The organism is Streptomyces sp. NPDC058812 (assembly GCF_042744565.1).
Lineage (GTDB): Bacteria > Actinomycetota > Actinomycetes > Streptomycetales > Streptomycetaceae > Streptomyces > Streptomyces thinghirensis.
In genome coordinates, this window is the sequence record NZ_JBHYOB010000009.1 from 121,383 (window position 1) to 179,053 (window position 57,671).

General features: G+C 71.6%; 44 protein-coding genes and 2 tRNA genes (1 of these 46 only partly in view). 29 read left to right on the top strand and 17 right to left on the bottom strand.

Annotated features, from left to right (window positions below):
• The first annotated feature begins 197 nt into the window (after positions 1-197).
• The 5 genes from ACFW48_RS20350 (at position 198) to moeZ (ending at position 6,687) form a co-directional block, all read left to right on the top strand.
• Positions 198-1,934 (top strand): DUF3492 domain-containing protein, encoded by a 1,737-nt coding sequence (locus tag ACFW48_RS20350; RefSeq protein ID WP_386316492.1) that lies wholly within the window; start codon positions 198-200, stop codon positions 1,932-1,934.
• Positions 1,935-2,503: 569 nt separating this feature from the next.
• On the top strand, positions 2,504-3,547 hold the full coding sequence (locus ACFW48_RS20355) for a hypothetical protein (RefSeq protein ID WP_386316494.1): 1,044 nt from the start codon (positions 2,504-2,506) through the stop codon (positions 3,545-3,547).
• A 102-nt stretch (positions 3,548-3,649) separates the two neighbouring features.
• Complete coding sequence (locus ACFW48_RS20360; protein ID WP_386316496.1) at positions 3,650-4,708, top strand: NAD-dependent epimerase/dehydratase family protein; 1,059 nt, start codon at positions 3,650-3,652, stop codon at positions 4,706-4,708.
• Complete coding sequence (locus ACFW48_RS20365; RefSeq protein ID WP_386316497.1) at positions 4,696-5,445, top strand: spherulation-specific family 4 protein; 750 nt, start codon at positions 4,696-4,698, stop codon at positions 5,443-5,445. Before ACFW48_RS20360 ends, ACFW48_RS20365 begins: the two co-directional genes overlap by 13 nt.
• Before the next feature lie 63 nt (positions 5,446-5,508).
• A complete protein-coding gene (gene moeZ, locus ACFW48_RS20370) occupies positions 5,509-6,687 on the top strand; it encodes an adenylyltransferase/sulfurtransferase MoeZ (RefSeq protein ID WP_386316499.1) in 1,179 nt (392 codons plus the stop codon).
• 71 nt (positions 6,688-6,758) lie between these two features.
• Here the strand turns inward: moeZ and ACFW48_RS20375 are convergent, their stop codons facing one another.
• From ACFW48_RS20375 to ACFW48_RS20385, 3 genes are all read right to left on the bottom strand, one after another.
• Positions 6,759-8,309, bottom strand: coding sequence for an alpha/beta hydrolase (locus tag ACFW48_RS20375; RefSeq protein ID WP_386316501.1), 1,551 nt, complete (start codon positions 8,307-8,309; stop codon positions 6,759-6,761).
• Positions 8,310-8,450: 141 nt separating this feature from the next.
• Positions 8,451-10,013 carry an alpha/beta hydrolase gene (locus tag ACFW48_RS20380; RefSeq protein ID WP_386316503.1) on the bottom strand — a complete coding sequence of 521 codons (1,563 nt, stop codon included), beginning with the start codon at positions 10,011-10,013 and terminating at the stop codon, positions 8,451-8,453.
• 144 nt (positions 10,014-10,157) lie between these two features.
• Positions 10,158-12,953, bottom strand: a complete 2,796-nt coding sequence (locus ACFW48_RS20385) for a lysylphosphatidylglycerol synthase domain-containing protein (RefSeq protein WP_386316504.1) — start codon at positions 12,951-12,953, stop codon at positions 10,158-10,160.
• A 185-nt stretch (positions 12,954-13,138) separates the two neighbouring features.
• Here ACFW48_RS20385 and ACFW48_RS20390 point away from each other — a divergent pair, with 185 nt between their 5' ends.
• From ACFW48_RS20390 to nudC, 5 genes are all read left to right on the top strand, one after another.
• Positions 13,139-13,525 carry an MGMT family protein gene (locus ACFW48_RS20390; protein ID WP_386316506.1) on the top strand — a complete coding sequence of 129 codons (387 nt, stop codon included), beginning with the start codon at positions 13,139-13,141 and terminating at the stop codon, positions 13,523-13,525.
• Between the two features lie 377 nt (positions 13,526-13,902).
• Entirely contained in the window at positions 13,903-17,574 is a 3,672-nt protein-coding gene (locus ACFW48_RS20395; RefSeq protein WP_386316508.1) for an ATP-dependent helicase, read from the top strand.
• A 122-nt stretch (positions 17,575-17,696) separates the two neighbouring features.
• Positions 17,697-21,236: a UvrD-helicase domain-containing protein gene (locus ACFW48_RS20400; protein WP_386316510.1), complete on the top strand. Its 3,540-nt coding sequence runs from the start codon at positions 17,697-17,699 to the stop codon at positions 21,234-21,236.
• A gap of 10 nt (positions 21,237-21,246) precedes the next feature.
• Positions 21,247-22,650: a dipeptidase gene (locus ACFW48_RS20405; RefSeq protein ID WP_386316512.1), complete on the top strand. Its 1,404-nt coding sequence runs from the start codon at positions 21,247-21,249 to the stop codon at positions 22,648-22,650.
• A 160-nt stretch (positions 22,651-22,810) separates the two neighbouring features.
• Positions 22,811-23,755 (top strand): NAD(+) diphosphatase, encoded by a 945-nt coding sequence (gene nudC / locus ACFW48_RS20410; RefSeq protein ID WP_386316514.1) that lies wholly within the window; start codon positions 22,811-22,813, stop codon positions 23,753-23,755.
• A 96-nt stretch (positions 23,756-23,851) separates the two neighbouring features.
• On the opposite strand, the gene ACFW48_RS20415 is transcribed toward nudC, so the two are convergent.
• Positions 23,852-24,094 carry a mycoredoxin gene (locus ACFW48_RS20415; RefSeq protein ID WP_055417962.1) on the bottom strand — a complete coding sequence of 81 codons (243 nt, stop codon included), beginning with the start codon at positions 24,092-24,094 and terminating at the stop codon, positions 23,852-23,854.
• Positions 24,095-24,303: 209 nt separating this feature from the next.
• Here ACFW48_RS20415 and ACFW48_RS20420 point away from each other — a divergent pair, with 209 nt between their 5' ends.
• From ACFW48_RS20420 to ACFW48_RS20435, 4 genes are all read left to right on the top strand, one after another.
• Positions 24,304-26,505, top strand: a complete 2,202-nt coding sequence (locus tag ACFW48_RS20420) for an ATP-dependent DNA helicase UvrD2 (RefSeq protein ID WP_386316516.1) — start codon at positions 24,304-24,306, stop codon at positions 26,503-26,505.
• A 164-nt stretch (positions 26,506-26,669) separates the two neighbouring features.
• Positions 26,670-27,002: a hypothetical protein gene (locus tag ACFW48_RS20425; protein WP_386316517.1), complete on the top strand. Its 333-nt coding sequence runs from the start codon at positions 26,670-26,672 to the stop codon at positions 27,000-27,002.
• A gap of 175 nt (positions 27,003-27,177) precedes the next feature.
• Positions 27,178-27,546, top strand: coding sequence for a WhiB family transcriptional regulator (locus ACFW48_RS20430; protein ID WP_386316518.1), 369 nt, complete (start codon positions 27,178-27,180; stop codon positions 27,544-27,546).
• Entirely contained in the window at positions 27,543-27,866 is a 324-nt protein-coding gene (locus ACFW48_RS20435; protein ID WP_386316519.1) for a hypothetical protein, read from the top strand. Before ACFW48_RS20430 ends, ACFW48_RS20435 begins: the two co-directional genes overlap by 4 nt.
• A gap of 109 nt (positions 27,867-27,975) precedes the next feature.
• On the opposite strand, the gene ACFW48_RS20440 is transcribed toward ACFW48_RS20435, so the two are convergent.
• Together ACFW48_RS20440 and ACFW48_RS20445 are read right to left on the bottom strand one after the other, a co-directional pair.
• On the bottom strand, positions 27,976-29,367 hold the full coding sequence (locus tag ACFW48_RS20440; RefSeq protein WP_386316521.1) for an ABC1 kinase family protein: 1,392 nt from the start codon (positions 29,365-29,367) through the stop codon (positions 27,976-27,978).
• The gene (locus tag ACFW48_RS20445) at positions 29,360-30,574 is read right to left on the bottom strand and encodes a TOMM precursor leader peptide-binding protein (protein ID WP_386316523.1); all 1,215 of its coding nucleotides are present in this window, start codon (positions 30,572-30,574) and stop codon (positions 29,360-29,362) included. Before ACFW48_RS20445 ends, ACFW48_RS20440 begins: the two co-directional genes overlap by 8 nt.
• 256 nt (positions 30,575-30,830) lie before the next feature.
• Between ACFW48_RS20445 and ACFW48_RS20450 the strand changes: the two genes are divergently transcribed.
• The 4 genes from ACFW48_RS20450 (at position 30,831) to ACFW48_RS20465 (ending at position 34,836) form a co-directional block, all read left to right on the top strand.
• Entirely contained in the window at positions 30,831-31,427 is a 597-nt protein-coding gene (locus tag ACFW48_RS20450) for a M48 family metallopeptidase (RefSeq protein ID WP_386316525.1), read from the top strand.
• Between the two features lie 148 nt (positions 31,428-31,575).
• Positions 31,576-33,369 carry a TerD family protein gene (locus ACFW48_RS20455; RefSeq protein WP_386316527.1) on the top strand — a complete coding sequence of 598 codons (1,794 nt, stop codon included), beginning with the start codon at positions 31,576-31,578 and terminating at the stop codon, positions 33,367-33,369.
• Between the two features lie 13 nt (positions 33,370-33,382).
• Positions 33,383-34,063, top strand: a complete 681-nt coding sequence (locus tag ACFW48_RS20460; RefSeq protein ID WP_345591873.1) for an AIM24 family protein — start codon at positions 33,383-33,385, stop codon at positions 34,061-34,063.
• Between the two features lie 17 nt (positions 34,064-34,080).
• Positions 34,081-34,836, top strand: a complete 756-nt coding sequence (locus ACFW48_RS20465) for an AIM24 family protein (RefSeq protein ID WP_386316529.1) — start codon at positions 34,081-34,083, stop codon at positions 34,834-34,836.
• A 65-nt stretch (positions 34,837-34,901) separates the two neighbouring features.
• On the opposite strand, the gene ACFW48_RS20470 is transcribed toward ACFW48_RS20465, so the two are convergent.
• Entirely contained in the window at positions 34,902-35,417 is a 516-nt protein-coding gene (locus ACFW48_RS20470) for an NUDIX hydrolase (RefSeq protein ID WP_386316531.1), read from the bottom strand.
• A complete protein-coding gene (locus ACFW48_RS20475) occupies positions 35,414-36,874 on the bottom strand; it encodes a zinc-dependent metalloprotease (RefSeq protein ID WP_386316533.1) in 1,461 nt (486 codons plus the stop codon). The genes ACFW48_RS20470 and ACFW48_RS20475 overlap by 4 nt, the downstream gene beginning before the upstream one ends.
• A gap of 192 nt (positions 36,875-37,066) precedes the next feature.
• Between ACFW48_RS20475 and ACFW48_RS20480 the strand changes: the two genes are divergently transcribed.
• The 4 genes from ACFW48_RS20480 (at position 37,067) to ACFW48_RS20495 (ending at position 40,241) form a co-directional block, all read left to right on the top strand.
• The gene (locus ACFW48_RS20480; RefSeq protein WP_386316535.1) at positions 37,067-38,188 is read left to right on the top strand and encodes an SDR family oxidoreductase; all 1,122 of its coding nucleotides are present in this window, start codon (positions 37,067-37,069) and stop codon (positions 38,186-38,188) included.
• A 140-nt stretch (positions 38,189-38,328) separates the two neighbouring features.
• Positions 38,329-38,790, top strand: a complete 462-nt coding sequence (locus ACFW48_RS20485) for a molybdenum cofactor biosynthesis protein MoaE (RefSeq protein WP_386308092.1) — start codon at positions 38,329-38,331, stop codon at positions 38,788-38,790.
• A gap of 136 nt (positions 38,791-38,926) precedes the next feature.
• Positions 38,927-39,091: a hypothetical protein gene (locus ACFW48_RS20490; RefSeq protein WP_386316537.1), complete on the top strand. Its 165-nt coding sequence runs from the start codon at positions 38,927-38,929 to the stop codon at positions 39,089-39,091.
• A gap of 55 nt (positions 39,092-39,146) precedes the next feature.
• Entirely contained in the window at positions 39,147-40,241 is a 1,095-nt protein-coding gene (locus tag ACFW48_RS20495; RefSeq protein WP_386316539.1) for a PDZ domain-containing protein, read from the top strand.
• Positions 40,242-40,273: 32 nt separating this feature from the next.
• Here the strand turns inward: ACFW48_RS20495 and ACFW48_RS20500 are convergent, their stop codons facing one another.
• Positions 40,274-40,816, bottom strand: coding sequence for a PPA1309 family protein (locus tag ACFW48_RS20500; RefSeq protein WP_386316540.1), 543 nt, complete (start codon positions 40,814-40,816; stop codon positions 40,274-40,276).
• A 164-nt stretch (positions 40,817-40,980) separates the two neighbouring features.
• Here ACFW48_RS20500 and ACFW48_RS20505 point away from each other — a divergent pair, with 164 nt between their 5' ends.
• The 4 genes from ACFW48_RS20505 (at position 40,981) to ACFW48_RS20520 (ending at position 46,456) form a co-directional block, all read left to right on the top strand.
• On the top strand, positions 40,981-43,965 hold the full coding sequence (locus tag ACFW48_RS20505; RefSeq protein WP_386316852.1) for a UPF0182 family protein: 2,985 nt from the start codon (positions 40,981-40,983) through the stop codon (positions 43,963-43,965).
• A gap of 88 nt (positions 43,966-44,053) precedes the next feature.
• A tRNA-Met gene (locus ACFW48_RS20510) sits at positions 44,054-44,127 on the top strand.
• Between the two features lie 239 nt (positions 44,128-44,366).
• Positions 44,367-46,184, top strand: a complete 1,818-nt coding sequence (locus ACFW48_RS20515) for a tetratricopeptide repeat protein (protein WP_386316542.1) — start codon at positions 44,367-44,369, stop codon at positions 46,182-46,184.
• Positions 46,185-46,382: 198 nt separating this feature from the next.
• Positions 46,383-46,456, top strand: a tRNA-Met gene (locus ACFW48_RS20520).
• Positions 46,457-46,568: 112 nt separating this feature from the next.
• Here ACFW48_RS20520 and ACFW48_RS20525 read toward each other — a convergent pair.
• Positions 46,569-46,985: a Fur family transcriptional regulator gene (locus tag ACFW48_RS20525; RefSeq protein WP_310871323.1), complete on the bottom strand. Its 417-nt coding sequence runs from the start codon at positions 46,983-46,985 to the stop codon at positions 46,569-46,571.
• A gap of 144 nt (positions 46,986-47,129) precedes the next feature.
• On the opposite strand from ACFW48_RS20525, the gene ACFW48_RS20530 reads away from it, so the two are divergent.
• Positions 47,130-48,581: a catalase gene (locus ACFW48_RS20530; protein WP_386316544.1), complete on the top strand. Its 1,452-nt coding sequence runs from the start codon at positions 47,130-47,132 to the stop codon at positions 48,579-48,581.
• A 149-nt stretch (positions 48,582-48,730) separates the two neighbouring features.
• Here the strand turns inward: ACFW48_RS20530 and ACFW48_RS20535 are convergent, their stop codons facing one another.
• Positions 48,731-49,138, bottom strand: coding sequence for a cyclic nucleotide-binding/CBS domain-containing protein (locus tag ACFW48_RS20535; RefSeq protein WP_386316546.1), 408 nt, complete (start codon positions 49,136-49,138; stop codon positions 48,731-48,733).
• 143 nt (positions 49,139-49,281) lie between these two features.
• Positions 49,282-50,082: a histidinol-phosphatase gene (hisN, locus tag ACFW48_RS20540; protein ID WP_386316548.1), complete on the bottom strand. Its 801-nt coding sequence runs from the start codon at positions 50,080-50,082 to the stop codon at positions 49,282-49,284.
• A gap of 485 nt (positions 50,083-50,567) precedes the next feature.
• Between hisN and ACFW48_RS20545 the strand changes: the two genes are divergently transcribed.
• A complete protein-coding gene (locus tag ACFW48_RS20545; RefSeq protein WP_386316550.1) occupies positions 50,568-51,194 on the top strand; it encodes a TetR/AcrR family transcriptional regulator in 627 nt (208 codons plus the stop codon).
• Positions 51,195-51,202: 8 nt separating this feature from the next.
• On the opposite strand, the gene ACFW48_RS20550 is transcribed toward ACFW48_RS20545, so the two are convergent.
• The 5 genes from ACFW48_RS20550 to ACFW48_RS20570 form a co-directional block, all read right to left on the bottom strand.
• Complete coding sequence (locus ACFW48_RS20550) at positions 51,203-51,526, bottom strand: multidrug efflux SMR transporter (RefSeq protein WP_121749126.1); 324 nt, start codon at positions 51,524-51,526, stop codon at positions 51,203-51,205.
• A gap of 159 nt (positions 51,527-51,685) precedes the next feature.
• On the bottom strand, positions 51,686-52,699 hold the full coding sequence (rsgA, locus tag ACFW48_RS20555) for a ribosome small subunit-dependent GTPase A (RefSeq protein ID WP_386316552.1): 1,014 nt from the start codon (positions 52,697-52,699) through the stop codon (positions 51,686-51,688).
• Positions 52,700-52,711: 12 nt separating this feature from the next.
• Positions 52,712-54,028 carry a 3-phosphoshikimate 1-carboxyvinyltransferase gene (gene aroA / locus ACFW48_RS20560; protein ID WP_386316554.1) on the bottom strand — a complete coding sequence of 439 codons (1,317 nt, stop codon included), beginning with the start codon at positions 54,026-54,028 and terminating at the stop codon, positions 52,712-52,714.
• Between the two features lie 138 nt (positions 54,029-54,166).
• Complete coding sequence (locus ACFW48_RS20565) at positions 54,167-54,889, bottom strand: M50 family metallopeptidase (RefSeq protein ID WP_386316556.1); 723 nt, start codon at positions 54,887-54,889, stop codon at positions 54,167-54,169.
• 758 nt (positions 54,890-55,647) lie between these two features.
• Positions 55,648-56,445, bottom strand: a complete 798-nt coding sequence (locus tag ACFW48_RS20570) for an NB-ARC domain-containing protein (protein ID WP_386316558.1) — start codon at positions 56,443-56,445, stop codon at positions 55,648-55,650.
• A 121-nt stretch (positions 56,446-56,566) separates the two neighbouring features.
• Between ACFW48_RS20570 and ACFW48_RS20575 the strand changes: the two genes are divergently transcribed.
• Positions 56,567-57,671 carry the beginning of an amino acid adenylation domain-containing protein gene (locus ACFW48_RS20575; protein WP_386316560.1) on the top strand. 11,003 nt of this gene lie beyond the right edge of the window, so only the first 1,105 of its 12,108 coding nucleotides appear in the window; its start codon is at positions 56,567-56,569; the stop codon falls past the right edge of the window.

Consider the following 57,671-nt stretch of genomic DNA (forward strand, 5'->3'; position numbering starts at 1 on the left):
TCAATTGGGGGGGCTTCTCTTTTTATTTTTGGCGGCGCCCCCCGCCCCCCCCTCCCACAACCCCCCGCCCCCCCCCCCGGGGGGGCGGGCCCCCCCCCCCCCCCCCCCCCCACCACCGCCTTGTCCGCATACGTTCGTCCCGCTGCGAGCCGCCGGGCCAACGACGGCTCCCCAGACGGGAGATCGGGGGTGCGCGCGTGCGCATCGGACTGCTTACGGAGGGTGGCTATCCGTATGTGAGCGGTGAGGCGGGGCTCTGGTGCGATCGGCTCGTGCGTGGGCTCGAGCAGCACGAGTTCGACGTCTACGCGCTCAGCCGTGGCGAGCGCCAGGAGGCCGAGGGGTGGGTTCCGCTGCCGCCGCAGGTCAGCCGGGTGCGCACCGCGTCGCTGTGGGACCTCGAGGACGACGGGGTGGTCCACGGGCGGCGCGCGCGTCGGCGCTTCGCGGAGTGTTACGGCGAACTGGCCGCGGCCCTGTGCCAGACCGCCCCCGGTGACTCCTCCGGGTACTCGGAGAGGGCGTCGGAAGGGGCATCGGAGGGGGAGTCGGCCCTTGAGGCGGACCGTTTCGCCAACGCGCTGTACGGCCTTGCCGAACTCGCCCGCGACAAGGGCGGGCTGCCCTCCGCCCTCCGCTCGGAGACCGCCGTACGCGCCCTGGAACGCGCCTGTCGCGCGCCCGGCGCCCACCGCTCCGCACGTGAGGCGCGCGTCCCCGACCTGCTCGCCGTCGCCGCGCGCCTCGAACGCGCCCTGCGGCCCCTGTCGCTCGACTGGTACGAGGACGACGGTCTCGGCGCGGTGGACCTGTGCCACGCGGCCTCCGGCGGCACGGCGGCGCTTCCGGGTCTGCTCGCCCGGCACTTCTGCGACGTGCCCCTGCTGGTGACCGAGTACGGGGTGCGGCTGCGGGCGCACTACCTCACCGACCCCGACGCCCCGCCCGCGGTACGGTCCCTGCTGGCCGCCTTCCACGGCCGGCTGGCCGCCGAGACCTACCGGCGTGCGGCCGTGATCACGCCCGGCAACACACACGCCCGCCGCTGGCAGGAGCGCTGCGGGGCCGACCGTGCCAAGCTCCGCATCGTCCACCCGGGTATGGACGCGACTCCCTTCGCCGAGACGGGGGAGTCGCCGGAGTGCGCCGACCCGCACACCCTCGTCTGGGTCGGCCGCGTCGAGCCCGCCAAGGACCTGGTCTCGCTGCTGCACGCCTTCGCGGAGATCCGCAAGGCGGAGCCCCGGGCGCGGCTCCGGATCGTCGGCAACCCCACCGGCCCCGAGGGCGCGGCCTACCTCGCCCACTGCAAGGGCCTGGCCGCGCAGCTCTTCCCCGACGAGGCCGACGGCCCGCACGCCGTCGGGCGCAACCCGGTGTCCTTCGAGGAGACCGGTGGACCGGAACTGCCGTCCCGCGCTGACGCGTACGGCTCGGGCGCCCTGGTGGTCCTCTCCAGCGTCGTCGAGGGGTTCCCGTCCGGGCTGGTCGAGGCCATGTTCTGTGGTCGCGCGACGGTGTCCACGGACGTCGGCGCGGTGGTCGAGGCGATCGGCGGCACCGGACTCGTCGTGCCGCCGCGCAATCCGCGGGCGCTCGCCGAGGCGTGCGTCGCCCTTTTGCGCGACCCCGAGCGCCGTGAGCGACTGGGTGCCGCCGCGCGCGCCCGCGCACTGGAACTGTTCACCGTCGAGCAGAACATCGCGGCATTTCGCGGCATTTACCTGGAGATCCTCTCGCGTACCCCGGTCCGCCGCGTCGTCCTCGACGACACCGGCGAACCTCTGCCGTTCGCCGTTCCCGCCGAGGCCCACGTCCCCGGCCGCTGGACCGGCCCCACGGCCCGTGTCGTGGCCCGGGGTGGCCCCGGCTGGGCTACGGACGCCCCCGTCCGGGCCACGTTCCCGGCCTCCGCGACCGAGGGGGCCCGATGAGCGGCCTCGGCGAACTCGACCGCCCCAGCACTCCGGGCAGCCCGGGCGCCTGGGACTCCCGCTCGCGGGAGTCCTTGACCGACGGGACGCCTGGCATTCCTGATATTTCCGACGCACCTGACGCGGAAGCGCGTGCCGATCGGTGGGCGAATGAGGACCGGCGCTCGGGCGAGCGCGGTTCTCCGGGCCCGGGCGGGCGTTCGCGCGAGGGCGTTGGCGGCGACACAGCGGGCGCCGGGGATAGTGCGGTTGCCGGGGGCGGCCCGGTCGTCCGTGGCGGAGGGGTTGCCGGGGGTGGTGCGGTCGCCGGGGGCGCTGCGGTCGACGGCGGCGGAGCGACCGCCGGGGGCAGTGCCGTTACCGGGGGCGGCCCGGTCCTCCGTGGCGGTGCGGTCGCCGGCGGCACAGCAGCGGGTGCCCGCGGCACAGCGGACGCCCGCGGCGGAGCGGCCGGCGGTGGCGGAGCGGCCGGCGGTGGCGGAGCGGCTGGCGGTGGCGGAGCGGTAGCCGTCGGCAGGGAGTCGCCGTCCGCTGCGCGCCGCGCCGCCGTGGACCCGGTGAAGGTTCTGATGCACCGTCACCGTGGCCTGTGCGAGCGTGCCGTGGACCCGCTGGAGATCGCGGCAGGCCTGGAGGCGCACGGAGTCACCGACCGGACCGCCGCACGCTTCCGCCACCGGGACGTCTTCTCCCTCGCGGAGGAGATGTACGCCCGCGTCCCGCGCGACATCGACACGCCCCCGCGCCCCACGAACCCGCCGGCCCCCCGAGTACGCACCGTCTGGATCGTCCTCGCACTGCTGCCCGGCGCGCTGTGCGCCGCCGCCGTGGCCGGCCTGCGCCTCACCGACGGCCGACCGCGCCTGATCGCGGCCGTCGTCGGCGCCCTCGTGGTCACTCTCGCCCTCCGCGCGGCACTGCGCCGGGGGCCGCTGAGGGCCGCGACGCGTACCACCGGCACCTGGGCCTGCTGGCTCGTCGGCTACGCCCTCCTCGGCGACGGACTGCTCCGCGCCGCTCTCGCCGGCGGCCCGGACGGCCTGCCCGACGGCACCGCCGAGGGCCCGTGGCCCGTCACCGTCGCCCCCGTACTGGCTCTCGCCCTGGCCTGCGCGCCCGCGGCCGGAAGTGCCCACCTCTTCGCCGTGGGCGCCCGCCGCAAACTGACGGCCAGCCGCGGCCTGGCCGACTTCTCCGCCTCCGTACGCCCCCTGCTGCTCGGCACGGTCGCCCTGTTCATGTGCGCCCTGACGGCTCTGGTCGCGCTGACCGGCGCGCTCCTCGCGGAACCCGCCGCCCACCCCCAGGCACTCAGCCTGGGCGCCCTGCTCCTGCTCGCTCGCCTGCTCACCGTGCACGGCTGCACACACGCCCCCACCCTCGTCCTCACCGCCGCGGCCACCGTCGAGGCGGCGGCCCTGGCCACGCTCTTCGCCGGTCGCCTCCCCGGCTGCGGTTTCCTCGCCGCCCCCGTGGAGGCCCTGGTCGCCGCCTGCGGCCCGGCCGTCGTTCCGACGGCGGCCTGCGGCATCGGCGCGCTGACCCTCCTGGTGCACGCGACCCGCCGCCTGACCAGGGCCTCGGCCCACGCGTCGATGGAGCAGCCGCGGTGACCGCGCGCCCCCGGACAACCCCCCACACGTCCGCATCACCCTCTGAAGGAGCCCCCAGATGACCACCTCCCGACCCGACGCCTCGGCACCGGGAGCAGCCCGATGAGAGTCCTGCTGATCGGAGCCAACGGCTATATCGGCCGCTTCGTCGCCGACCGTCTGCTCGCCGACCCGGCCGTCCAGCTCACCGCCCTCGGCCGCGGCGACGACGCCGACGTCCGCTTCGACCTCGCCACCGGCAGCCCCGGTGCCCTCACCCGCTTCCTCGACGCGGTCCATCCCGGCGTCGTCGTCAACTGCGCCGGCGCCACCCGGGGCGGCGCCCGCGAACTCACCCGGCACAACACCGTCGCCGTCGCCACCGTCTGCGAGGCCCTGCGCCGCAGCAGCTGTGGCGCCCGCCTGGTGCAGGTCGGCTGCAGTGCGGAGTACGGCCCCAGCCAGCCCGGCTCCTCCACCGCGGAGGACGCCGTGCCCCGCCCGGGCGGCCCCTACGGCGTCAGCAAACTCGCCGCGACCGAACTGGTCCTCGGCTCCGGCCTGGACGCCGTCGTCCTGCGTGTCTTCTCGCCCGCCGGGCCCGGCACCCCCGCCGGCTCCCCGCTGGGCCGCCTCGCCGAGGCCATGCGCCGCGCGATGCAGTCCGGCGACGGTGAACTCCGGCTCGGCGGCCTCGGCGCCCAGCGTGACTTCATCGACGTCCGCGACGTCGCCCGTGCCGTCCACGCCGCCTCGCTGTCCGCCGCCCAGGGCGTCATCAACATCGGTTCCGGCCGCGCCGTCCGCCTGCGCGACGCCGCCGCCACCCTCGCCCGCGTGGCCGGATACGGCGGTGCCCTGCACGAACTCGACGGACCGCCCGGCGCACTGCGGCCCACCATCGGCCACCCCCGTACCGAAACCGTGGGGCACCGCGTCGACTCCCTCGGCCACCACCGCACCGACTCCCTCGGTCACCACCGCCCGGAGCCCCTCGGGATCCGCGGCGACCGTGCCGACACAGAGCACGCGGCCCCGGTCGCCTACCCCTACCCGGACGGCTGCGGCAGCTGGCAGCAGGCCGATGTGCGCACCGCACGCGACCGGCTCGGCTGGCGGCCCCGGATCGCCCTGGAAGAGTCCCTCGCAGACATCTGGATGGAGGCGGCATGCCGTATCTGACCAGCACCAAAGCGGGCACCGCGAGCACCGACGTCCGCACCGGCCTCGGTGTCCCGGGGCTGGCGCACCCCCTCGTCGCGCCCGGCGAGTGGTCCGGCCTCACCTGCCCGGGCACACCCCTGCACTGGGTCGTCCTCAACGTCGCCGACGGTCCCGGCGCGCACCCCGACCCACGCTGCCTGGACGCCGTCGGCCGCCTGCGCAACGCGGGCGTCCGCGTCCTCGGCCACCTCGACGCCGCGTACGGGGCCCGGAGCTTCGGCGCGCTGGTCTCCGACGCGCACCGACACCTCGACTGGTACCAGGTCGACGGCTTCCTCCTCGACCGCTGCCCGTCCGAACGGGCCGCGCTCCCCGAGGTCCGCCGCACTGTCACCACGCTCCGAGTGATCCGTGACGATGCCCACATCGTCCTCGGCCACGGCACCCACCCCTACCCCGGCTATGCCGAGAACGCCGACCAACTCGTCACCTTCTCGGGCGCCTGGAGCGACTACCGCTGGTCCCAAGCGGCCGAGTGGAGCGCCGACTATCCGCCCGAGTGCTTCTGCCACTTCGTGCACGGAGTCCCCCGCGGGCATCTGGAGGAGGCGCTGCGCATCGCCCGCTGGCAGGGCGCCGCGACGATCTACTTCACCGACCGCACGGACCGGGGCGGCCGGATCGACCCCTGGGAGACGATTCCCGGCTACTGGGACGAAATCGTCTCGCGAGTCGGGACGGGTGTCTCGGAATGAAAAAGGCCGTGGCAGTGTTACCGGGAGAACAACCGTAATTACTGACCGACCAACGGAGTCCCCGTGTCGCTGCCACCCCTGGTCGAGCCGGCCCCCGAGCTCACCGTAGACGAGGTCCGCAGGTACTCCCGCCACCTGATCATCCCCGACGTGGGGATGGACGGGCAGAAGCGGCTGAAGAACGCCAAGGTGCTCGCCGTGGGCGCGGGCGGCCTCGGCTCGCCGACCCTGATGTATCTGGCGGCGGCCGGTGTCGGCACGCTCGGCATCGTGGAGTTCGACGAGGTCGACGAGTCGAACCTGCAGCGGCAGGTCATCCACAGCCAGGCCGACATCGGCCGGTCCAAGGCCGAGTCCGCCCGCGACACCATCAAGGGCATCAACCCGTACGTGGACGTGGTCCTTCACCAGGAGCGGCTCGAGGCCGACAACGTGATGGACATCTTCAACCAGTACGACCTGATCGTCGACGGTACGGACAACTTCGCGACCCGCTACCTGGTCAACGACGCCTGCGTGCTGCTGAACAAGCCCTACGTCTGGGGCTCGATCTACCGCTTCGACGGCCAGGCCTCCGTCTTCTGGTCCGAGCACGGCCCCTGCTACCGCTGCCTCTACCCGGAGCCCCCGCCCCCCGGCATGGTCCCCTCCTGCGCCGAGGGCGGCGTCCTGGGCGTGCTGTGCGCGTCCATCGGCTCCATCCAGACCAACGAGGCCATCAAGCTCCTCGCGGGCATCGGCGAGCCGCTGGTCGGCCGCCTGATGATCTACGACGCCCTGGAGATGCAGTACCGCCAGGTCAAGGTCCGCAAGGACCCCGACTGCGCGGTCTGCGGTGAGAACCCGACCGTCACCGAGCTCATCGACTACGAGGCCTTCTGCGGCGTCGTGTCCGAGGAGGCCCAGGCGGCGGCCGCCGATTCCACGATCACTCCCAAGCAGCTCAAGGAGTGGATCGACGACGGCGAGAACATCGAACTCATCGACGTCCGCGAGCCGAACGAGTTCGAGATCGTCTCCATCCCGGGCGCCCGGCTGATCCCGAAGAACGAGTTCCTCATGGGCTCGGCCCTGGAGAGCCTCCCGCAGGACAAGAAGATTGTCTTGAACTGCAAGACGGGTGTCCGTAGTGCGGAAGTCCTGGCGGTCCTCAAGTCCGCCGGCTTCTCGGACGCCGTGCACGTGGGCGGCGGCGTGATCGGCTGGGTCAACCAGATCGAGCCGGCGAAGCCCGTCTACTGACCGGGCCCCTACCCCGCTCTCCGGACGGCGGGGGTTTCGCGCACCGCAGGTGCCCGAAGCCCCCGCCGCCGTCATGAGCAGACCTTGCCGTCCTTCGGCACCGTCCCCTTCAACAGGTAGCCGTCCACCGCGGAGTCGACACAGTCGCTCCCGCTCCCGTACGCCCCGTGTCCCTCGCCCTTCCAGGTGAGCACCACACCGACGTCCTTGCCCAGCTCGTCCGCCATCCTGCGGGCACCCTCGTAGGGCGTGGCCGGGTCGCCGGTGTTGCCGACCACCAGGATCGGAGCCGAGCCGGACGCGCTCACCTCCGGGGTCTCGTGCTGACCGGCCACCGGCCAGTCGTGGCACCACCCGGCCGTGTCCCAGCCGAGGAAGGCCCCGAAGACGGGTGAGACCTTCTCGAACCTCGGCAGCAGCTTCTTCGTCTCCTCGATGGTCGGCCGCTGCTTGTCGTCCAGGCACGATATGACTCGTTGGGAGTGGGTCGTCGTGCCGTAGCGCCCCGAGGGATCACGCTCGTTGTAGCCGTCGGCGAGCGCCAGCAGCTCCGAGCCGTCGCCCTCCTCGGCCGCCGCGAGCGCGCTGGTCAGGGCCGGCCAGCCGTCCTTGCTGTAGAGCGGCAGCACGATTCCGGTGAGGGCGAGTGTCTGCGTGAGCTTCCGCCCCTGCGACGACGTCGGCAGCGGTTTCGCGTCCAGACGCTCCAGCAGGTCGGCGATCTCCCGCGAACCCTGCTTCGGGTCCTGCCCGGTGGACTTCAGATAGTCGTCCAGGGCGCGCTGGAAGCCCCTGGCCTGGTTCTCGGCGTGGCCCATCGTGTCGGCGCCTGGGTCCACGACCGCGTCGAGGATCACGCGCCCCACGCGCCCCGGGAACAGGTGGGCGTAGACGCCACCGAGTTCGGTGCCGTAGGAGATTCCGAAGTAGTGCATCTTCTCGTCGCCCAGCACATGCCGCATCAGGTCCATGTCGCGGGCGGTGTCCGTGGTCGAGACGTGTGCCATCAGCTTGCCGGCGGCCTTCTGGCAGCCCCTGCCGAAGTCGGCGGCGTCCTTCAGATACGCCTGCTCCTCGGCCGCGGTGTCCGGTGTGGAGTCCACCGACTCGGCGTCCTCGATCGCCTCGTCGCCGCGGCAGCGGATCCCCTCGCTGGCGGCCACTCCGCGCGGATCCCAGCTCACCAGGTCGTACCGCTCGTGCAGGGAGGAGACGGTGTCGGCGTAGGACGGCATCATGGAGACGCCGGAGCCGCCGGGGCCGCCGAAGTTGAACAGCAGGGAGCCGATGCGCTCGTCGCCGGTGGCTTTGGCCCGGATCAGCGCGAGGTCGATCGTCTCGCCGTCCGGCTCGGCCCAGTCCAGCGGCGCCTCGAGCGTGGCGCACTGCCAGTCGCCGCCCGGCGCGGGGGAGTCGGCGGTGCCTTTGCAGCGGCCCCAGTCGAGCGTCTGGGAGGCCAGCGACTCGGGCACCCCGGACGGTGCGGCCGCGGACGGCCGTGTGCTGCTCGTCCCCTCTGTCCCCCCGTCATCCTGGTCGTCACCGGACGAGCCGCCGCTGCAGCCCGCCGTCAGCAGGGCGGCGGCGACCGTCAGAGCCGTCCACCGTACGAGACGCGCCATGTGCTCTCCCCCCTCGCAAGCCGTCCGCGCCGTGCAGCGGATGGCGGTCATGCCATGGTAGGCGGAGCACGCAGAGCTCGCTGGACCCTGTGGATAACGCTATGACCTGCTGCTTTGCTGATGCTTCGGTGTCGTCAGGGCTCAGGAACAGACGGTCCCGGCCGCCGGCACCTTCCCGTCCAGCAGATAGCCGTGCACCGCGTCCTGTACGCACTTGTTCTTGCTGTCGTAGGCGCCGTGCCCCTGGCCCTTGTAGGTCAGCTCCACGCCCACGCCCTTCCCCAGCGCGTCCACCATCTTCCCGGCGCCCTCGTAGGGCGTCGCCGGATCTCCGGTGTTGCCGATCACCAGGATCGGCGGCGCTCCGGGCGCGCTCACGTCGGGGTGGTCGGCGGCACCGGGCACCGGCCAGTCGGTGCAGCTGAGCATGGACCAGGCGAGATAGTCGCCGAACAGCGCGGAGGCCTCCCGGAACTCGGGAAGCTTGCGTTCCACGTACGCGGGGTCGTACCTCGGCTTGTCGTCGGCGCAGTTGATGGCGACGTTGGCCGCGGTGATATTGCTGTATTCGCCGTTCTCGTTCCGCCCGTTCAGCGCGTCCGACAGCACCATGAGGACCCTGCCGTCACCGTCGTACGCCTGCTCCAGGCCGTCGGTCAGGTACTCCCAGAAGTCCTTCGAGTACAGCGCCTGCGCGATGCCCCCGGTCGCGGCGGTCTGGGTGAGTTCGCGAGGGAAGACGCCGGGGATCGGTTTGCGGTCGAGGTCCTTCAGTAGCCGGGCGATCCGGTCCTTGACGTCCTGGGCGCTGTTCCCGACGGGGCAGTCCTCGACCTTCGACACGCAGTTCTCGGCGAAGTTGTCGAGTGCGAGCTGGAAGCCTTTCGCCTGCGCGAGCGAGCCTTGTTCCGGGGTCTGCGTCGGGTCGACGACCGCGTCGAAAACGGCGCGGCCGACCTTCTTGGGGAACAGGTGGGCGTAGACGCCGCCGAGTTCGGTGCCGTACGAGATGCCGAAGTAGTGCAGCTTGTCGTCGCCGAGGACCTGGCGCATCAGGTCCATGTCGCGGGTCGCGTCGGTGGTGCGCACGTGCGGCAGGACCTTCTTCGAGTTCTTGTCGCAGGCCGCGTTGAAGTCCTCGGTGCTGTCCAGCAACTCGGTGCGCTCGGCCGCGTCGTCGGGGGTGGCGTCCTGCTGGAAGTAGGTGTCGAGCTGCTTGTCGTCCAGACACTCCACCGGGGCGCTGCGGCCGACGCCGCGCGGGTCGAAGCTGACCAGGTCGTAGCGGGTGCGCAGTTTGGCGTAGTCCTGGCCGAAGGCGGGCAGCGTGGTGACGCCCGATCCGCCCGGGCCACCGAAGTTGAAGACGAGTGAGCCGATCCGACGGTCGGCCTCACCGCCGGCCTCCGCCCGGATCAGCGCCAGGTCGATCGTGTCGCCCTTGGGGTCGTCCCAGTCGAGTGGCGCCTTCATGGTGGCGCACTGCCACTCGGTGCCGTCCGGCAGCGGGGAGGGAGCGGCGCCGCCGCCCTCGGCCTCGGAGGGGGCCGGGCAGTCCTTCCAGCCGAGCTTCTGGGCCGTCAGGTCCTCGTCGTCCCCGGAGTCGCTTCCGGAGTCGTCGCTGCACCCCGCGAGCAGAGCGGTCAGGGCTGCGGCGGTGGCGGCGGTCAGGGCGGCGGCGCGCAGCCGGAAGGCGTTCGGCATGCGTCCATCGTGCGGGCGCGCGGGTCCGTGCGCTCGGGACAGGAGCCGTATGAGGTACGGGCTGGGCGGCCGGGACGTAGGCGTGTGGGCCGATGCGGACGGGTCACCTCAGTGTCTGAGGCCGTTCCGCAGCGTACGAGGCCGTTACAGCGCCTCTTTCCGGGTCAGGTGGTTGAAGACCAGCCAGCCCGGCAGCACCGGCAGCCACAGCGTGAGCAGCCGGTACAGCAGCACCGCGGGGGCGGCGACCTCCTTGGGCAGGCCGACGGCGATCAGACCGACCGTCAGCGTCGCCTCCACCGCGCCCACACCGCCCGGGGTGGGCGCCGCGGACCCCAGCGCGTTGCCCGCGAGGAAGACGACCGCGACGCTCGCCAGGCTGATCGACGTCGTCTCGTCGCCGAAGGCCCGGATCGAGGCGTCCAGGCACATCACGAAGCAGGCGGTGAGCAGCAGCATGCCGCCGATGCCGGTGACCAGCTTCTGCGGCCGCTGCAGGACATCCAGCATGCGCGGTACGACACCGGCGAAAAGCGACCGCACGCGCGTGACGACGAATTTGCGCAGGAACGGCACCGACGTCACCACGAGCACGAGCACCGCCACCGTCAGCAGACCCGCGATGACAGTCCTGGACGGCGACAGTGACGGCGTCTTCTCGGTGCCGGTCAGGTAGCCGAAGGCCAGCAGCATCAGGATGTGACAGCCGAGCCCGAACAGCTGCGACGCGCCGACACTCGCCACCGCGAGCCCGGGCCGTACGCCGGCGCGCTGCAGGAAGCGGGTGTTCAGGGCGACGCCGCCGACCGCCGCGGGGGCGACGATCTTCACGAACGACCCGGCGACCTGCGCGGCCACGGTCCGCAGGAACGGCACTTTCTCGGGTACGAAGCCCAGCAGGGCCATCGCCGCCGCGATATAGCTCGCCGCCGAGAACAGCACCGCCGCGGCCACCCAGCCCCACTGGGCGTTCGAGATCAGCGGCCCGAATTCGATGTGGGTGAGCTGCGTCAGCAGGAAGTAGGCACCGATCGCACCTGCGATGAAGCTGATCAGCGTGCGCGGTCGCACCCGCTCCAGGCGGGCCGGCTCGACGGGAGCCTGGGGCCTGATCCGCAGCACCGCGTGCCGGATCTGCGTGAGCAGGTCCTCCTCGCGCGCCTCCTCCAACGCCTCGTCGACGGCCCGTTTCTCCGCCCGCTGCTCGGCGCGTACGACCTTCTTGTCGGGCTTGTCGGGCTTGTCGGGCTTGTCGGGCTTGTCGGGCTTGTCGGGATGCTCGGTTGCGGCGCTCGTGTCGTCGACGGCGGCCGCCTCCGAACGGGCCAGCTTGGCCTGCCGGGACGACTCCAGGACCGCCTCCCGCTCGCGCTGGGCCCGTTCCCGGGCCAGTTTGCGCAGGGTCGCGCGCGTGGAGCGGCTGAGCGCGATGGGCTGGAGCATCGGCAGACAGTCCGCCACGGCGTCGGGGCCGAGTACGGCCACCGCCGAGGCGACCGCGCGTTCGGCACCCACCCGAAGGCCGAGCGTCACCAGGAGCTGGGAGATGTCCATGCGCAGCAGCAGGTCTCCGGCGGCGATCTCGCCGATGCGCAGGTCGGTGAGGATCACCGTGCCGGAACGATCCACCAGGATCGCGTCGCCCACCAGCCTGCGGTGCGCGATGCGCCGGGACTGCAGGGCCCGCACCTGCTCCCAGGTGCCGCGCAGCAGGTCGTCGGTGATCTCCTCGTCCGACAGCGAGTCGAGAGTGCGCCCGCCGGTGTGCTCGTAGACGAGCATCACGGCGTCGGGACCCAGCTCGGACGTCGCGATCAGCTTGGGCGCGTTGGCGCCGGCCCCGATCGCCGCGTAGGCGAGCAGCGCCTCCTGCTCCAGGGCCTGCCGCAGTGACGGGAGGCTGCTGCGGGTGGCGAAGCCGCGCAGCGTCAGATTGCGCCACGCGCGGTAGAAGAAGCCCTGCGCCTGCTGCTCCCGGTCCACCACCGTCACGTCCAGCGGCCGGCCGTCCTCCAGCGTGACGAAGTAGCGGCGGCCGCGGTCACCGGTCTCCGCGGTGTCCGACGGCGCTTCCTCGCGGGCGGCGGTCACCGGGCGGAAGCCGACGTGCCGCAGCCCCGCCATCAGCGTCCGCCCGGTGGGGCGGACGTTGGGGGAGCCGACCGCGTACAGCGTTCCGTAGGCCACGGTCCAGCCGATGAGGACCGTCAGAATGATCGAGAACGGCGTCGTGTAACCGGTGACGAGCATCGAGAACGCGTCGAGGAGCAGCACGATCCACAACACCGCGCGCCAGCGGGGTCTGCGGGACATGCCGACGGCCGTCATGTACGCGATGACCGGCGCCAAGTAGCCGTGCACGGGATCGGTGAGAGCGTGGATGTCGCCCGGCGAGGGCTGGGTGAGTGCCTCTTGAATGGATCCGGGGGCTGCCTTGGCGACCCACAGGTCGGTGGCGAGGGTCACCCCGTGCGCGAGGACCGCCGCCAGCACGCCGTCGGCGATCCGCAGCCCGTCCCGTTTGATCAGCCGCTCGATCGCGAACGCGACCGGCACCAGGAGGATCGCGATACTGGAGGCCAGTCCAGCGATCTTGATCAGCAGGTCCGGTGCCTGCCCGGTGCCCTTGTTGATGTCTTGTTCGAGGCCCGAGGTGGTGCCGTGCGCGAATGCGGCGACGGCGAGCAGTACGACGACGGCGAGCACGCCCACCAGGAGCCGCATCAGGTCGGACGGACGGTGCACGCGCGCGGGGAGCAGTGGTTCGTCGCCCTCCACCTCGTCGATGTGCGCGACGTCGTCGGGGTCGGCGGCCGTCGCCGTCCTACCCGCGGCCGACCGCCGGCCGGTCTTCTCGCCGCCTCCGTCCGCGGTGTCCGGGCGCGACGCAGAGCCAGAGGTGCCCTCGGCGTCCTCGGGGTGCACACCCTGCTGCTTCATCGCCTCTTCTTGCTCTCGTATCACTGGTCACCGCCCGCACGATGGTGGCATGCCGCGTCGGCCTCGGCAGGCATCAGGGTGCCCGTGCGGGCCGCACAGTCTGCCCGACGCGCCACTTCCGGGCGAGGGACGCGCACCGTCGGGAACGCGTCGCGTTGTCGGTGGGGTGGGGCAGGATGGGGCGGATGAGCGAGCAGAGCCTTCCGGAGGAGGCCCGCCCGGAGTACGCGGACGCGCTGCCCGAGTACGCCGAGCGAGTCCTCGAAGTGACCGAGCTGATTCCGCCGGGCCGTGTCATGACGTACGGGGACATCGCCGAGTATCTGGAGGAGGGGGGACCCCGTCAGGTCGGACGGGTGATGTCCCTCTACGGGGGAGGCGTTCCGTGGTGGCGTGTCGTCCGCGCGGACGGGGCACTGCTCGCCGGGCAAGAACTGGAGGCGCTCGACCGCTACCGGGAGGAGGGCACGCCCCTGAAGGAGGCGAGCAGGGCCGCGGAGGGCCACCTGCCGCGCCTCGACCTGAAGCGGGCGCGGTGGGACGGCGGCGAACGCGCACAGGGTCACACCTGACAGCTTCCGCCATTGGGCCGGCCGACGTGTGACCTGTGATCCGTATGAGGGAAAAGGTGCGTTTCGGTCACGACCGTGGCATGACGTACGTTCGTGGGGCAGGGGACACAGGCGCCATGAGCGACCCAAGAGATCAGAGAGGTCCGAGGGAAGAAGAGGAAGCCCTGCTTCCGCCTCATCCGTCGGCGTAGCGTCGGCCGCACACGTCCCCCTCATCCCGCGGCCACCGCCGTGCCCGCGGCGCGGACGGCCCACCAGCACACCCACCAGGACCGGCGAACCACGTGAGCTCCTCCTCCACCAGACACCCGTCGCACCCCCAGGCGCGACGGGGGAGCCGTGGCGCTTACCGACTGGTGCGTACCCCGCCGGCGCGAATGGACCCCCCTAGTCTGGACGCCGCACAACGCGCCGTGGTTGACCACGGGAGCGGCCCGCTGCTCGTCCTGGCGGGCCCGGGCACCGGCAAGACCACCACGCTCGTCGAGTCCGTGGCGGACCGGATCGCCCGGGGCGGCGACCCCGAGCGGATCCTGGTGCTGACCTTCAGCCGCAAGGCGGCCGTCGAGCTGCGCGATCGGATGGCACTGCGCATGGGTGCCGCGCGTGCCCCCCGGGCGACGACCTTTCACTCCTTCGGTTACGCCTTGGTCCGCGCCCACCAGGACAGCGAGCTGTTCGTGGAGCCGCTGCGGCTGCTGTCCGGCCCGGAGCAGGACGTGACGGTACGCGAGCTGCTCGCCGGGCAGGTCGACCTGGAGCGGCTCGGCCTGACCCACGTGCGCTGGCCCGACGAACTGCGCGCCTGCCTGACCACCCGTGGCTTCGCCGACGAGGTCCGCGCGGTCCTCGCCCGCACCCGCGAACTGGGCCTCGGCCCGGACGCCCTCGGTGCCTTCGCCCGGCGCATCGGCCGCCCTGACTGGCGGGCCGCCGCCGTCTTCCTCGCCGAGTACCTCGACGTGCTCGACCTGCAGGGCGTGCTCGACTACGCGGAACTCGTCCACCGCGCGGTGCTCCTCGCCCGCCGCCCCGAGGTCGCCGCGCAGCTGGCCGCGCGGTACGACGCGGTCTACGTCGACGAGTACCAGGACACCGACCCCGCCCAGGTACGGCTGCTGCAGGCTCTCGCCGGCGGCGGGCGCACCCTCGTCGCCTTCGGCGACCCCGACCAGTCGATCTACGCCTTCCGCGGCGCGGACGTGAACGGCATCCTCGACTTCCCGACCGCCTTCCCGCGCGCGGACGGCCGCCCGGCGCCGGTCGAGGTGCTGCGGACCTCGCGCCGATCCGGGGCCGCGGTGCTGGCCGCCACTCGGCTGCTGACCCAGCGCATGCCGCTGACCCGCCTCCCCGCCGACAAGGTGCGCGCCCACCGCGAACTCGCCCCGGAGCGGGACGGGGGACGCGTCGAGGTGTACACGTACCCGACGTCCGGCACCGAGCTGGACAACATCGCCGACATCCTGCGCCGGGCCCACCTGGAGGACGGCGTTCCCTGGGGCGACATGGCCGTCCTGGTGCGCGCCGGCTCACGCACCATCCCCACGGTCCGCCGCGCTCTCACCGCGGCCGGCGTGCCCCTGGACATCGACGGCAACGACCTTCCACTGCGCCACGAGCCGGCGGTGGCGCCGTTGCTGACGGCATTGCGGGCGGTGGCGGAGGCAGAGACGGGGGAGCGGCCCCGGGCGGACCTCGGGGCCGCTGCGGAGACGGGGAGCGGGACCGTCGGCGAGGCGGTGAACGCCCGGAGCGGGCCAGGCCCCGATGACGCGGGGGCGGCCGGGCCCGACACCGAGATGGCGGTGCAGGCCGTACCCGAGGCAGCCCTCGAGACGGAGGCGAAGGCCGCGACGGCGACGGCGCCTGACGCTGCACCGGGTCCTGAAGCCCAAGCCGGATCCGCATCCGCATCCGCATCCGCATCCGCATCCGCATCCGCATCCGCATCCGCGTCCGCGTCCGGATCCGCATCCGCATCCGCATCCGGATCCGGATCCGGATCCGAGTCTGAAGCCGGATCCGAAGCCGAGCCGGACGTCCCCGCCGAAGCGGAGCCGGGCGCCCACGCGGCGCCGGACGCCGACGCCGAAGCCGAGCCGGACGCCGACGCGGCGCCGAAGCCTGTGCCCGGTGAACGCGCCCGCCGCGCGGATGATCCGTGCTGGCTCCCCACGGAGACCGCCCTCACCCTGCTCACCTCCCCCCTCGCCGCCATGGACGCCGCCGACCTGCGCCGCCTCGGCCGCGCCCTGCGCGAGGAGGAGCGTGCCGCGGGCAACCCGCTGCCGCCGCCCTCGGACGAACTGCTGGCGCGGGCGCTGGCCGAGCCGGAGCGGCTCGCGGCGCACGACCCCGCGTACGCGCGTGGCGCCCAGCGACTCGGCGCGCTGCTCCGCAAGGCGCGCGAACGCCTGGCGGGCGGCGGCAGCGCCGAGGAGGCGCTGTGGGACCTGTGGGACGGCACGCCGTGGCCCACCCGCCTGGAACGCTCCGCCCGGCGCGGTGGCGCCGCCGGACGCAACGCCGACCGCGATCTCGACGCCGTGTGCGCCCTCTTCGCGACGGCCGCCCGCGCGGAGGAGCGCACCGGCGGCCGGGGCGCCCTGAACTTCCTGGAGGAGGTCGACGCCGAGGACATCGCCGCCGACACCCTCACGCGGCGTGCCGTACGCCCCGACGCCGTCCGCCTGATGACCGCGCACCGCTCGAAGGGGCTGGAGTGGCGCCTGGTCGTCGTCGCGGGCGTCCAGGAAGGCCTGTGGCCGGACCTGCGCCGCCGCGGCTCCCTGCTGGAAGCCGACCGGATCGGCCGCGACGGACTCGCCGAACCGCTCACGCCCGGCGCGCTGCTCGCCGAGGAACGCCGCTTGTTCTACGTGGCCGCCACACGCGCGCGTGAACGGCTCGTAGTGACCGCCGTGAAGGCCCCGGCCGACGACGGTGACCAGCCCTCCCGGTTCCTGACCGAACTCGGCGTCGAACCCGCCGACGTCACGGGCCGCCCGCGCCGGCCCCTCGCCGTCGGGGCGCTCGTCGCCGAGCTGCGAGCCACCACGGTCGATCCCCGCGTCTCCGAGCCTCTGCGGGAGGCCGCCGCCCGCCGGCTGGCCCGCCTCGCCGCACTCGCCGACGAGGACGGCCGCCCCTTGGTGCCGTCCGCCCACCCGTACCGCTGGTGGGGCATGTGGGACTCGACCGAGAGCAAGGTGTCGCTGCGCGACCGGGACCAGCCCGTCACGCTCTCCGGGAGTGCCCTCGACCAGTTGGCCAACACCTGCGCCCTCCAGTGGTTCCTCGGCCGCGAGGTGAAGGCCGACGCGCCCGCGACCGCGGCCCAGGGCTTCGGCAACGTGGTGCACGTCCTCGCCGACGAAGTGGCCTCCGGACACACCCCGGCCGACCTCGCCGTGCTCATGGAACGCCTGGACTCGGTGTGGAACGCGCTCGCCTTCGACGCGCCGTGGAAGTCGGCGCAGGAGAAGGCCAACGCGCGCGTGGCGCTCGAACGCTTCCTCAAGTGGCATGTCATGGATCGAGCCGGGCGCACACCGGTGGCGAGCGAGCACGACTTCGACGTGACCCTGGAGGCGGGCGACTACGAGGTGCGCATCCGCGGCCAGATGGACCGGGTCGAAGCCGACGGTGACGGCCGCGCCTACGTCGTCGACTTCAAGACCGGCAAACAGGCGCCCACGTCCGCCGAGGTGGCCCACCATCCCCAGCTCGCCGTCTACCAGCTCGCCGTCCGCGAAGGCGCCGTCGACGAGGCCTTCGGGGGCGCCCGCCCCCAACCGGGCGGCGCCGAACTCGTCCAACTGCGCCAGGGTGCGCCCAAGCGTGACGGCGGGGAGACCTTCCCCAAGGTGCAGGCTCAGGACTCCCTGGAGGGGCCGGCGGGCGAGTGGGTCGGGGACCTGCTCGCCACGGCCGCGGGCAAGGTCCTCGACGAGCGGTTCACCCCGACCGCGGGCCAGCACTGCACCCACTGCGCCTTCCGCACGTCGTGCAGCGCACGGCCCGAGGGACGGCACGTCGTGGAGTGAGCGACCCAAGGGGGCGGGCCGCCCGGTGTGACGAGACGCACCACAGGTGCTGACCTGCGCTTCTCTTCACTCCGAGGGTGATCCCGTACCCGCTGTCAGTGCTCGCCGCTAGCCTCTCTGACGTGCCCGCCCATCTCACCGATCCCGAGCAGCTCAAGGAGCTCCTCGGCATCCCCTTCACCCCGGAGCAGACGGCCTGCATCGTCGCGCCGCCCGCCCCGCAGGTGATCGTGGCCGGAGCCGGGTCGGGCAAGACGACGGTGATGGCCGCACGCGTGGTGTGGCTGGTCGGCACCGGCCAGGTCGCCCCGGAGCAGGTCCTCGGTCTCACCTTCACCAACAAGGCGGCCGGCGAACTCGCCGAACGCGTCCGCAAGGCGCTGATCAGGGCCGGCGTCACCGACCCGGACGTGATCGACCCGGACAACCCACCGGGCGAACCGGTGATCTCGACGTACCACGCCTTCGCGGGCCGCCTCCTGACCGACCACGGCCTGCGCCTCGGCCTGGAGCCGACCTCCCGTCTGCTCGCCGACGCCACCCGCTACCAACTCGCCGCGCGGGTCCTGCGCGAAGCTCCCGGCCCCTATCCGGCGCTCACCCGCTCCTTCGCCGACCTGGTCAGCGACCTCCTCGCCCTGGACGCCGAACTCTCCGAACACCTCGTACGCCCGGAGGAACTGCGCACCTGGGACGCCGGCCTCCTGGACTCCCTGGAGACCGTCAGGCTCAGCAACGCCGACCTGCGCAAGGTCCCCGAGGCCGCCGCCGCGCGCCGTGAACTGGCCGACCTGGTGATCCGCTACCGGGCCGCCAAGCGTGAACGGGACCTGCTCGACTTCGGCGACCAGATCGCCCTGTCCGCACAGCTCGCCGGGCTTCCGGAGGTGGGCCGCGTCCTGCGCGACGAGTTCCGGGTCGTGCTGCTCGACGAGTACCAGGACACCTCGGTGGCCCAGCGCATCCTCCTGGCGGGCCTGTTCGGCGACGGCACCGGCCACCCCGTGACCGCCGTCGGCGATCCCTGCCAGGCGATCTACGGCTGGCGCGGCGCCTCAGTCGCCAACCTCGACGACTTCCCGGAGCACTTCGCGCACGCCGACGGGCGCCCCGCCACCCGCCAGGCGCTCAGCGAGAACCGCCGCAGCGGCGGCCGCCTCCTCGACCTCGCCAACGGCCTCGCCGAGCCCCTGCGCGCCATGCACGCGGGCGTGGAGGCTCTGCGCCCCGCCCCGGGCGCCGAACGCGACGGCGTGGTCCGCTGCGCCCTGCTGCGCACCCACGCCGAGGAGATCGACTGGATCGCCGACTCCGTCGCCCACCTCGTGCGCACCGGCAAGGCTCCCGGCGAGATCGCCGTGCTGTGCCGCACGGCGACCGACTTCGCCGAGATCCAGGGCGCACTGGTGGCTCGCGACGTCCCCGTCGAGGTCGTGGGCCTCTCCGGACTGCTGCACCTGCCCGAGGTTGCCGACCTGGTCGCCGTCTGCGAAGTCCTCCAGGACCCCGGCGCCAACGCCTCCCTGGTCCGCCTGCTCACCGGCCCGCGCTGGCGCATCGGCCCGCGCGACCTCGCCCTCCTGGGCCGGCGCGCCCGGCTGCTGGTGAGCCACGCGCGTGTGGGGGGCGACGACGACCCCGACCGGCGGCTCGCCGAGGCCGTCGAGGGCGTCGACCCGTCCGAGGTGATATCGCTCGCGGACGCCCTCGACACCTTCCTGGAGACGCCGCTGGACGGCACCGGCGACGACGACGGGCTGCCCTTCTCGCCGGACGCGCGGGTGCGGTTCGCACGGCTGGCCACCGAACTGCGCGACCTGCGCCGAGCCCTGTCCGACCCGCTGATGGACGTCCTGCACCGGGTCCTCGCCGTCACCGGTCTGGAGGTCGAGCTGTCGGCGTCCCCGCACGCCCTGGCCGCCCGCCGCCGCGAGACCCTGTCGAACTTCCTGGACGTCGCCGCGTCCTTCGCCGCGAGCGACGGCGAGGCCACCCTGCTCGCCTTCCTCGGCTTCCTGCGCACAGCCGCCCAGTACGAGAAGGGTTTGGACAACGCCCTGCCCGGCGGCGAGAACACCGTCAAGGTGCTCACCGCGCACAGGTCCAAGGGCCTGGAGTGGGACGTCGTCGTGGTACCCGGCCTGGTCACCGGCACCTTCCCCAGCGGCCAGGGCCGCGAGAAGTGGACCGCCCAGGGCAAGGTGCTGCCGCACGACCTGCGCGGTGACGCCGACACCCTGCCCGAGATCGGGTCCTGGGACTCCCGGGGCCTGAAGGCCTTCCACGAGTCCATGAAGGAACACCAGCACACCGAGGAACTCCGTCTCGGCTACGTCACCTTCACCCGCCCCCGCTCCCTGCTGCTGGGCTCCGGCCATTGGTGGGGCCCGAGCCAGAAGAAGCCCCGCGGACCGTCCGACTTCCTCACGGCCCTGTACGAGCACTGCGCCGCCGGGTACGGCGAGATCGAGGCCTGGGCGGACGAACCCGGCGAGGACGAGGAGAACCCGGCTCTGCACCGGGCGACCACCGACCAGGCCTGGCCCCTGCCACTGGACGACACGGCCCTCGCCCGCCGTCGGGCCGCCGCCGAGACGGTCCTCGCCCATCTGGCATCCCACGAGGAGGGCCATCCCGCAGCCGCGCATGATCCGGACACCTACGACGACCCGGACTGGCCGCCGCCGCCCGGGGACGACGAGCCCCAGGAGGAAGAGGTCCCCGGCGTCCCCGGTTGGACGGCGGACCCCGCCGACTGGGACTCCTGGACCACGGACCGGCCCACCGCCCCGTCGGCCCCCACCGCAACCGCGCCGGACAGCAGCCCCGCCATCCCCCACCAGGCGTCTCCTCCGGGACGGCCCGGCGGCACCGAACTGCCCGGCCCCCACCACGAGGAACCGCGAACCGGACCGACCGCCCCCGCCCGCCTCACCCCCGAGGAGGTCCGCACCGTCGCCTCCTGGGACCGCGACCTCGACGCCCTCACCGGCGAGCTCCTGCGCGCCCGCGAAAGCGTCACCGAGGTACGTCTTCCGGCGTCGCTGACCGCCTCCCAACTGCTCAGCCTGGCCGCCGACCCGGACGGCTTCGCGCAGGAACTGGCTCGCCCCATGCCCCGGCCGCCCCGGCCCGCCGCCCGCCGCGGCACCCGATTCCACGCCTGGGTCGAGGCCCGCTTCGAACCGCTGACACTCCCCCTGCTGGAACCGGAGGAGCTGCCCGGCGGCGACGCCGAGATCGCCGACGAACGCGACCTGGAGTTCCTCAAGGACGCCTTCGAACGCACCGAGTACGCCCGGCGCACCCCCCACCGCGTCGAGGCGCCGTTCCAGCTCTCACTCGCCGGCCGAGTCGTGCGCGGCCGTATCGACGCCGTCTACAAGGAGGGCGACGGCGCGACGGCGACGTACGAGATCGTCGACTGGAAGACGAACCGTGCCGGCACCGCGGACCCGCTCCAGCTCGCGCTCTACCGCCTCGCCTGGGCCGAGCAGCAGCACGTACCGCTGGAGTCGGTGACGGCCGCCTTCCTGTACGTACGCACCGGCGAGGTTGTACGTCCCGACGGGCTGCCGGACCGCGCCGCGCTGGAGAACCTGCTGCTGACCGACCCGGTCGGTGACGAACCGCACGATCAGGGTGTCGGTGCGGGCCGATAGGCTCGTGAGCATGAGCGAGACCCCGGACAGCGCTGTCCGTACGTACATCGAGCACCACCGCGCCGCCTTCCTCGACGACCTCGGCGAGTGGCTGCGCATACCGTCCGTGTCGGCCCAGCCCGACCACGCGACCGATGTGCGTCGCAGCGCCGACTGGCTCGCCGCCAAGTTGAAGGAGACCGGCTTCCCGACCACCGAGGTCTGGCCGACGCCGGGCGCCCCGGCCGTCTTCGCCGAGTGGCCCTCCGGCGACCCGGAGGCACCGACGATCCTCGTCTACGGCCACCACGACGTGCAGCCCGCCGCCCGCGAGGACGGCTGGAACAGCGAGCCCTTCGAGCCCGTCGTCCGCGGAAACCGCCTCTACGCACGCGGGGCGGCCGACGACAAGGGGCAGGTGTTCTTCCACACACTCGGCGTCCGGGCCCACCTCGCCGCCACCGGTCGCACCGCCCCCGCGGTGAACCTCAAGCTGCTGATCGAGGGCGAGGAGGAGTCCGGTTCCCCGCACTTCCGCGCCCTGGTGGAGGAGCGCGCCGAGCGGCTCACCGCCGACGCGGTGATCGTCTCCGACACCGGCATGTGGTCCGAGGACACCCCCACCGTCTGCACCGGCATGCGCGGTCTCGCCGAGTGCGAGATCCGGCTGCACGGACCCGACCAGGACATCCACTCCGGATCCTTCGGCGGCGCGGTCCCCAACCCGGCCACCGCCGTCGCCCGACTCGTCGCCGCCCTGCACGACGAGCACGCGCGCGTGGCGATCCCGGGCTTCTACGACGGCGTCATCGAGCTCACCGACCAGGAACGCGACCTCTTCGCCGAACTGCCCTTCGACGAGCCGCAGTGGCTGCGCACCGCCAAGTCGTACGCCGCGCACGGCGAGGCCGGGCACACCACCCTGGAGCGCATCTGGGCCCGCCCCACCGCCGAGGTCAACGGCATCGGCGGCGGCTACCAGGGCCCGGGCAGCAAGACGATCATCCCGTCGTCCGCCATGGTGAAGCTCTCCTTCCGGCTGGTCGCGGGCCAGGACCCCGACCACGTCGAGAAGGCCGTCCGCGCCTGGGCCGCCGACCAGGTGCCCGCCGGAATCCGCAGCGAGATCACCTTCAGCGGAGCCACGCGCCCGTGCCTGACGCCGCTGGACCACCCGGCGCTGCAGTCGGTGGTCCGCGCCATGGGCCGGGCCTTCGAGAAACCGGTCCGTTTCACCCGCGAGGGCGGCTCCGGACCGGCCGCCGACCTCCAGGAGGTCCTCGGCGCACCCGTTCTCTTCCTGGGCATCTCCGTCCCGTCCGACGGCTGGCACGCCCCCGACGAGAAGGTCGAGCTGGATCTGCTGCTCAAGGGCGTCGAAACCTCCGCCCATCTGTGGAGCGACCTGGCAGAGTACTGGCGCCACGCGCCCTGAGCGCCCCGCACGGTCCGGGCCCGGACCGGCATCCCGCGCGCGGCACACTGGAAAGGCCGCCCGCACCGCCGAGCCCTCCCGGACCCGGTCGCCACCCGCCCTACGTCCCGCTGAACCGTCTGCCGAACCGAACCGCTCACCGGGGGAGTTGGAAGCACCCGTGACCACCTGGACCGACCACACCGCCGACCGTCCCATCTCGCTCACCGCCCCGAGCGGCGTCGACCGCGCCGCCCACCACCGCCTCGACGAGGCCTGGCTCGCGGCGGCATGGAGCCACCCCTCGACGCGCTGCTTCGTGGTCTCCGGCGGCCAGGTCCTCATCGACGAGACGCCCGACGGGCGTACCGAAGTCGTCATGACCCCCTCCTTCGAGGCCCCGCTCACCGAGGCACACCGCTACTTCCTGGGCACCGACGAGGACGGTGTCAGCTACTTCGCCCTCCAGAAGGACTCCCTGCCCGGCCGCATGGACCAGTCCGCGCGCGCGGCGGGCCTGCGCGAGGCCGGTCTGCTCCTGTCACCCCGCGACGCGGGCCTGATGGCCCACGCGGTCGCCCTGGAGAACTGGCAGCGACTGCACCGGTTCTGCTCCCGCTGCGGCGAGCGCACCGTCATCGCCGCCGCCGGTCACATCCGCCGCTGCCCCGCCTGTGGTGCCGAGCACTACCCGCGCACCGACCCCGCGGTGATCATGGCGGTCACGGACGGGGAGGACCGCATCCTGCTCGGCCGCCAGGTCCACTGGCCCGAGGGCCGTTTCTCCACGCTCGCCGGCTTCGTGGAGCCCGGCGAGTCCATCGAGCAGTCGGTCCGCCGCGAGGTCTACGAGGAGGCCGGCGTCGTCGTCGGCCCCGTCGAGTACGTCGCCAGCCAGCCCTGGCCCTTCCCGTCCAGCCTGATGCTGGGCTTCATGGCCCGCGCCACCTCCACCGACATCAACGTCGACGGCGACGAGATCCACGAGGCCCGCTGGTTCTCCCGCGACGAGCTGGGCGCCGCCTTCGAGTCGGGCGAGGTGCTCCCGCCCTACGGCATCTCGATCGCGGCCCGCCTCATCGAGCTCTGGTACGGCAAGCCGCTGCCGACACGCGGCGCCTTCTGAGGCAGGACGACGTATGACGACGTGCAGAGGGATGGCCCTCCCCACCCGGGGAGGGCCACCCCTCTACACGTCTTGAACGTCTTGCCGTGCTGCCGCTTACGCGCCGACCTTCTGCTTCACCTGCGCCAGCGACGGGTTCGTCAGCGTCGAGCCGTCCGGGAAGAGCACGGTCGGCACCGTCTGGTTTCCGCCATTCGCCTTCTCCACGAACGCGGCGGACTCCGGGTCCTGCTCGATGTTGATCTCGGTGTACGCGATGCCCTCGCGGTCCATCTGGCTCTTCAGCCGACGGCAGTAGCCGCACCACGTGGTGCTGTACATCGTCACAGTGCCCGGCATGTCTATCGCGCTCCTTCGGCGGCTCGGGGATGAGGTCGCACGGAGGGAACGTCTGTGGAGGCCCCACCATTCCCGGCGCGGCTCAGGCGGGCTCCGGACGCGGTCCGGACGGGTTCCGGCACGTGACGCCTGTCGCATTGATACGACTATCGGTGCGTGCCTGTGGACAACCGACTCACCCGTCTCCCGCGACCTGGCAGCATGGCGGTGTGACAGCAGCAACGCGCTCCACCCTCTTCCCGCAGGTACCGGACTCGGCCGACGCGGTGCTCGAAGGGCTCGACCCCGAGCAACGCGAGGTGGCGACCGCCCTGCGCGGTCCGGTGTGCGTGCTGGCGGGCGCCGGCACCGGCAAGACCCGGGCGATCACCCACCGCATCGCCTACGGCGTACGCGCCGGGATCCTCCAGCCCTCCAGCGTGCTCGCGGTCACCTTCACCAACCGTGCGGCCGGGGAGATGCGCGGCCGACTGCGTCAGCTCGGTGCCGTGGGCGTCCAGGCCCGCACGTTCCACTCGGCGGCGCTGCGCCAGCTCCAGTACTTCTGGCCGAAAGCGATCGGCGGCTCCCTGCCCAGGCTCGTCGACCGCAAGATCCAGCTCGTCGCCGACGCGGCCGCCGCCTGCCGCATCCGCCTCGACCGGGGCGAGCTGCGCGACGCCACCGCCGAGATCGAGTGGTCCAAGGTCACCCAGACCGTCCCCGCCGACTACGCCCTCGCGGCGGCCAAGGCCGGCCGTGAGGCGCCCCGCGACCCGGCCGAGATCGCCCAGCTCTACTCCGCCTACGAGGACCTCAAGCGCGGGCGTGGCGTCATCGACTTCGAGGACGTGCTGCTGCTGACGGTGGCCGTCCTCCAGGACCGTCACGACGTCGCCGAACAGGTCCGCGCCCAGTACCAGCACTTCGTGGTCGACGAGTACCAGGACGTGAGCCCCCTCCAGCAGCGCCTGCTGGAGCTGTGGCTCGGCGACCGCGACGACCTGTGCGTGGTCGGCGACGCCAGCCAGACGATCTATTCGTTCACGGGAGCAACCCCCGACCATCTGCTCGACTTCCGCAGCCGCCACCCCGGCGCCACCGTCGTCAAGCTGGTCCGCGACTACCGATCCACCCCCCAGGTGGTCCACCTCGCCAACGGGCTGCTCGCCCAGGCCCGGGGCCGCGCCGCCGACCACCGTCTGGAGCTGGTCTCCCAGCGTCCCGCGGGCACCGAGCCCGTCTACACCGAGTACACCGACGAACCGGCGGAGGCCGAGGGCGCCGCCCGGCGCATCCGCGAACTCATCGACTCGGGCGTTCCGGCCGCCGAGATCGCGGTCCTGTTCCGCACGAACTCCCAGTCGGAGACCTACGAACAGGCCCTCGCCGACGCCGGGGTCCCCTACCAGCTGCGCGGCGCGGAGCGTTTCTTCGACCGCCCCGAAGTGCGCAAGGCCGGCAGCTCCCTGCGGGCCGCGGCGCGCTTCGGCGGCAACGACTCCCTCCTCGACGACGCCGTCGACCTGCCCTCCCAGGTGCGTGCGGTGCTGTCCGGAGAGGGATGGACACCGCAGCCCCCGGCCGGGTCGGGCGCCGTCCGCGAGCGCTGGGAGTCACTGGCCGCCCTCGTCAATCTCGCCCAGGACTTCGCCGCCGCGAGAGCGGGCGCCACGCTGAGCGACCTGGTGACCGAACTCGACGAGCGGGCGGGCGCCCAGCACGCCCCGACGGTGCAGGGCGTCACCCTCGCCTCCCTGCACTCCGCCAAGGGCCTGGAGTGGGACGTCGTCTTCCTGGTGGGCGTCGCCGAGGGCATGATGCCGATCACCTACGCAAAGACCGACGAGCAGATCGAGGAGGAACGCCGCCTCCTCTACGTCGGCGTCACCCGCGCGCGCGAACGCCTGCACCTGTCCTGGGCACTCGCCCGCTCACCCGGCGGGCGGCCCAGCCGCCGTCCCAGTCGCTTCCTGAAAGGCCTGCGCCCCGGCTCGGGAACGGCAGGCGGGCATACGGCCGCGGGCGGTCCCGGGGGCGTGGAGCGTGGCTCCGGGCGCGGCGGCGCCGCACCCGCCGTCCCGAGACGGACCCAGCGGACCCCGGCCCGCTGCCGCGTCTGCGGTCGCACGCTCACCGATGCGGGCGAGATGAAGCTGATGCGCTGCGAGGGCTGCCCGTCCGACATGGACGAGGGTGTCTACGAGCGGCTGCGCGAGTGGCGTGCGATCCAGGCGGGGCACAGCGGGCAGCCCGCGTTCTGCGTCTTCACCGACAAGACGCTGATGGCGATCGCCGAGTCCGTCCCGGAGGACGAGCGCGAGCTGGCACGCATCCCGGGAGTCGGAGCGCGCAAGCTCAACCGCTACGGGGCCGACGTCCTGGCCATCTGCGCAGGTCAGAGCAGAGTGGGGCTTGACGAGGACGGCTGATACAAACTCGTCGAAAAAATAGTTTGCGCATGCCCCAGGAATCCCCATAGGTTCTTGGTCACGGGAACAGCGGCCTTCCCGGAGGCCCTGAACCCGTGTTGTACTTGCATATCCGCGGACTGGTTCGTCCCAGTCCCCCGAGACGCCGAGAGGAGGCGAGTCCAGTGATCAGCATCAACACCAGCTCCATCGTCAGCTCCACCGCCAAACTGACCGATCGCTCGGCCGTCTCCCTGTGCATGCTCGGCGTTTCCAACCCGGGCACCGGTCTGTCCGGCATTCGTGCCGTGCGTCCGGCCTCCGCCTCTGTTGCCCCCGCGGGCCTTCCCGTCCGTGAGCGCAATGAGCGACCGACCGAGGCACTGGAAGCAGCAGTAGAGGCGCAGGCGCAGGCCTATGCCTTTACCGCGACCGGTGCCGGATTCCGGAAGCAGACGACGCAGCACCACCAGATGTGGGCCTTCCGTGGGCCAGAACCCTGGAGTGATCCAGCCTGATCGGCGATCAGGCCGGCGCCTTCAGGGCCGCGGAACCCCACCCGGGATCCGCGGCCCTTCTGTTTGTCCTCGAACGGGGACAGCAGCACGAAGGAGCCTCGGGACAAGAAAAGAACCCGGTACCAAGCCGCCACCCGGCCGACCGGCCGGAACGACCAGACGAGGAAGACCACCCGTGCAACTCGAAGCGCACGCCCCGTCCGTACCGCCTTCCGACACGATCCCCAAGCCCGTCCCCACGGAGGACACCACCTTGACCCCGCTCACCGCGCTCACCGCGCTCGACGACGCCATCGAGAACCTCGGCGTGCCCGTCCCCTGCCGCTCGTACGACCCGGAGGTCTTCTTCGCCGAGTCGCCGGCGGACGTCGAGTACGCCAAGTCCCTCTGCCGCACCTGCCCGCTGGTCGAGGCCTGCCTCGCCGGTGCCAAGGAGCGGCGTGAGCCCTGGGGCGTCTGGGGTGGCGAGCTGTTCGTGCAGGGAGTCGTCGTTGCCCGGAAGCGGCCCCGTGGCCGCCCGCGCAAGAACCCGGTCTCGGCATGAACACCGCAGGAACGATCGACCGCCCCCTCACGTACGACCCCAAGAAGCAGGCCCCGATGAAGCCGTCCACCCACGACATCGCAGGCTCCGCGCCTGAAGACTTCACCACCAGCGACGCGAAGGACTCGCGTCAGAACAGGACCCGTGAGATGCAACTCATCCCAGAAGCCCTGGCTCGTGCGCATATGCACGACCGCCTGCATGAGGCAGAGCGGGAACGCCGGGCCCTGCGCGTGGCGACCGCTCGCCGGATGCAGCGCCGGGCCGAGCGCGCCTCGCGGCGTGCCCGGCGGGCGCTCGCCATGGCGGTCATGCAGTAACCGAGCACACCCGAAGCGGTAGCCTCCCGGCCCGGGAGGCGAAGCTCTTCCCGTGGGGGCCGGTCCGTCCGAACGGACCGGCCCCCACGGCGCGTTCAGCCCCGGCGGCTCACGCCTCCGCCGCCGTCTCCTCCGCCTCGTACTCGCCGTCCCTCTGCTCGCCTTCCTCCAGGGGGACGAACCCCACCAGCCACTCCTCCAGCTCGTCGCGCAGCCGGACCGTCGCTCCCAGCTGGCACAGCACGCCGATGGTGCTCAAGGTCACGCGGTGAATCAGCAGGTAGGCAGGCGGCAGGTTGAGCTGCTTGGCCAGCTGGTACGCGGGGGAGCGGGGGTCGCCGATCCGGGCCGCCTGGCTCCGCATCCAACCGCGGGTGAAGGTGAATTCGTCGACCCTGGCCGGCTCGATGATCGGCAGTAGGTAGTCGAGGACGGCGTCGGGGTCCAGCTCTATCGACTCCTTGACGAAACCCTCCGCGCAGAGCATCTCGTAGACGGCGTCCGCCTCGCCGTCCAGCGTCATGCGCAGGGCCGCCCCGATGGGCTCGGGCAGGCCCCCCGGGAGACGGTCGACCGTGCCGAAGTCCAGGACGCCCAGGCGCCAGTCGTCCTCGCCGTCCGGCCCGCCGGGCAGCAGACGGAAGTTGCCGGGGTGCGGGTCGGCGTGCAGAAGGCCGGTGCGCGCCGGGCCCGAGAAGAGGAAGTGGGCCAGGAGCTGGCCGGCCCGGTCGCGCTGCTGCGGTGTGCCGTCCGCGATGATCTCCGACAGCGGGACGCCGTCGATCCACTCGGTGACCAGCACCTGCTCGCACTGGTGGACGACGTCCGGCACCACGATGTCCGGGTCGTCCGCGAACTCCTCGGCGTGAGCCCGCTGAGCCTGCGCCTCCAGGTCGTAGTCCAGTTCCTCGGAGACCCGGTCCTTCAGCTCCGTGATCAGCGGCTTGATGTCCATGCCGGGGACCAGCGGGCCGAGCAGGCGGGCGAAGCGGCTGAGCTGGTTCAGGTCGGACAGCAGGGCCTCGCCGGCGCCCGGGTACTGCACCTTGACCGCCACCTCGCGGCCGTCGTGCCACACCGCCCGGTGCACCTGGCCGATCGAGGCGGCCGCGGCGGGCTTGTCCTCGAACTCGAGGAACAGGTCGTGCCAGTCCTCGCCGAGCCGCTCCGCGAGCACGGAGTGCACCGTACGCGTCGGCATCGGCGGTGCGGCCTCCTGCAACTTGGTCAGTGCCGCCCGATAGGGGCCGGCGACCTCCTCGGGCAGCGCCGACTCGAAGACGGACAGGGCCTGTCCGAACTTCATCGCCCCGCCCTTGAGCTCGCCCAGCACCTTGAACAGCTGCTCCGCGGTGCGCTGCTGCAGCTGCTGGCCGACGATCTCCGCGGACTCGCCCACGATTCGCTTGCCGAGCCCCCAGGTCGCCCGCCCGGCGAAGCCGAGCGGGAGCGCGGCGAGCTTGGCGGTCCGGGTGACCGCCTTGCGCGGAAGATCAGACATGCGCCCTCCAAGTCCCAGCCGGCCGCGCCGGTTCTGCCTCATGGCATGCTTCCGGCGACGGCCCTTGCCCAGCCATTGTCGCGCGCCGCTCCCCATCCCCGGGGGTGTGTTCCTGCTTACCTTTTCCTGCGGCTTGGCACGGGCACGCGGGATGTGCCTGGACCGGCCGCGTGTGCCACCGCAGACCGGGGAGTGAGACCTCCCAGCGCGCACCGGCGCTCGAAGGCGTCCGGCCGTCCAGGAAGGTGAGCGCGTGGGCCGCCGCGAGCCCGGCGACGGCCGAGGCGAGGGTGAGGTCGCAGGGTCGTACCTGGCGCTGTCGGCCCGAGCGCCACTGCGCCACAAGGCGGGGCCAGGCCGGGTCCCGGTCGGTGCGGTCCGCGTGCAGACAGCCCGCACACCCCGTCTCCCCGGGCAGGACGAGGGGGCCGACGACGCCGGTCCCCTCCACGACGCCGGCGTACAGGTGGGGCGTACCGGAGGCCATGAGGGATTCCGCGGCGGCTGGGTCGGGTGTGTGCACCGCGACGTCGTCGCGCGGCGCGACGATCACCAGGGAGAAACCCGGTGCGCTCCCCTCGGGCGGCGTCGTGGGGCCGCGGCGCGGCGGCCGCCCGGGGGCGGCCCGGCGGACCACGCGGCGGGCCGTCTCGTCGCGGCGGTCACCGACGGACTCGGCGGGCAGCCCGCCCGGGGCGACGTCCCACGGCTCGACGCGTCCGCCGTCGAGCACGTCGATCTCACCGACGCCCGCGCCCGACAACAGACCGGCGAGCACCGCGCCCACCCGCCCCGCACCTCTCACCCGCACCCGCAGCGCGCGCCGGGCGGCCAGGTGTCTCATGGCATCCCCCGGTTCGGAGGTGGTCAGGGACAGTGAGGCGAGATCGGGGCGGAGCCGGTCGAGGACCTCCTTCTTCTCCCGCAGGGCGTCGGCGTCCGGCCCGCCGCCCCGCGAGTCGTCGATGAGCCCGGCCCGGGCCAGCCCCTCCACCACCCGGTCGACGTGTCCGTCCGGCAGGTCCATGCGTCGCCCCTCCTCGCGCAGGAGCGCCGGTCCGCGAGTGCCGTTGAGCAGCTCGAGGAAGCTTCCCGTCGCCGTGTCCACCGGGCCGAGCGTCAGCGCGTGCGCCGGCGTCATCCCGAACTGCACGGTGTTCAGATCGCGCCAGCCGCGCCTGAGCGCGGGCTTCACCATCGGATGCATGCCAGGTCCCCCGTAGGTCTTCGACAGTCTTCCCCGTGTGTCCGGCGGTGGTCGGTCGCGTACCTGTTCGTGCGGTCGGTCACGAATCCGCCGGCAGTGCCAGCATGCCCGGACGGGCGGCAGGGCGTCGAAAGTTGTCCACAGGCGGTGGGTATTCGTCGTACAAATCAGTCGTCCACCTCAAGGAGGGTGGCGGATCGGCACCGAACCATCGCGGAGCCGGGACTTCCCCGTGTGCAGCGGGTAACGTCGTGGCGTGTCCGCCGACCCACTGCACCGCGCCGGGGCGCCCCAGCGCACACCGACGAATCCGCCGTCGAACGGCTCGGGGGCGAGCGCGATCGAGGTCCGCAGGAGCACCCGGCGACGCCGGACGGTCTCCGCGTACCGCGAGGGCGATCGCACCGTCGTGCTGATCCCCGCCCGGATGTCCGAAGCGGAGGAGCAACGCTGGGTGAGCGTCATGCTGGACAAGCTGGCCGCCCAGGAGAGCAAGCGCGTCCTCGGCGACGCCGAGCTGGCCGAGCGTGCGGAGCGCCTGTCGGGCCAGTACTTCGACGGCCGGGCCCGGCCCACCTCGGTCCGCTGGGTCACCAACCAGAACACGCGCTGGGGCTCGTGCACCCCGTCCGAGGGAAGCATCCGGCTCTCGCACCGTCTCCAGGGCATGCCCGAGTACGTCGTCGACTACGTCCTTCTCCACGAACTGGCGCATCTGCTCGTCCCCGGGCACGGGCCACGGTTCTGGCGGCTGCTGGAGGCGTATCCGAGGACCGAGCGCGCCCGCGGCTACCTCGAGGGCGTGGTCGCCGCCGACCGGTTGCCGCACGTACCCGGCGCTCGCAGCGAATAGCGTGCGCCCTTGAGCGTGCCCCGGCGGGGCCTTCGCCACGGCCGCGCACGGGTTCTGTACCGGCTCTGTACCGACTGCCTCCGGTGTCCGGGGTTGCCGTTAGCCTGGCGCGACGCACTCGTATTCGGATGGGGGACGGTCGTAACGCATGGCCAGGGAATTCCAACGCGGCCACAAGGCCAGGATCAGTGACCTCACCGCGGGCACGGATCTGTACGTAGGCGTGCAGATCTCCGGCCCCGGGCTGAGCTTCGACATCAGCTGCTTCGGTCTCGACGCCGACGAGCGGCTGTCGGACGACCGGTACTTCGTGTTCTTCAATCAACCGAAGACCCCCGAGGAGTCCATCCAGCTCCTGGGTGCGCAGGCGGGAGACACGGAGTCCTTCCGGGTCACCCTCGACAGGGTCCCGCCGCAGGTGCAGAAGCTGTCCTTCACGGCGACGATCGACGGCGCCGGTCAGATGTCGCAGGTCGGCCCCGGATACATCCGGATCGTCGCGGGCGGCGAGGAGGTGGCCCGGTATCCGTTCAGCGGCTCGGAGTTCTCCACCGAGCGCGCCGTGATGCTGGGCGACTTCTATCTGAAGGACGTGTGGCGTTTCGCCGCCGTCGGGCAGGGCTTCGACGGTGGGCTGGACGCGCTGCTGAGGAACTTCGGCGGCGAGGTCGCCGAGGAGGAGGCGCCCGCGCCGCAGCAGGCGCAGCAGCCGCAGGCCGGCGCTGCCCCGGGCTTCGCCCCGCCCGCCCAGGCCTCGGCGCCGCCGGCGTTCGGGGCGCCCGCCGCCGCTCCTGAGCCCGCCCCGGCCCCTGCCCCCGCGCAGCCCGCTCCGCAGGGCTTCGCCCCTCCGCCCGGCGCCACGCCGCCCGCGGCCCCCGCTCCGGCGCCCGGGCCCGACGTGCACGCCGCGCAGACCATCGTCGCGCCCATGAACACGCCGCCCGGCGGCTCCCCGGTGCCGCCCCCGGCCCCGGCGCCCGGGCCGTACGGCCAGCCGGGCCAGCCCGGTCAGCAGCAGCCGCCGTACGGTCAGGTCCCCGGCCAGGGTGCCCCGCCGCCTCCCGGCTACGGACAGCCCCAGGCTCCCCAGACCCCGGCTCCGCCTCCCGGCTACGGTCAGCCGACCCCGCCTCCGGGATACGGTCAGCCGACCCCGCCTCCGGGATACGGTCAGCCCAGCACCCCGCCGCAGGGCTACGGGCAGCCCGCCCCGCCTCCCGGCTACGGCCAGCAGGCCCCCCATGGTGCCCCGCAGAGCATGCCCCAGGGCGCGCCGCAGGGCGCCGGGGTGATGGCCGCGCTCCAGCAGTTCAAGGAGACGGCGACCGGACAGCGCTGGACCCAGCAGAACAAGAAGCTGGTCCGCGTCGACCTCGGCGCGGAAGGCCAGCCCGTGCTGGCCCGGCAGGGCAGCATGGTGCTCTACCAGGGCAAGGTCGACTTCAGCTACAAGGGCGCCGGGTTCGCCGGCCGGGTCGTGGGCAACGCCACCGGCCAGGAGATGCAGCTGATGCGCTGCACCGGCAAGGGACAGGTGTTCCTCGCTGACAACTCCGCGATGCTGCACCCGATCGAGCTCCAGGGCGACGCCATCTGCGTCTCCGCGGAGAACGTCCTCGCCTTCGACGAGAGCCTTCAGCACGAGGTCCGCCGCATCGAGGGACACGGCATTCCCGGTGGCGCGCTGTTCACGATGCAGTTCCAGGGCACCGGCACGATCGTCGTCAAGACGCACGGCGTGCCCGTGGTGCTGCCGGTCACGCCCACCACGTTCGCCGACTGCAACGCCGTCGTCGCCTGGTCGGCGGCCGCCCAGGTGGTCGTCTCCAGCCAGGTGCGGATGCGCCGGAACTCCTACGCGGGCGACACGGGCGAGAGCGTCAACCTGCAGTTCCGGGCGGCACCCGGCAACTTCGTCATCGTCCAGCCGTACGAGATCTGAGGGAGAGCCCGACATGAACCAGCCGCTCGCGGGCTACGCCCCCGCACCGGTCACCGCACGCATGGAGAACCACGGCAACCACATGCTGAAGGTCGCCATGCAGACCGGAAACGACCTCCTCGCGCGCGTGGGCTCGATGACCGCCTACGAGGGCTTCGTCCAGTACGAGCCCAATCCGCCGGCCGTCCGCCAGATCGCGAAGGACTGGATGACCGGCGAGGGCGCGCCTTTGATGAAGTGCTCCGGCGACGGTCTGCTCTACCTCGCCGACTACGGTGCGAACGTCGTCGTCATCAACCTCAACGGCGACGGGATCTCCGTCAACGCCACCAACCTGCTCGCCTTCGACGCCCACCTGACGTGGGGCGTGGAGCGGGTCAAGGGCCTGGCGAAGTTCGCCGGACAGGGCCTGTGGAACACCAAGATCTCCGGTCAGGGCTGGGTCGCGCTCACCTCCCGGGGCAAGCCGATCGTGGTCGACTGCGGCGGTGGCGAGGACGAGACGTACGTCGACCCGGACGCGCTCGTCGCCTGGTCCCCGAACCTCAAGGTGAAGGGCAAGCGCAGCTTCAAGGCGCAGTCGCTGATCGGCCGCGGCAGCGGCGAGGCCTACCAGATGGCCTTCTCCGGTCAGGGCATCGTCGTCGTCCAGCCCAGCGAGGACAGCACCGACCGCCTCCGGGCCCGGGGCTGAGGGGGAGCCAGAACATCATGCAGAGCCCGCTTTTCGCCTACAACGACCAGCAGACCCAGGAAGCCTGGAGCCTGCAGAACAAACACATGCTCCGCGTCGCGCTGGAGGGCCACGACGACGTGCTCGCCCGCAAGGGCACGATGGTCGCCTACCAGGGACTCGTCGAGTTCGACGCCGAGTACCAGAGCAACAACCAGTCACGCGCGCGTGCGCACACCGGTGAGGGCCTGGACCTGATGCGCTGCCACGGGCAGGGCACGGTCTTCTTCGCCAACCTCGCCCAGTGCATCCACGTGATGGAGGTCGACCAGGAGGGCCTCACCGTCGACAGCAGCTACGTGCTGGCGATGGACTCGTCCCTGCACCACGAGGTCATCGCGGTCGACAGCCTGTACGGCATCTCCGGCTCGGGGAAGTACCAGCTCAACATCACCGGCCGGGGCAAGGTCGCCCTGATGACCTCGGGCGCCCCGCTGCTGATGCAGGTGACGCCCGACAAGTACGTCAACTGCGACGCCGACGCGATCGTCGCCTGGTCCACCGGTCTGCGTGTGCAGATGCAGGCCCAGACGCACTCCTCCGGGGTGTGGCGGCGCCGCGGCAACACCGGTGAGGGCTGGGAGCTCAGCTTCATGGGCAGCGGCTTCGCGCTCGTCCAGCCCAGCGAGCTGCTGCCCCCGCAGAACGCCCAGCTCGGGCAGGGGATCGCCGCGCAGTACGGCATGGGCCAGCAGGGCGCCCGAGGCCAGAACCAGGGCAACGTCTGGAGCTGAGCGCCCGGCGCCGTGTCGCACGGGTTGTAAGGGGTGATCGCGAGGGCGGTCACCCCTTACCCGGTTCAGAGCCGGGCGCGGGTCGCCTCCAGCAGGCGTACGACCGACTCGTCCGCCACCTCAGAGACCTCGGCATACGGGAACCAGCGCAGGTCGAGGGACTCGTCGCTGATCGCCTCCACGGCCCCCTCCGGAGCCACCGCCGCGTACTGGACGTCCAGGTGCCAGGCGCAGGGCGTGTGGTGGCGGTCCAGCCGCACCGGGCCGCCGGGGACCAGAGTCAGACCGGCGATGCCGGACTCCTCGGTCCCCTCGCGCAGCGCGGCCCGCGCCAGCGTCTCGTCGACCGGCTCGCAGTGGCCGCCCATCTGCAGCCACATGCGCAGCTTCTTGTGCAGGGTCAGCAGGACTCGCCCGCGCGACGGGTCGATCACCAGGGCGCTCGCCGTGACGTGCCCGTCCCCGCAGGCCTTCCACATGCCGTCCGGGTGCCTCGCGAGATGGTCCAGGTAGATCTGGCGCAGCTCGACCTGGCCCTCGTATCCCTTCAGGACCAGGACCGCGTCGTCGTGGAGGCTCACTCGGGTCCGTCGCCCTTGCCGTCGGCCTCGTCCCGGCCCCTCTCGCCCTTCCCGTCCTTCTCGTCCTTCTTCTTCAGGTCGGGCTTGCCGGCCGCCTCGCCGAGCATCTTGTCCAGCTCGGAGAAGTCCAGCTGCTCACGGTGGACGAAGCCGTCCGGGTCGTCCAGGTCGGTCGCGGTCGGCAGCATGTCGGGGTGGGCCCACAGGCCGTCCCGGCCGTCGACACCGCGCGCGTCCGTCAGGGACGCCCACAGACGGGAGGCGTCGCGCAGGCGGCGCGGGCGCAGCTCCAGGCCGATCAGCGTGGCGAAGGTCTGCTCCGCCGGTCCGCCCGAGGCGCGACGGCGGCGCAGCGTCTCGCGCAGCGCGTCGGCGGAGGACAGGCGCGGCTTGGCGGCGGCGTGCACCACCGCGTCCACCCAGCCCTCGACGAGCGCCAGAGCCGTCTCCAGACGGGCCAGGGCCGCCTTCTGCTCCGGGGTGTCCTCCGGCTGGAACATGCCCTGCTGGAGAGCCTCCTGCAACTGCTCGGGATTCTGCGGGTCGAACTGGCCGACCACGTCCTCCAGCTTGGCCGTGTCGACCTTGATCCCGCGGGCATAGCCGTCGACCGCGCCGAACAGGTGCGAGCGCAGCCACGGCACGTGCGCGAAAAGTCGCTGGTGGGCGGCCTCGCGCAGGGCGAGATACAGCCGCACCTCCTCCTGCGACACGCCGAGGTCCTTGCCGAACGCCTCGATGTTCACCGGCAGCAGCGCGGCCTTGCCGGCCGGGCCGAGCGGCAGGCCCACGTCGGTCGAGCCGACGACCTCGCCGGCGAGCACGCCGACGGCCTGTCCGATCTGCGTGCCGAACATGGCGCCGCCCATGGACCGCATCATCCCGATCAGCGGGCCGGCCATGGCCTGCATCTCCTCGGGCAGCACGTCGCCCATGGCGGTGCCGACGCGCTCGGCGACCGGGTCGACGAGCTCACGCCAGGCGGGCAGGGTCGCCTCGACCCACTCCGCGCGGCTCCAGGCCACCGCGGTACCCGCACCGGAGGGCAGGGCGGTCGCGTCGTCCAGCCACAGGTCGGCCAGGCGGACGGCCTCCTGGACGGCATTGCGCTCGGCGGGGCCGACGCTGGCGTCCTTGGTGCCGTCCGGCGTGCCCTGGGAGACCGTCTGGCGGGCGATCTGCTTGGCCATGTCCCAGTTCACCGGGCCGCCCTCGTAGGAGAGCATCTGGCCCAGCTGCTGGAACGCGGCGCCCAGGTCGTTGGGGTTCATGGAACCGAACATGGCAGCGAACGGGTTGTCCGCACCGGGGCCGCCAAGGCCGCCGGCTCCGGGCCCGAATCCGAACGGGTTGGCCGGTCCCTGACCACCGCCGCCCTGCTGGTCCTTCTTCTTGCCCTCGTCGCCGTCGTCCGGCTCCTCCGGCGGAAGGCCGAATCCGAATGGGGTGTCACTCACGGGGTTCCTCGGCTGGTAGGGCCGCCGGTTCTTTCCGGCGGCACGGCTGCCCGACTTCACCACCCAGCGTAGACACCCGGGGCGGTTCGGGCCTCGGTGCTTCGCCGACTGACGGCCTGCGGCAGGATGGATGCCACCTGGTACGTGCGCGTCGCTCGCGCCCGTACTGAAGACAACCGCTGGAGACGCCCGGTGAGTTCCCCAGATCCGCAGGTTCGCGCAGCGCGAAACCAGTCAACCAGTTCCGCCCGCCCCGGCGCGCGCGGACCCGTCGTCGCGGTCACCGGTGCCGCGTCCGGCGTCGGGGCGCTGCTCACCGAGCGGCTCGCCGCGTCCGGCGAGGTCAGACAGGTCGTGGCCATCGACGAACGACGCGGAGAGTGCGCGGCGGCACAGTGGCAGATCCTGGACGTGCGGGACCCGGCCATCGCCGAGAAACTGCGCGGCGCGGACGTGGTCGTGCACCTCGCGCTCGATCTCGACCTGGAGACCGACGCGGCCGCCCGGACGGCTTACAACGTCCGGGGGACGCAGACCGTCCTGACCGCCGCCGCGGCGGCCGGCGTGCACCGGGTCGTCCTCTGCACCTCCGCGATGGTCTACGGCGCCCTCCCGGAGAACGAGCTGCCGCTGTCCGAGGACGCCGAGCTGCGCGCCACGGCCGAGGCCACCGGGGTCGGAGACCTGCTGGAGATCGAACGGCTCGCCCGGCGCGCGCCCCGCGCGCACCCCGGACTCAATGTGACCGTCGTCCGGCCCGCGGTGCTGGTCGGAGGCATGGACACCGCACTGACCAGGTACTTCGAGTCCCCTCGGCTGCTGGTCGTGGCCGGATCCCGACCGGCCTGGCAGTTCTGCCACGTCGACGACCTGTGCAGCGCCCTGGAGTACGCCGTGCTGGAGAAGGCCGACGGGGAACTGGCCGTCGGCTGCGACGGGTGGCTGGAGCAGGAGGAGGTCGAGGAGCTCAGCGGGATCCGGCGGATGGAGCTGCCGTCGGCGGTCGCGCTCGGCGCGGCGGCCCGGCTGCACCGGATCGGGCTGACGCCGTCCCCGGCCGGGGACCTGGCGTACACGATGTACCCCTGGGTGGTGAGCGGCAGCCGGCTGCACGACGCCGGATGGCGGCCGAAGTACACCAACGAGGAGGTGCTCGCGGAGCTGCTGGAGGAGGTCTCCGGGCGGCACACGGTCGCCGGTCGGCGCCTCGGGCGCAAGGACGCGACGGCGGCGGGAGCCGCGGGTGCGACGGTGGCGCTGCTGGGCGCGGCCGCGGTGGTGCGCCGGGCCCGGAAGGCGCGGCGCAGGATCTGACGCGGGCGCCGGGGCGTCACCCGGCCTCTGCCCCGTACCGACCGGCCACGGGTCCCTGTAGGAGGCTCCAAAGCGGTACGCGCGCGTGCCGGGCGATAGCGCTATTCCGCGCCGTCCGTGCCGTGGGGCACGATGGGCGTATGGCAACCACGAACGACCACCCCGGTGAGCTGGCCGCACCGGACCCCGTCAAGCTGATCGGCATCCGGGAGACGCCCCTCTCCGTGGACGAGGTCTTCCGGGCCGTCGGGGACGACGCGGCCGGCGGGACCGCGCTGTTCGTGGGGACGGTGCGCAACCACGACGGCGGGACCGACGTCGATCGGCTCGGGTACTCCTGCCACCCCAGCGCCGAGGCCGAGATGCGGCGGATCGCCGAGAAGGTCGTCGCGGAGTACCCCGTACGGGCGCTCGCGGCGGTACACCGTGTGGGTGACCTGGAGGTCGGGGACCTCGCCGTGGTCGTCGCCGTGTCCTGCCCGCACCGGGGCGAGGCCTTCGACGCCTGCCGGAAGCTGATCGACGACCTGAAGCACGAAGTGCCCATCTGGAAGCACCAGACCTTCTCCGACGGGACCGAAGAATGGGTGGGCGCCTGCTGAAGGCGTTGCGAACGCCCCTGCGTCACCACGCGTAGCTCCGGTTGCGTAACCGACCCCCCGGCGTGAGCGTTGTCACTGCGGATGGTTAATCTGCTGATCAGTCAGTCGCGGACGCTCATGGGGTTGGGAGGTCGGCATGACAGCGCTTGCCTGGTTGCTGATTCCGCTTGTGGCGGCTGTCGGCGCGGGTCTGTGGGGCAGTTGGGCCAATCGGACCCGTAAGGCACGGAGCGACGGGCCCGAGCTGGACGGGTACGCCCGCTTCCGCGAGGCCATGGAGAAGCCCCGCACCGGAGCCTGACCGGACGGCGCAGCCCTGACGGTGTTCTGACAGCTCTGTCCCGTACTGTCGTGCCATGCCACGCCGCACCGCGACGATGCTCGCCTCCACCCTGATGCTGATCGCGCTCCTGTGCGCGGGTGTGTTCATCCCCGTGCCCTACTCGGAGATGTCCCCGGGGCCGACGGTGAACACCCTTGGGGACCATGACGGCGAGCCGGTGCTGCAGATCGACGGGCACAAGACCTATGAGGCGAGCGGCCATCTGAACATGACCACCGTCCGGGTCACCAGCGCCGAGTACAAGATGAACCTCGTGGAGGCGGTCTACGGCTGGCTGGCGCACGACAACCGCGTGGTGCCGCACGAGACCCTCTACCCGGACGGCAAGACCGAGGAAGAGGCCACGCAGGAGAACGCCGAGGAGTTCAGCCAGTCCCAGGAGAGCGCCAAGGTCGCCGCCCTCAAGGCACTCGACATCCCGGTGAAGTCCTGGGTGGTCGTCTCCACGGTCGTCAAGGACTCCCCGGCCGAGGGCCGGCTGCACGCCGGAGACGTGATCAAAGCGGTGGACGGTACGACCGTCAAGAAGCCCGCCGACGTCGCCGAGCTGGTGACCGAGCGCGAACCCGGACAGGACGTCGTCTTCACGATCGTGCCCGCCAAGGAGCAGGCCGCCGCGGAGAAGGAGGGCCGGACGCCCACCAAGACGCAGCAAGTCAAGATCACCACCGCGACCTCCGACGACGCCGGTGAGAAGCGCGCCATCGTCGGGATCTCCGCGGGGACCGATCACACCTTCCCGTTCTCCATCGACATCAAGCTGGCCGACGTCGGCGGCCCGAGCGCCGGTCTGATGTTCGCCCTCGGCATCTACGACAAGCTCACTCCGGGCGACCTGACCGGCGGCGCGTTCGTGGCCGGCACCGGGACGATCGACGACAACGGCAAGGTCGGCCCGATCGGCGGCATCGGGATGAAGACCATCGGCGCACGCGACAAGGGCGCCCGGTACTTCCTGACGCCCGCCGACAACTGCGCGGCCGCCGCCGAGGACATCCCCGACGGGCTCACCCTCGTGAAGGTGGACACCATCGACGACGCCCTCGGCGCGCTGAAGGACATCCGCTCCGAGAAGACCGCCGACCTGCCGAAGTGCCCGACGGGATGACGGACCGAGCAGCCGCGTAGCGCCCCTCGGGGCTACTCCTCGAAGGTCGCCGTCAGGGCCTGGGCCAGCCCCGGCACCAGGTCGGAGCCCGTGAGGACCTCCGTGGCGGCGTCCTTCTCCCGCAGACGCAGCGCCGAGTCGCGGGCACCGTCGCGCAGGACCGCGACCGTCATGCGGACCTCCTGGCGGTCGGGGTGCTCCGCCACCCACTGCGCCAGCTTCGTCTCGCTCAGGCCCTCGGGGACCTGGGCCTCGGCGGACGGCGGCAGCATCAGGCGTTCCACGGCGAGCGCGCAGCCGACGACCGCGTCCGGCCAGGCGATGGTGCCCAGGAACTCGTCGAGCGGCTGGTCCGTTGGAATCTCGTCCTGCTCGATCGGGGTCAGGCCGGTGCTCTCCGGCTCGTCCCGCAGACCGAGCCGGTCCGCGAGCGAGGGCTGATCGGCCCTCAGCCGTGCGGTGTCGACAAGTGCAAAGAGGCGGGCGGGCTGGTCCCAGCCGAGGCCGGAGACGTACTCGTCGATCTCGAGTACGGCCCGGGTGAGGGGGCTCGCTGCCATGGGAGTGTTGGACATGGTCACAATCCTGCCTCGTTACTGGCCCGAATCGGGAACCGAGTAAACGATGAGTAAGTTGCATAGGTGTGGGCCCACGATCACGGGGGCGCACGGGGGGCCCACGAACCCGAGGGCCTGACGGATCAACAGCGAACTTCGAGGTGCGCACCTTGGCTTTCCAGATGCCGGACCGCGGCGGAGGCCCCCCGACGGGGCCGCGGATCAGAGTGGGCCGCCCGTCCCGGCGTGTCCGAACCCTGCTCATGACACTTGGTGTCCTTGCCGTGCTCGCCATGGCGTTCACCATGTTCGCGGGATTCTGGACGGACTGGCTCTGGTATCGGTCGGTCCACTACTCGTCGGTGTTCACGACGACCCTGTGGACCAAGATCGGACTTTTCTTCGTCTTCGGCCTGCTGATGGCCCTCGCCGTCGGGTTCAACATCTGGCTGGCCCACCGGCTGCGGCCGCCGCTGAGCGCCATGTCGATGGAGCAGCAGAACCTCGACCGGTACCGGATGGGCATCGCCCCGTACAAGAAGTGGCTGCTGCTCGGCATCACGGCCCTGGTCGGCCTGATCGCCGGCGCCTCCGCGTCCGGCCAGTGGCGGACCTGGCTCATGTGGGTCAACGGCGTGCCCTTCGGGCAGAAGGACCCCCAGTTCAAGCTGGACGTCTCCTTCTACGCCTTCGACCTGCCCTGGTACCGGTTCCTGCTCGGCTTCGGCTTCGCCGCCGTGATCATCTCCGTGATCGCCGCCGCGCTCACCCACTACCTGTACGGCGGGCTCCGCGTCACCAGCCCGGGGGCGCGCGCCACGGCCGCGGCCACCGGGCACCTGTCGGTGCTCATCGGCGTCTTCGTCGCCCTCAAGGCGGTCGCCTACTGGCTCGACCGGTACGGGCTGGCGGTGAAGTCCAGCGACTTCAAGGCGACCGACAGCTGGACGGGTCTGAGGTACGTCGACGCCAACGCCTATCTGCCGGCCAAGACGATCCTGTTCTGCATCGCCGTCATCTGCGCGCTGCTGTTCTTCGCCACCATCTGGCGGCGCACCTGGCAGCTGCCCGTGATCGGTTTGGGTCTGATGGTGCTCTCCGCGATCCTCATCGGCGGTCTGTACCCGGCGCTGGTCCAGAAGTTCCAGGTCCAGCCGAACGAGCAGGCCAAGGAGGCGCCGTACGTCGAGAAGAACCTGAAGGCGACGCGCGACGCCTACGGCATCGAGGGCACCCAGGTCGCCGAGTACCCGGGCGTGAGCCAGACCAAGGACAAGACCAAGCTCCGTGACGACGTGGATGCCGCCGCGTCCATCCGGATCATGGACCCGAACGTCATCTCGCCGACGTTCCAGCAGCTCCAGCAGATGCGGAACTACTACGCGTTCCCGAACAACCTGGACGTCGACCGCTACGCCAAGGACGGCAAGGACCAGGACACGGTCATCGGTCTGCGTGAGCTGAACCTGGCCGGCATCCCGAAGAAGAACTGGATCAACAACCACTTCCGCTACACCCACGGCTACGGAGTGGTCGCGGCCAAGGGCACCGAGGTCGACTCCGAGGGCCGTCCGGTCTTCACCGAGTCCGACCTGCCGTCCAAGGGCGACCTCGGGACGTACGAGCAGCGGATCTACTACGGCGAGAAGACCAACACGTACTCGATCGTCGGTGGTCCCCAGAAGGAGATCGACTACTCCGACGACAACGGCGAGAAGACGTTCAGCTACAAGGGCGACGGTGGCGTCGACCTGTCCAGCCCGGTCAACCGGGCGGCGTACGCGGCAGCGTTCAGCGAGCCGCAGATCCTCTACTCCGGTGCGATCGGCGAGGGCTCGCGGATCCTGTACAACCGCACGCCCAAGGAGCGCGTCGAGGCGGTCGCCCCGTGGCTGACCATCGACGGCGACGCCTACCCGGCGGTGGTGGACGGCCGTATCCAGTGGATCGTCGACGCGTACACGACGACGAACGGCTATCCGTACGCCTCGCGTACGACGCTCGGCGACACGACCGCCGACTCGCTGACCGCGGCCAACGACCAGCGCGCGGTGGTGGCCCAGCAGAACCAGGTCAACTACATCCGCAACTCCGTGAAGGCGACCGTCGACGCGTACAGCGGTGACGTCAAGCTCTACCAGTGGGACACCAAGGATCCGGTCCTGAAGACCTGGATGAAGGCGTTCCCGAACACGGTGCAGGACAAGAGCGAGATCTCCGACGCGCTGATGGCGCATCTGCGCTACCCGCAGGATCTGTTCAAGGTCCAGCGCGAGCTGCTCACGCGCTACCACGTGAAGGACGCCAACACGTTCCTCAGCGGCAGCGAGGTGTGGCAGGTGCCGGACGACCCGACCAACAAGTCGGGTGACGCGGTGCCTCCGTACTACCTGAGCATGAAGATGCCGGACCAGGATCAGCAGGCGTTCTCGCTGACGACGACGTTCACGCCCAACGGACGCGACAACATCAGCGCGTTCATGGCGGTCGACGCCGAGGCCGGGACAGAGGGCTACGGCAAGATCAGAATCCTGAAGCTGCCGACGAGTACGACCGTCAACGGACCGAAACAGGTCCAGAGCCAGTTGAACTCCGAGCAGGACATCGCCGAGACCATCAGGCTGCTGAGAGGCGGCGACTCGGAGGTCGAGTACGGCAACCTGCTGACGGTACCGCTCGACGGAGGCCTGCTGTACGTCGAGCCGGTCTATGTGCGCGGTGGCGACCTCAAGTACCCGCTGCTGCGCAAGGTCCTGGTGAGCTACGGAGGCAACACCGCCTTCGAGAACACGCTCGACGAGGCCCTCGCCAAGGTCTTCGGTGAAGCGGAGGAGGGCTCGACCCAGCCACCACCGGACGAGGGCGAGGACACCACCGAGCCGCCGCCGACCTCGACCAACCCGACGGTCAAGGAAGCGCTGAGCGATGCGCAGAAGGCCTTCGACGCCGGTCAGAAGGCGCTGGAACAGAAGGACCTCGCCGCGTACGCGGAGGCGCAGAAGGATCTGGAGGAGGCCCTGCAACGCGCCGAGGACGCGCAGGCCAAGGCCGACCAGAGCGGCGGCAAGAACGGGGACGACAAGAACGGGGACAAGGGCGAGGACGGCAAGGCCAGTCCGAGTCCGAGCCCGGCCGGAGACTCCGGATCAGGCCCGGACAGCGGCTGACGCCGTTGCTTCGAGCCGAGCGTCTGAGCTGAGCGTCTGAGCTGGTCAAAGCCCATCCCGCGCCGTGCTAGGGTTGTGAACACAACGGCGCGGGGTGGAGCAGCTCGGTAGCTCGCTGGGCTCATAACCCAGAGGTCGCAGGTTCAAATCCTGTCCCCGCTACTGAAGTCGTGAGCTACGTGCGAACGACCATGAAGGCCCGGATTCCGAAAGGGATCCGGGCCTTTGTGATGTGCGAACGCATGTGCCGGTGAGGGCTACGGCCGCGCCGCCAAGGGGAGTTGGGGAGATCTGTGTTTGACTTGTCTCCCTGTGGGCATGTCGACAAAACGCTGAAGTGACCTCACTGGCTGCGGTATACCGGATGTACCCAGGTTGCAGGTGGTGCGACGATGGACGTTATGGGGGACATGGCAAATCTGTTCGGGACAGGGCGTTTTGCGCAGCCGTCCGGTCAGGAGGAAGCCGCGGACGAGGCCCAGGAGGCCGCCGACGAGGCTGCCGAGGAAGTGCGCTTGCGGCTCGCCGTGGAAGCCGGCGAGGTGGAGGCGATGAGCGTCCTCGGCGCGATGCTGCTGCGCCGCGGCGACTTCGACGGGGCCGAATCCCATCTGCGTGCCGCCACCGCGGCCGGTGACCGGGCCGCCGCCAACAACCTGGGCGTCCTGCTGCACCAGCGCGGATACGGCGACGAGGCCGCCGGTTGGTGGCGGATCGCCGCCGTCGCCGGGTCCGCCGCGGCGGCCCACGCACTGGGGCGGCACTTCCGCGAGCGCGGGGACGAGCCCGCCGCCGAATACTGGCTGTGCCAGGCCGCCGAGCAGGGCCATGTGCTGGGCGCCTACGCGCTCGCCGACCTGCTGGAGCACCGCGGTGACGACGCCGGCGCCGAGCGGTGGATGCGGGCCGCGGCCGACCGCGGGCACCGGGAGGCCGCGTACCGGCTGGCCCGGACGCTGGACCGGCGCGCCGGGCAGGGCCGTGCCGGCGATGACGGGGCGGCGGCCTCCGTGGCCGAGGAGACCGAGCAGTGGTACCGGCAGGCCGCCGCGCGCGGCCACCGGCGGGCCGCACTGCACCTCGGGACGATCCTGGAGAAGCGGGGCGAACTCAAGGAGGCCGGCCGCTGGTACCTGACGTCCGCCAAGGACGGCGAGGCCCGCGCCGCCTGCGCGCTCGGCTTCCTTCTGCGGGACGCCGGGGACAGCGAGAGCGCCGCCGTGTGGTGGCTGCGGGCCGCGCAGGACGGTGACGGCAACGCCGCCAACGCGCTGGGCGCGCTGCACGCCGAGCGCGGCGAGACCCAGACCGCCGAGCGCTGGTACCGGGCGGCCATGGACGCCGGGGACGACAACGGGGCGTACAACCTCGGGCTCCTCTGCGCCGAGCAGGGGCGCACCACGCAGGCCGAGCAGTGGTACCGGCGGGCCGCGTACGCCGGACACCGGGAGGCCTCCAACGCGCTGGCCATCCTGCTGCTGCGCGGCGGGGACGAGACCGGCGCCGAGCCGTGGTTCTCCAAGGCCGCCGAGGCGGGCAGCGTCGACGCCGCCTTCAACCTCGGGATCCTGCACGCCGGACGAGGTGAGGAGCGGGCGGCACTGCGCTGGTACGAGCGGGCTGCCGCCGCCGGGCACACCGAGGCGGCGCTCCAGGTCGGGATGGCACGCCTGCGCGACGGTGACGAGCGCGAGGCCGAGCGGTTCCTGCGGTGCGCGGCGGGGGGCGGCAGCGCGGAGGCCGCGTACCGGTTGGCGGCGTTGCTCGACGCCCGCCGGCCGCCCGCGCCCGCACACGAGCTGGGGGAGACGGCACAGGAGAAGTCCGAGTGCGAGGAGTGGTACGAGCGGGCGGCCTCCCAGGGGCACCGGCGGGCCCAGGTGCGGGTCGGGATGCTGGCCGCGGCCCGCGGTGACGTGGTGGAGGCGGCACGGTGGTACCGGGAGGCGGCCGAGGCCGGGTCCCGCAACGGCGCGTTCAATCTCGGGCTGCTGCTGGCCCGGGAGGGGAGCGAGCCGGAGGCCGTCGTGTGGTGGCGCCGGGCGGCGGACGCCGGGCACGGGCGGGCGGCGCTGCGGCTGGCGCTGGTCTGCGCGCGGCGGGGGGAACTGGCCGAGGGGCAGCGGTGGGCGGACCGGGCGGTGTCCCTGGGGCCGCGGGGGGTGGCGGAGCGGGCCGCCCGGTTGCGGGACGCGTTGCGGCAGGAGTTGTCGGCGTGACGCGTGACGCTGCGCTGGGCTGGGGGTGCCTTTGAGGGCGCCGGCGTTGTCGCTGGCCAGGAACGCGTATGCGGGGCGCTGACCGGGTGCCGCTGCGCCCACCCGTGCCGCCCCAGCGGCACGACTGCCCGCAGCCAGGGCGGTGGTGGAAGCGATTTGCTTCTGATGGTGGGCTTCACGTAATGTTCCATTCATCGACGCGGGGTGGAGCAGCTCGGTAGCTCGCTGGGCTCATAACCCAGAGGTCGCAGGTTCAAATCCTGTCCCCGCTACTGAAGGCCGAGGGCCGGAATCCGAAAGGGTTCCGGCCCTCGGTGCGTTGACACTCACGTGAAAAGCCCCGGCGCCTGTCGGGGCCGGGGCTCTTCGTGCGAAGGGGAGGGCTTACGCCGCCGCGCAGTTCGGGCAGGTGCCGCGGTACGTCACCTCGACGTCCGAGACGGTGAAGCCGAAGCGCTCCGAGTCGGGGAGGTCGGCCAGCGGGTTGCCGATCGGGTGGACGTCGCGGATCGCGCCGCACTGGGCGCAGACCAGGTGGTGGTGCGGCTGGTGCGCGTTCGGGTCGTAGCGCTTGGCGCGCTTGTCCGTCGCGACTTCCAGCACCTCACCGAGCGATACCAGCTCGCCCAGGGTGTTGTAGACGGTCGCCCGGGAGATCTCGGGGAGCTTGCCCACAGCCCTGGCGTGCACCTCGTCGGCCGTCAGGTGGACGTGTTCGCCGTCGAGGACCTCGGCCACGACGCGCCGCTGCGCGGTCATGCGCCAGCCGCGTCCACGCAGCCGTTCCAGTAGGTCACTCATGCAGACCAGCCTAACAGCAAGGGGGACCAGGTCCCGAACGTGTGTGACTTTGGAGTCTTACTTGACTTAGACATTGTCCATTGTAGGATCAGGAGTGGCATTAGCCAAGGGACAGGTTTTGCAGAATTGGCGCAGGAGGCGTACGTGACTCAGGGACCGCTCACTACGGAGGCCGGGGCTCCGGTAGCCGACAACCAGAACAGTGAGACCGCGGGCGTCGGCGGCCCCGTGCTCGTGCAGGACCAGCTCCTGCTGGAGAAGCTGGCCCACTTCAACCGTGAGCGCATTCCGGAGCGTGTCGTGCACGCCCGCGGCGCCGGCGCCTACGGCACCTTCACGGTTACCGCCGACGTCACCAAGTACACCCGGGCGAAGTTCCTGTCCGAGGTCGGCAAGGAGACGGAGACCTTCCTCCGCTTCTCGACCGTGGCCGGCAACCTGGGCGCGGCGGACGCCGTCCGTGACCCGCGCGGCTTCGCGCTGAAGTTCTACACCGAAGAGGGCAACTACGACCTCGTCGGCAACAACACCCCGGTGTTCTTCATCAGGGACGCCATCAAGTTCCCGGACTTCATCCACACCCAGAAGCGCGACCCCTACACGGGCTCGACGGAGATGGACAACGTCTGGGACTTCTGGGGCCTGTCGCCGGAGTCGACGCACCAGGTGACCTGGCTGTTCGGTGACCGCGGCATCCCGGCGTCGTACCGCCACATGGACGGCTTCGGCTCGCACACCTTCCAGTGGAACAACGAGGCCGGCGAGGCCTTCTGGGTCAAGTACCACTTCAAGACCGACCAGGGCATCAAGTGCCTCACGCAGGCCGAGGCCGACAAGCTCGCCGGTGAGGACCCCGACTCCCACCAGCGCGATCTGCGTCAGGCCATCGAGCGCGGCGACTTCCCGTCCTGGACCGTCGGCGTGCAGATCATGCCGGTGGCCGAGGCGGCGACCTACCGCTTCAACCCGTTCGACCTGACCAAGGTGTGGCCGCACGCGGACTACCCGATCGTCTGGTTCGGCAAGCTGGAGCTCAACCGCAACCCGGAGAACATCTTCGCCGAGGTCGAGCAGTCGATCTTCTCCCCGGCGCACTTCGTGCCCGGCATCGGCCCGTCCCCGGACAAGATGCTCCAGGGCCGTCTGTTCGGCTACGGCGACGCCCACCGCTACCGCGTCGGCATCAACGCCGACCACCTGCCGGTGAACCGTCCGCACGCCACCGAGGCGCGCACCAACTCCCGGGACGGCTACCTGTACGACGGTCGCCACAAGGGTGCGAAGAACTACGAGCCGAACAGCTTCGGCGGCCCGTTCCAGACGGACAAGCCCCTGTGGCAGCCGGTCGCTGTCTCCGGTGTCACCGGCGAGACCGCGACTCCGTCCCACGCCGAGGACAACGACTTCGTCCAGGCGGGCAACCTCTACCGGCTGATGACGGACGAGGAGAAGGAGCGGCTGATCAACAACCTGGCCGGCGCCCTCTCCGATGTCTCGCGCGACGACATCATCGAGCGTGCGATCAACAACTTCCGTCAGGCCGACGGCGACTTCGGCAAGCGGCTGGAGTCCGCGGTGCAGGCCCTGCGCGGCTGACGTCCAGCACTGGACCGCTTGTCGCAGCGGCGGGCCGGATCCCCGGGGACGGGGGTCCGGCCCGTTCGTCGTGTCGGCGGGAGTGCCACTGGGAGTGTCGCTGGGGGTGCCGCTGGGAGTGCCCCAGCCGCGTCGCCGGCGAGCTGTCGTCAGGCGATCACCGCCGGTGCCGCGGGTCGCGAGCGTTCCGGAGCCCAGCAGCGGATGATGTCGCGGACCGAGACGATGCCCGCGGGCTCGCCGCGGTCGAGGACGATGAGGTGGCGGAAGCCGCCGTGCGCCATCGCCCGGGCCGCCTCCTCCACGGTCCAGGAGGGCGCGGCGAACACGACGTCGGTGGTGGTGTGGGCGTGTGCGCGTTCGGTGTCCGGGTCCTGGCCCATGCCGACGGAGACGAGGACGTCGCGTTCGGTGAGGATGCCGATGCCGCCGGCGTCGGGGTCGTACACCACGGCCGCGCCGACGCGGCGCGCGGACATCAGGGCGGCGGCCTGGCGGAGGGTGTGGGCGGGGCCGATGGTGAGGACTACCGTGCTCATGGCTTCGCGGACGAGCATGGGTGGAGCCACCTCCTGCCGGTGATCCATGAGTTAGTTCATGGATTCACAAGTTCACAAGTGGGGGGACTCTCAGAGTGGCAGGTAAAACACGGGTCAACAAGAGGGCGGGCGGGGGTGCGTAGGGCGCGTCAGGAATGCGCTCAGTAGCGCTGGTTGAGATACCCCAGAAGCTCGTCGTGGAGCCGTCCGTTCGACGCCGCCGCGTTGCCGCTGTTCGGACCGTGACGGCCGTCGAGGCCGGTGAAGGTGCCGCCTGCCTCCGTGACGATGATCGCGTTCGCGGCCATGTCCCAGAGGGAGAGCTCGGGTTCGGCGCAGATGTCGACCGAGCCCTCGGCGACCATCATGTACGGCCAGAAGTCGCCGTACGCGCGTGTGCGCCACACCTCGCGGGTCAGATCGAGGAAACCGTCGAGCCGGCCCTGCTCCTCCCAGCCTTGAAGCGAGGAGTACGCGAAGGAGGCGTCGGAGAGGGCGGAGACCTGGGAGACCTGGAGCCGGGAGGCCGAGGTCAGGCTGCGGCCGGTGAAGGCGCCGTGGTCCTTCACCGCCCACCAGCGGCGGCCGAGGGCCGGGGCGGAGGCGAGGCCGACGACGGGCTGGTAGCCGCCCTCACCCGCCTCCATGAGGGAGATGAGGGTGGCCCAGACGGGGACGCCGCGCACGTAGTTCTTGGTGCCGTCGATCGGGTCGATGATCCAACGGCGGGGACCGGTGCCCTCGACGCCGTACTCCTCGCCGAGGACCGCGTCGCGGGGGCGGGCGCGGGCGAGGTGGCCGCGGATGAGTTCCTCGGCGGCCTTGTCCGCCTCGCTCACCGGGGTCATGTCCGGCTTGGTCTCGACCTTCAGGTCGAGGGCCTTGAAGCGTTCCATCGTCGCGGCGTCGGCGGCGTCCGCGAGGACGTGGGCGAGGCGGAGGTCGTCGAGGTAGTCGGGCATGCGGTCACGGTATCTGTCGGGGGTGGGGCGGGGCTACCAGGGGTTTGGCGGGGCGGGGCGGTCGACGGGGTGGGCGGCGGTGCCGGACGGGCACCCCTGGCAGCGGTGTTGGTGGCGTACGGGTCTGTCGGTGCTGCGCGGAGGTGGGCGCGCGGCCCGGCGTGGCGGGGTGCCGCCCCCGGGAGGGGTGTCCCCAGCACCCACCCGCGTCGCCCTGGGGAGGCGCGGTTGCCCGCAGCTACCACGGCATGCGCTTGGCCGCCGTCAGACGGCGTGCGCTTGCCCGTGGCTACTACGGCGGCGCCCACTCTGCCCGCGGCCGCGACGGCATGCGACGGCGCGCCGCCTGCCTGCCAACGGCACAACTTGCCCGCGGCTCTGCGCCGCGGCTGCCCGAGGCCGGGGCCACGGCTCCGCGCAGCCCCTTGACAGTGCCCCCATACCCGTCAAATCTGGGCACCAAGTCGCTCGGCCCGAGGGAGGCGATGGTGCCTGCAGCCCGGGAGTCCCTGCTCGATGCCGCCTACACGGCGCTGGCGCGTCGGCCGTGGTCCGCTGTGCGGATGGTGGACGTGGCGGCGGCGGCCGGGGTGTCCCGGCAGACGCTGTACAACGAGTTCGGGAGCAAGGAGGGCCTCGCCAGGGCGCTGGTCCGCAGGGAGGCGGACGGGTATCTGGCCGGCGTGGAGCGTGCGCTTGCCGGTGGTTCCGGCGGTGCCGTCGACCCTCGTGAACGGCTTACCGCCACCGCGGAGTGGACCACGTCCGCCGCCCGCGAGAACGCGCTGGTGCGGGCCATGCTCACCGGCTGCTGGAGCGAGCGGCTGCCCTCCCCGGCCCTGACGGCGGTGCCGTCCTCCTCCGCGGTGCCGGCCCAGCGCCGGGCCGACGGTCCACTGCCCTCGCCCGCGGACTTCGTCGCCCTCGTACGCGACCGTGCCGTGGCCGTCCTGAACGGCGCCGGCACGCTCCCGCCGCCGACCACCGCCGAGTTGGCCCGCTCCTGCGAACTGGCCGTGCGTCTCGCCCTGTCCTGCGTCGCGGCGCCGCCCGCCGAGGGCGGGGTGGCGGAACTCGTACGCACCGCCCTGCCGCGCCAGTTGACGGCCTAGGGGGTGTGTCAGTGCGCCGAGCCCGACAACTGGAGCCCGATCACACCGATGATGACGAAGCTGATCGAGACGATCTTCAGGGTCGACACCAGATCGCCGAGGAAGACCATGCCGTAGATGGCGGTGCCCGCCGCGCCGATGCCGGTCCACACCGCGTACGCCGGACCGACGTCGAGCTTCTTCAGGGCGAGGGTCAGCAGGCCGAAACTGCCCAGCGCGAAGACGCAGAAGGCAATGGTGGGCCAGAGCCGGGTGAAGCCGTGCGACAGCTTCAGGCAGACGGCGAAGCCGGTTTCGAGCACCCCGGCCACGATGACCAGCAGCCACGCCATGTCTTGTCCTCCCGTAGTCCCGTACCGTGACCGCTGCGTCGCCTGGTCTTCTTCGTATGGTGGCTTCGTCCAGCTTTGCTCAGGCCTGGATCCGGCTTGGATCCAGCTTGGTGCGATTATGCACTTACCGGTACCACGGCACGGCAAACAACGCGAAGGTCAGTCGCCTTCCTTCCGCTCCCGCGTCGACAGCAGCCGACGCAGCGAGTACAGCCGCGCCGGATCGGCGTGGCCTTCGGCGACCCACGTGTCCAGAGCGCAGTCGGGCTCGTCGTGGCTGCACGCGCGCGGGCAGCCCTCCGTGCCGGGCACCAGGTCGGGGAAGGCGTTGATCACCCGCGACGGATCGATGTGCGCCAGCCCGAACGACCGCAGGCCGGGGGTGTCGACGACCCAGCCGCCCCCCGCCGAGGACAGCGGCAGGGCGAGGGCCGAGGTCGTGGTGTGCCGGCCGCGGCCCGTCACCGCGTTCACATGGCCGGTCACCCGGCGGCGGTCCTCCGGCACCAGGGTGTTGACCAGGGTCGTCTTGCCGACGCCGGAATGGCCGACGAAGGCCGTGATCTTCCCGTCCAGATGCTCGCGCACGAGACCGGCTGCGGCGCCGTTCTCCAGTTCCTCCCGGCTGGTGACAACGTAGGGGATGTCCAACGCCCCGTACAGCTCCAGGAGTTGGTCGGGCGGTGCGAGGTCCGACTTGGTCATGACCAGCAGCGGAGTGAGGCCGCCGTCGAACGCCGCGACCAGGCAGCGGTCGATCAGGCGGGGGCGCGGCTCGGGGTCGGCGAGGGCGGTGACGATGGCGAGTTGGTCGGCGTTGGCGACGACCACACGCTCGTAGGGGTCGTCGTCGTCCGCCGTGCGGCGCAGGACGGAGGTGCGCTCCTCGATGCGGACGATGCGGGCGAGAGTGTCCTTCTTGCCGGACATGTCACCGACCAGCGCCACCCGGTCGCCGACGATCGCCGCCTTGCGGCCCAGTTCGCGGGCCTTCATCGCCATCACGACCCGGTCCTCGACGAGGCAGGTCAGCCGGCCGCGGTCCACGGTGAGGACCAGGCCCTCGGCGGCGTCCTCGTGTTTGGGCCGGGTGTGGGTGCGCGGCCGGTTGCCCTTGCGGTTGGGGCGGGAGCGGATGTCGTCCTCGTCGGTGTGCTTGCCGTAGCGGCGCATGGCGAACCGTCCCTACGCCCCGAGCATCCCGGTCCACAGGTCGGGGAATTCGGGCAGGGTCTTCGCCGTCGTCGCCACGTTCTCGATCCGCACCCCCTCCACCGCGAGGCCGAGGATCGCGCCGGCGGTGGCCATGCGGTGGTCCTCGTAGGTGTGGAAGACCCCGCCGTGCAGGCGGCGCGGGCGGATGTGCAGGCCGTCGGCGGTCTCCGTGACGTCGCCGCCGAGTTCGTTGATCTCCTTGGTGAGCGCGGCCAGGCGGTCCGTCTCGTGCAGGCGCAGGTGCGCCACCCCGCGCAGCGTGGACGGGGAGTCCGCGAGAGCGGCGACGGCGGCGATGCCCGGGGTCAGCTCGCCGACCTCGCCGAGGTCCACGTCGATGCCGCGCACGGCGCCCGATCCGGTGAAGACGAGCCCGTAGTCCGTCAGTTCGCAGGAACCGCCCATCTCGGTGAAGATCTCGCGGAGCCGGTCGCCCGGCTGGGTGGTGCGGGACGGCCAGTCGGGGACCACGACCTTGCCGCCGGTCACCAGCGCCGCCGCCAGGAAGGGCTGGGCGTTGGACAGGTCCGGCTCGATCGTCAGGTCCCGGCCGAGCAGCGCGCCCGGCGTGACCCGCCAGACGTTCGGCTCGCCGCCGGACTCCGGGGTGTCGACCTGGGCGCCGACCGAGCGCAGCATGTCGACGGTCATGCGGATGTGCGGCATGGACGGCAGCGCGGATCCGGTGTGGCGGACCTCGACACCCTGGTTGAAGCGCGGACCGGACAGCAGCAGTGCGCTGACGAACTGCGAGGACGACGACGCGTCGATCTCGACCGGGCCGCCCTCCAGGGCGCCGCCGCCGTGCACGGTCATCGGCAGCGCGCCGCGCGCGTCGTCGTCGATGCGGGCACCCAGGACGCGCAGCGCGTCGATCACGCCGTGCAGGGGACGCTCGTACGAGCGCGGGTCGCCGTCGAAGCGGATGGCGCCGTCGGCGAGCGTGGCGACCGGCGGCAGGAAGCGCATGACCGTGCCGGCGTTGCCGACGTCGACCGTGGCCGGGCCGCGCAGGCCGGCCGGGATGACCCGCCAGAACTCGCCGGTGCCGTCCGGACCGACGCCCTCCTCGATCTCGACGCCCATCGCGCGCAGGGCACCGGCCATCAGCAGGGTGTCGCGGGAGCGCAGCGGGCGGCGCAGCCAGCCCGGCTCGGAGGCGAGCGCGGCCAGCACCAGGGCGCGGTTGGTGACCGACTTGGACCCGGGCACGTGGACGGTCGCGTCGACGGCCCCGCTCGCGTGCGGGGCGGGCCAGAGGGCGGTGTGCGTGGGGTTCACGGTCATGGGTCCCACTTTAATGGCTGAGGACGATCGGAGATCTTGATCAAAAGCGGCGAAACCTGACCGAAAGCGCGACAGTGCAATTCGACTGTGCAATTGCCGTGCATATATGCGGGAGTGTGAGGCCGGATGCGCCCCGGCTCACAGCTCCAGCAGCCAACGCACCCCGCCGATCAGCGAGCACAGCGACACCGCGTGGAACAGGAAGAACCACACCCCCGCCGGTGCGTGGGTCAGGCGGGCCAGCTGGTCCGCGTCCGAGTCCCCGGCGCCGCCCCGCGCCCGCTTGGCCTGCAGCTCGAAGGCCGGTCGCACCCCGCCGAGCAGCAGGAACCAGACCACCGCGTACGCGAACGCCGCCTGCACCTGCGGCCCGGCCAGCCAGGACACCAGGACGAACGTCGCGCCGGTGAGCACCACCGTCAGTACCCCGTACGCGTTGCGGACCATCACCAGCAGGGCGACGAGCAGCGCCGTCGCCAGCCACAGCAGCAGGGTGATGCGCCCCGCGGCCAGCAGCGCGGCGCCGCCGAGGCCGAGCAGCGGGGGAGCGGTGTAGCCGGAGACCGCGGTCAGGATCATCCCGAGCCCGTGCGGCTTGCCACGGCTGACGGTCAGGCCGCTGGTGTCCGAGTGCAGCGTGATGCCGGTCAGCGTGCGCCCGGTGAGCAGGGCCACGAGCCCGTGGCCGCCCTCGTGGGCGATGGTGATGGCGTTGCGCGCTATCCGCCACAGCCCGTGCGGCACGACGACGGCGAGCGCGGCGACCAGGGCCGCGAGCACCACCCAGAGGTCGGGATCGGGCTGGGTGCCGGAGACCTCGTCCCAGAGGGAGGTGAGCGAGGCCGTTGCGAGGTGGTCCATGTTCGGTGAGGGCTCCTCGTATGCGCGCGGGGTCTGGCAGTGTGGCACGTATGTGCGGACGTTGTCTGAGGCGCCCGGGTAGCAGCGATCGTTCCTGACGGCAAACGTGCAGGTCACAGCATCAGAGCCCCGGAGTGATCCGGGGCTCTTGCCCTGCCCGTGCTGGCTGTGTGCTGACCTGGAAGCACCTGTGATCACCCCGGGAAGCCCGCCCCGTGCTGGGCCGGTGCTGATCTCGCAGACCTACCACCGCTCGCGTCGTCGACGCCGGGAGAGGTACCCGTTTGTGAGTGCGAGGCTCGTGCCGCAGGAGAACAAGTCGTCTACGCGCTGCTGGTCTCCCGCTCGAGGCATCTGCCGGTGCGCCCGAGCGGAGACGACCACATCGAGCTGCTGCCGGTGGAGCGGAACCTCACCCGCGTCTGCCCGCCGCAGAAGGCCAAGCTCCTCGACTACCTCGAGGCCGCACCGTCACTTTCATTCGTGCGTCAAACGCGGGGCACAGGAGTGCGGGAGCGACGCGCAGGCAGCGAACCCCGAGGGGACAGCCGGCGAAAATGCTCGTCCGAGACCCCAGAGCGAGGCGCGGGACCGGCCCGTACCGGGTCGATGCCAGTGACGAGGCCGGCGGGGCCCTCCCACGGATCCGTCGACCGAGCTGCCCACCAGGCAACGCAACTGCGAAACCGACATCCGCCATCCTGGTGCGTGCCGCGAAGCCTGTCGGCGGGGGGCCGTGCCTGTGCGGCACATCTCACTCAAGCCTCCTGACTGACGTGTCCGGCGGTACTCGAACGGGCTGGGGCCGAGCGACAGATGTTTCGCAAACGCCTCGGCGGATTCGGTGAAATCGGTCCGCGTATTGTCAATGGATCGGTGTCCTGGGCGGCAGGCCCACCTGCACGCACCTGCTCGTGCGGCAGGTCGCGCGGCTGGTGGGTGAGCATCTGACGGGCCTGGTCCACGGTCATGCCGTCGACTTCGATCCGGGTCGCTGAAGACGGGAGCACGTCGGGCCTGCTGGTGGTCGACAGAGGCACGCAGGCCCGTTCGGCACCATGCATGAAAAAGTCGAGCTGGTCACGCTCCCATACGTCGTCGATCACCAGCAGAGTGCGCGGCCGCTTCGCGAGGAGAGCACCCGAGTGGTTCCCGGCGAGCTCCGGGTCCGGGCCGGTCTCCGACGTATCACCGGTGATCAGGCAATTCCCTTCCGCGACTTTCGCCGCGATCGCGGCACGACCGCGGACCTCCCGCCCGATGGTGATCAGGTGAACAGCGCCCGGGAATCGCCTCTGTACCGACTGCTGCGCGGCGACGTAGCGTGCCAGGCTGGTCCTGCCGAAGCCGCCGGCCCCGTGCAGGCCGATCGTGATCGCGACAGTGGCGCTGCCGCGCCATCGCCAAGTGCGTCTGACCGCCTTGATGACGGCGTCGGCCTCCTCCCGACACGGTCGCCGAGAAGACAGGCATCGTCCGTCGCCGATGGTCCGGTCGTGGCCCGAGGGATTCCGGGGGGCCGTGATGCCGTCGAGGATCTCGCCAACTGATGTCACGTCAGTAGGCAAGACCTCTAACTATCCTATCGAATCTGCATCTTGACTGATTATCATGACCACGCGCCATCGACGTTGATCGCTCTGATACCTCCCCTACGGGGGAACTGGGGGAACAGTGATGCGGACTCTGAGCGTGGTTCTGATCGGTAAGGGCGGTGTCCTCGCTCGCTGCGGTGAGGCGCTGCTGTCGGCAGGGCACCGGATCCGGGCGGTGGTGACCGGCGACGCCGTGGTCCGCGCCTGGGCCGTCAAGTCGGGAATCGGCCACCACGACCTCGATGACGCGCTTCTCGACCCGGCCCGGCTGTCGTGCGACGTGCTCCTCAGCATCGGGAACGACGCCCTGATCCCCGAGGCACTGCTGGCATGCGCGCATCGGACGAGCGTCAATTACCACTACGGTCCGCTGCCCGAGTACGCCGGCCTGAACGCACCCTCCTGGGCCGTCGCCAACCGTGAGAGCGACTACGCCATCACGTGGCACCGGATCGGCGAACTGGTGGACGGCGGCGACATCCTCAAGCGGGTACCGGTGCCGGTCGAGCCCGACGAGACCGCGCTGTCGCTGGGCGTGAAGTGCGACGAGGCGGCTGTCGCGAGCGTGGCCGAACTGATCGGTGACATCGTCGAAGGCCGTGAGGCCGCCGTCCCTCAGGACCTGGCCGCGCGTCGCTACTTCTCCCAGCACACGCAGCTTTCCGCCGAGGGCCTGATCGACTGGGCCCGCGCGGCCGAGGACATCGTTGCGATGGTCCGGGCGACCGACCACGGGCTGTTCGGCTGCCCGCTCGTGTGGCCCAAGGTGAACGTCAACGGGCGCATTCTCGCCGTCCGCGAGGCCCGCGTCGGCGTGGCGTCCCCCGGTGCCGCACCCGGCGAGGTGCTGTCCTGCGACGCGGACGGCCTGAACGTGGCCACGGCCACCGGTGCCGTTCGCCTGATCCGGCTGAGCACGCTGGAGGGCGAGCCGGTCGACACGGACAGCCTCCGGACGGAGAACGCGGTCCAGGCCGGCCTGATCCTCCTGGCTCCCGGCGACGCGCTCCGGGACAGCATCACCGAGACCGGCACCCGGGCGTCGAAGGCCGCCGCCCACTGGCGCGAGCGTCTTGGCGTCGACGCCCACCCGTTCCGCCTGCCCTTCACGCCGCGGGCATCTGGCACCGAGCAGGACGCCACACAGGACACCGAGCAGGACGCCGCTCCCGTCGTCGCGCGCTGCC

Bases quoted from the DNA above. Each gene is read 5' to 3' on its own strand.
- ACFW48_RS20355 (WP_386316494.1), top strand. From the start codon at position 2,504: ATGCACCGTCACCGTGGCCTGTGCGAGCGTGCCGTGGACCCGCTGGAG.
- ACFW48_RS20360 (WP_386316496.1), top strand. From the start codon at position 3,650: ATGAGAGTCCTGCTGATCGGAGCCAACGGCTATATCGGCCGCTTCGTC.
- ACFW48_RS20365 (WP_386316497.1), top strand. From the start codon at position 4,696: ATGCCGTATCTGACCAGCACCAAAGCGGGCACCGCGAGCACCGACGTC.
- ACFW48_RS20375 (WP_386316501.1), bottom strand. From the start codon at position 8,309: ATGGCGCGTCTCGTACGGTGGACGGCTCTGACGGTCGCCGCCGCCCTG.
- ACFW48_RS20380 (WP_386316503.1), bottom strand. From the start codon at position 10,013: ATGCCGAACGCCTTCCGGCTGCGCGCCGCCGCCCTGACCGCCGCCACC.
- ACFW48_RS20385 (WP_386316504.1), bottom strand. From the start codon at position 12,953: ATGAAGCAGCAGGGTGTGCACCCCGAGGACGCCGAGGGCACCTCTGGC.
- ACFW48_RS20390 (WP_386316506.1), top strand. From the start codon at position 13,139: ATGAGCGAGCAGAGCCTTCCGGAGGAGGCCCGCCCGGAGTACGCGGAC.
- ACFW48_RS20395 (WP_386316508.1), top strand. From the start codon at position 13,903: ATGGACCCCCCTAGTCTGGACGCCGCACAACGCGCCGTGGTTGACCAC.
- ACFW48_RS20405 (WP_386316512.1), top strand. From the start codon at position 21,247: ATGAGCGAGACCCCGGACAGCGCTGTCCGTACGTACATCGAGCACCAC.
- ACFW48_RS20415 (WP_055417962.1), bottom strand. From the start codon at position 24,094: ATGCCGGGCACTGTGACGATGTACAGCACCACGTGGTGCGGCTACTGC.
- ACFW48_RS20435 (WP_386316519.1), top strand. From the start codon at position 27,543: ATGAACACCGCAGGAACGATCGACCGCCCCCTCACGTACGACCCCAAG.
- ACFW48_RS20440 (WP_386316521.1), bottom strand. From the start codon at position 29,367: ATGTCTGATCTTCCGCGCAAGGCGGTCACCCGGACCGCCAAGCTCGCC.
- ACFW48_RS20445 (WP_386316523.1), bottom strand. From the start codon at position 30,574: ATGCATCCGATGGTGAAGCCCGCGCTCAGGCGCGGCTGGCGCGATCTG.
- ACFW48_RS20455 (WP_386316527.1), top strand. From the start codon at position 31,576: ATGGCCAGGGAATTCCAACGCGGCCACAAGGCCAGGATCAGTGACCTC.
- ACFW48_RS20460 (WP_345591873.1), top strand. From the start codon at position 33,383: ATGAACCAGCCGCTCGCGGGCTACGCCCCCGCACCGGTCACCGCACGC.
- ACFW48_RS20465 (WP_386316529.1), top strand. From the start codon at position 34,081: ATGCAGAGCCCGCTTTTCGCCTACAACGACCAGCAGACCCAGGAAGCC.
- ACFW48_RS20485 (WP_386308092.1), top strand. From the start codon at position 38,329: ATGGCAACCACGAACGACCACCCCGGTGAGCTGGCCGCACCGGACCCC.
- ACFW48_RS20490 (WP_386316537.1), top strand. From the start codon at position 38,927: ATGACAGCGCTTGCCTGGTTGCTGATTCCGCTTGTGGCGGCTGTCGGC.
- ACFW48_RS20495 (WP_386316539.1), top strand. From the start codon at position 39,147: ATGCCACGCCGCACCGCGACGATGCTCGCCTCCACCCTGATGCTGATC.
- ACFW48_RS20500 (WP_386316540.1), bottom strand. From the start codon at position 40,816: ATGTCCAACACTCCCATGGCAGCGAGCCCCCTCACCCGGGCCGTACTC.
- ACFW48_RS20505 (WP_386316852.1), top strand. From the start codon at position 40,981: ATGCCGGACCGCGGCGGAGGCCCCCCGACGGGGCCGCGGATCAGAGTG.
- ACFW48_RS20515 (WP_386316542.1), top strand. From the start codon at position 44,367: ATGGGGGACATGGCAAATCTGTTCGGGACAGGGCGTTTTGCGCAGCCG.
- ACFW48_RS20525 (WP_310871323.1), bottom strand. From the start codon at position 46,985: ATGAGTGACCTACTGGAACGGCTGCGTGGACGCGGCTGGCGCATGACC.
- ACFW48_RS20535 (WP_386316546.1), bottom strand. From the start codon at position 49,138: ATGCTCGTCCGCGAAGCCATGAGCACGGTAGTCCTCACCATCGGCCCC.
- hisN (WP_386316548.1), bottom strand. From the start codon at position 50,082: ATGCCCGACTACCTCGACGACCTCCGCCTCGCCCACGTCCTCGCGGAC.
- ACFW48_RS20545 (WP_386316550.1), top strand. From the start codon at position 50,568: ATGGTGCCTGCAGCCCGGGAGTCCCTGCTCGATGCCGCCTACACGGCG.
- ACFW48_RS20550 (WP_121749126.1), bottom strand. From the start codon at position 51,526: ATGGCGTGGCTGCTGGTCATCGTGGCCGGGGTGCTCGAAACCGGCTTC.
- rsgA (WP_386316552.1), bottom strand. From the start codon at position 52,699: ATGCGCCGCTACGGCAAGCACACCGACGAGGACGACATCCGCTCCCGC.
- aroA (WP_386316554.1), bottom strand. From the start codon at position 54,028: ATGACCGTGAACCCCACGCACACCGCCCTCTGGCCCGCCCCGCACGCG.
- ACFW48_RS20565 (WP_386316556.1), bottom strand. From the start codon at position 54,889: ATGGACCACCTCGCAACGGCCTCGCTCACCTCCCTCTGGGACGAGGTC.